The sequence below is a fragment of the Aquimarina besae genome (genome assembly GCF_042434905.1).
Classification (GTDB): domain Bacteria; phylum Bacteroidota; class Bacteroidia; order Flavobacteriales; family Flavobacteriaceae; genus Aquimarina.
Genome location: NZ_CP170199.1, coordinates 233,187 through 290,857, shown reverse-complemented (window position 1 = coordinate 290,857; position 57,671 = coordinate 233,187). Strand labels below are relative to the sequence as shown.

Annotated in this window: 46 protein-coding genes and 1 tRNA gene (2 of these 47 cut by a window edge); 32 read left to right on the top strand and 15 right to left on the bottom strand. The window is 34.6% G+C overall.

Going from position 1 to position 57,671, the window contains the following annotated elements; all coding sequences use genetic code 11:
* Together ACE94K_RS01320 and ACE94K_RS01315 are read left to right on the top strand one after the other, a co-directional pair.
* Positions 1-414: the final stretch of a vanadium-dependent haloperoxidase gene (locus ACE94K_RS01320; RefSeq protein ID WP_378184190.1), read on the top strand. The gene continues 930 nt to the left of window position 1, outside the view; only the last 414 of its 1,344 coding nucleotides appear in the window; its start codon lies off the left edge, out of view; its stop codon occupies positions 412-414.
* 1 nt (position 415) lies between these two features.
* On the top strand, positions 416-1,318 hold the full coding sequence (locus ACE94K_RS01315; RefSeq protein ID WP_378178836.1) for a GyrI-like domain-containing protein: 903 nt from the start codon (positions 416-418) through the stop codon (positions 1,316-1,318).
* Between the two features lie 16 nt (positions 1,319-1,334).
* On the opposite strand, the gene ACE94K_RS01310 is transcribed toward ACE94K_RS01315, so the two are convergent.
* Entirely contained in the window at positions 1,335-2,249 is a 915-nt protein-coding gene (locus ACE94K_RS01310; protein WP_378178833.1) for a phosphatase PAP2 family protein, read from the bottom strand.
* A 345-nt stretch (positions 2,250-2,594) separates the two neighbouring features.
* Between ACE94K_RS01310 and ACE94K_RS01305 the strand changes: the two genes are divergently transcribed.
* The 3 genes from ACE94K_RS01305 (at position 2,595) to ACE94K_RS01295 (ending at position 5,251) form a co-directional block, all read left to right on the top strand.
* Positions 2,595-3,764, top strand: coding sequence for a BamA/TamA family outer membrane protein (locus ACE94K_RS01305; RefSeq protein ID WP_378178830.1), 1,170 nt, complete (start codon positions 2,595-2,597; stop codon positions 3,762-3,764).
* Between the two features lie 361 nt (positions 3,765-4,125).
* Positions 4,126-4,602 (top strand): Hsp20/alpha crystallin family protein, encoded by a 477-nt coding sequence (locus ACE94K_RS01300; protein WP_378178827.1) that lies wholly within the window; start codon positions 4,126-4,128, stop codon positions 4,600-4,602.
* A gap of 139 nt (positions 4,603-4,741) precedes the next feature.
* On the top strand, positions 4,742-5,251 hold the full coding sequence (locus tag ACE94K_RS01295; protein WP_378178824.1) for a hypothetical protein: 510 nt from the start codon (positions 4,742-4,744) through the stop codon (positions 5,249-5,251).
* Positions 5,252-5,320: 69 nt separating this feature from the next.
* Here the strand turns inward: ACE94K_RS01295 and ACE94K_RS01290 are convergent.
* Positions 5,321-5,393: transfer RNA gene (locus ACE94K_RS01290), tRNA-Phe, on the bottom strand.
* Between the two features lie 183 nt (positions 5,394-5,576).
* Here ACE94K_RS01290 and ACE94K_RS01285 point away from each other — a divergent pair.
* From ACE94K_RS01285 to ACE94K_RS01260, 6 genes are all read left to right on the top strand, one after another.
* A complete protein-coding gene (locus ACE94K_RS01285) occupies positions 5,577-6,308 on the top strand; it encodes a type III pantothenate kinase (RefSeq protein WP_378178821.1) in 732 nt (243 codons plus the stop codon).
* The gene (locus tag ACE94K_RS01280) at positions 6,305-7,552 is read left to right on the top strand and encodes a hypothetical protein (protein WP_378178818.1); all 1,248 of its coding nucleotides are present in this window, start codon (positions 6,305-6,307) and stop codon (positions 7,550-7,552) included. Before ACE94K_RS01285 ends, ACE94K_RS01280 begins: the two co-directional genes overlap by 4 nt.
* Before the next feature lie 16 nt (positions 7,553-7,568).
* Positions 7,569-8,939: a tetratricopeptide repeat protein gene (locus ACE94K_RS01275; RefSeq protein WP_378178815.1), complete on the top strand. Its 1,371-nt coding sequence runs from the start codon at positions 7,569-7,571 to the stop codon at positions 8,937-8,939.
* On the top strand, positions 8,939-9,496 hold the full coding sequence (lptC, locus tag ACE94K_RS01270) for an LPS export ABC transporter periplasmic protein LptC (RefSeq protein ID WP_378178812.1): 558 nt from the start codon (positions 8,939-8,941) through the stop codon (positions 9,494-9,496). Before ACE94K_RS01275 ends, lptC begins: the two co-directional genes overlap by 1 nt.
* 303 nt (positions 9,497-9,799) lie before the next feature.
* Positions 9,800-11,068 carry a hemolysin family protein gene (locus ACE94K_RS01265; RefSeq protein WP_378178809.1) on the top strand — a complete coding sequence of 423 codons (1,269 nt, stop codon included), beginning with the start codon at positions 9,800-9,802 and terminating at the stop codon, positions 11,066-11,068.
* 291 nt (positions 11,069-11,359) lie between these two features.
* Positions 11,360-13,435: a peptidylprolyl isomerase gene (locus tag ACE94K_RS01260; protein WP_378178806.1), complete on the top strand. Its 2,076-nt coding sequence runs from the start codon at positions 11,360-11,362 to the stop codon at positions 13,433-13,435.
* 97 nt (positions 13,436-13,532) lie between these two features.
* Here ACE94K_RS01260 and galE read toward each other — a convergent pair whose 3' ends face one another.
* The 3 genes from galE to ACE94K_RS01245 form a co-directional block, all read right to left on the bottom strand.
* Positions 13,533-14,552, bottom strand: a complete 1,020-nt coding sequence (galE, locus tag ACE94K_RS01255) for a UDP-glucose 4-epimerase GalE (RefSeq protein WP_378178803.1) — start codon at positions 14,550-14,552, stop codon at positions 13,533-13,535.
* Positions 14,553-14,669: 117 nt separating this feature from the next.
* On the bottom strand, positions 14,670-17,849 hold the full coding sequence (glpK, locus tag ACE94K_RS01250) for a glycerol kinase GlpK (RefSeq protein WP_378178800.1): 3,180 nt from the start codon (positions 17,847-17,849) through the stop codon (positions 14,670-14,672).
* 364 nt (positions 17,850-18,213) lie between these two features.
* Positions 18,214-18,669, bottom strand: coding sequence for a GAF domain-containing protein (locus ACE94K_RS01245; RefSeq protein WP_378178797.1), 456 nt, complete (start codon positions 18,667-18,669; stop codon positions 18,214-18,216).
* A 138-nt stretch (positions 18,670-18,807) separates the two neighbouring features.
* On the opposite strand from ACE94K_RS01245, the gene ACE94K_RS01240 reads away from it, so the two are divergent.
* From ACE94K_RS01240 to ACE94K_RS01205, 8 genes are all read left to right on the top strand, one after another.
* Positions 18,808-19,221, top strand: coding sequence for a hypothetical protein (locus tag ACE94K_RS01240; RefSeq protein WP_378178794.1), 414 nt, complete (start codon positions 18,808-18,810; stop codon positions 19,219-19,221).
* A 120-nt stretch (positions 19,222-19,341) separates the two neighbouring features.
* A complete protein-coding gene (locus ACE94K_RS01235; RefSeq protein WP_378178791.1) occupies positions 19,342-23,025 on the top strand; it encodes an efflux RND transporter permease subunit in 3,684 nt (1,227 codons plus the stop codon).
* Between the two features lie 54 nt (positions 23,026-23,079).
* Positions 23,080-24,348, top strand: coding sequence for a TolC family protein (locus tag ACE94K_RS01230; protein ID WP_378178788.1), 1,269 nt, complete (start codon positions 23,080-23,082; stop codon positions 24,346-24,348).
* Positions 24,349-24,384: 36 nt separating this feature from the next.
* The gene (locus ACE94K_RS01225) at positions 24,385-24,951 is read left to right on the top strand and encodes a DUF3347 domain-containing protein (protein WP_378178785.1); all 567 of its coding nucleotides are present in this window, start codon (positions 24,385-24,387) and stop codon (positions 24,949-24,951) included.
* Positions 24,948-25,682 carry a heavy-metal-associated domain-containing protein gene (locus ACE94K_RS01220; protein ID WP_378178782.1) on the top strand — a complete coding sequence of 245 codons (735 nt, stop codon included), beginning with the start codon at positions 24,948-24,950 and terminating at the stop codon, positions 25,680-25,682. The genes ACE94K_RS01225 and ACE94K_RS01220 overlap by 4 nt, the downstream gene beginning before the upstream one ends.
* Positions 25,683-25,697: 15 nt before the next feature.
* Positions 25,698-26,396 (top strand): PepSY domain-containing protein, encoded by a 699-nt coding sequence (locus ACE94K_RS01215; RefSeq protein WP_378178779.1) that lies wholly within the window; start codon positions 25,698-25,700, stop codon positions 26,394-26,396.
* 5 nt (positions 26,397-26,401) lie between these two features.
* Positions 26,402-28,117, top strand: coding sequence for an efflux RND transporter periplasmic adaptor subunit (locus tag ACE94K_RS01210; protein ID WP_378178777.1), 1,716 nt, complete (start codon positions 26,402-26,404; stop codon positions 28,115-28,117).
* Between the two features lie 237 nt (positions 28,118-28,354).
* Positions 28,355-29,116: a M15 family metallopeptidase gene (locus ACE94K_RS01205; protein WP_378178774.1), complete on the top strand. Its 762-nt coding sequence runs from the start codon at positions 28,355-28,357 to the stop codon at positions 29,114-29,116.
* A 337-nt stretch (positions 29,117-29,453) separates the two neighbouring features.
* Here the strand turns inward: ACE94K_RS01205 and aceB are convergent, their stop codons facing one another.
* Positions 29,454-31,052, bottom strand: a complete 1,599-nt coding sequence (gene aceB, locus ACE94K_RS01200) for a malate synthase A (RefSeq protein WP_378178771.1) — start codon at positions 31,050-31,052, stop codon at positions 29,454-29,456.
* A gap of 119 nt (positions 31,053-31,171) precedes the next feature.
* On the opposite strand from aceB, the gene ACE94K_RS01195 reads away from it, so the two are divergent.
* Positions 31,172-32,653, top strand: coding sequence for a helix-turn-helix domain-containing protein (locus ACE94K_RS01195; RefSeq protein ID WP_378184188.1), 1,482 nt, complete (start codon positions 31,172-31,174; stop codon positions 32,651-32,653).
* Between the two features lie 14 nt (positions 32,654-32,667).
* On the opposite strand, the gene ACE94K_RS01190 is transcribed toward ACE94K_RS01195, so the two are convergent.
* The 8 genes from ACE94K_RS01190 to miaB all read right to left on the bottom strand — a co-directional run bounded on the left by ACE94K_RS01190 (position 32,668) and on the right by miaB (position 40,442).
* A complete protein-coding gene (locus ACE94K_RS01190; protein ID WP_378178768.1) occupies positions 32,668-33,438 on the bottom strand; it encodes a hypothetical protein in 771 nt (256 codons plus the stop codon).
* A gap of 247 nt (positions 33,439-33,685) precedes the next feature.
* Positions 33,686-35,320 (bottom strand): chaperonin GroEL, encoded by a 1,635-nt coding sequence (gene groL / locus ACE94K_RS01185; RefSeq protein WP_378178765.1) that lies wholly within the window; start codon positions 35,318-35,320, stop codon positions 33,686-33,688.
* A gap of 84 nt (positions 35,321-35,404) precedes the next feature.
* Entirely contained in the window at positions 35,405-35,680 is a 276-nt protein-coding gene (gene groES, locus ACE94K_RS01180) for a co-chaperone GroES (protein WP_219007873.1), read from the bottom strand.
* Between the two features lie 147 nt (positions 35,681-35,827).
* Positions 35,828-36,163 carry a preprotein translocase subunit SecG gene (gene secG, locus ACE94K_RS01175; RefSeq protein ID WP_378178762.1) on the bottom strand — a complete coding sequence of 112 codons (336 nt, stop codon included), beginning with the start codon at positions 36,161-36,163 and terminating at the stop codon, positions 35,828-35,830.
* Between the two features lie 9 nt (positions 36,164-36,172).
* Positions 36,173-37,132: a hypothetical protein gene (locus ACE94K_RS01170; protein ID WP_378178759.1), complete on the bottom strand. Its 960-nt coding sequence runs from the start codon at positions 37,130-37,132 to the stop codon at positions 36,173-36,175.
* Between the two features lie 19 nt (positions 37,133-37,151).
* Positions 37,152-37,655 carry an LptE family protein gene (locus tag ACE94K_RS01165; RefSeq protein WP_378178756.1) on the bottom strand — a complete coding sequence of 168 codons (504 nt, stop codon included), beginning with the start codon at positions 37,653-37,655 and terminating at the stop codon, positions 37,152-37,154.
* A gap of 43 nt (positions 37,656-37,698) precedes the next feature.
* Positions 37,699-38,961: a sigma-54 interaction domain-containing protein gene (locus ACE94K_RS01160; protein ID WP_378178753.1), complete on the bottom strand. Its 1,263-nt coding sequence runs from the start codon at positions 38,959-38,961 to the stop codon at positions 37,699-37,701.
* A 35-nt stretch (positions 38,962-38,996) separates the two neighbouring features.
* Positions 38,997-40,442 carry a tRNA (N6-isopentenyl adenosine(37)-C2)-methylthiotransferase MiaB gene (gene miaB / locus ACE94K_RS01155; protein WP_378178750.1) on the bottom strand — a complete coding sequence of 482 codons (1,446 nt, stop codon included), beginning with the start codon at positions 40,440-40,442 and terminating at the stop codon, positions 38,997-38,999.
* A 137-nt stretch (positions 40,443-40,579) separates the two neighbouring features.
* Here miaB and ACE94K_RS01150 point away from each other — a divergent pair, with 137 nt between their 5' ends.
* From ACE94K_RS01150 to ACE94K_RS01115, 8 genes are all read left to right on the top strand, one after another.
* Positions 40,580-41,362: a hypothetical protein gene (locus tag ACE94K_RS01150; protein ID WP_378178747.1), complete on the top strand. Its 783-nt coding sequence runs from the start codon at positions 40,580-40,582 to the stop codon at positions 41,360-41,362.
* Positions 41,363-41,561: 199 nt separating this feature from the next.
* The gene (topA, locus tag ACE94K_RS01145) at positions 41,562-44,063 is read left to right on the top strand and encodes a type I DNA topoisomerase (protein ID WP_378178744.1); all 2,502 of its coding nucleotides are present in this window, start codon (positions 41,562-41,564) and stop codon (positions 44,061-44,063) included.
* Positions 44,064-44,072: 9 nt separating this feature from the next.
* Positions 44,073-45,236: a formimidoylglutamase gene (locus tag ACE94K_RS01140; protein WP_378178741.1), complete on the top strand. Its 1,164-nt coding sequence runs from the start codon at positions 44,073-44,075 to the stop codon at positions 45,234-45,236.
* Between the two features lie 110 nt (positions 45,237-45,346).
* Positions 45,347-46,714, top strand: a complete 1,368-nt coding sequence (gene gldK, locus ACE94K_RS01135) for a gliding motility lipoprotein GldK (protein ID WP_378178738.1) — start codon at positions 45,347-45,349, stop codon at positions 46,712-46,714.
* Between the two features lie 95 nt (positions 46,715-46,809).
* Positions 46,810-47,436 (top strand): gliding motility protein GldL, encoded by a 627-nt coding sequence (gene gldL / locus ACE94K_RS01130; protein ID WP_378178735.1) that lies wholly within the window; start codon positions 46,810-46,812, stop codon positions 47,434-47,436.
* A gap of 42 nt (positions 47,437-47,478) precedes the next feature.
* Positions 47,479-49,023, top strand: a complete 1,545-nt coding sequence (gene gldM / locus ACE94K_RS01125) for a gliding motility protein GldM (protein WP_378178732.1) — start codon at positions 47,479-47,481, stop codon at positions 49,021-49,023.
* Between the two features lie 15 nt (positions 49,024-49,038).
* On the top strand, positions 49,039-49,929 hold the full coding sequence (gldN, locus tag ACE94K_RS01120; protein ID WP_378178729.1) for a gliding motility protein GldN: 891 nt from the start codon (positions 49,039-49,041) through the stop codon (positions 49,927-49,929).
* Positions 49,930-49,997: 68 nt separating this feature from the next.
* The gene (locus ACE94K_RS01115; RefSeq protein WP_378178726.1) at positions 49,998-51,044 is read left to right on the top strand and encodes an NAD(P)/FAD-dependent oxidoreductase; all 1,047 of its coding nucleotides are present in this window, start codon (positions 49,998-50,000) and stop codon (positions 51,042-51,044) included.
* Here the strand turns inward: ACE94K_RS01115 and ACE94K_RS01110 are convergent.
* Positions 51,036-51,422 (bottom strand): DUF983 domain-containing protein, encoded by a 387-nt coding sequence (locus ACE94K_RS01110; RefSeq protein WP_378178723.1) that lies wholly within the window; start codon positions 51,420-51,422, stop codon positions 51,036-51,038. The genes ACE94K_RS01115 and ACE94K_RS01110 overlap by 9 nt on opposite strands.
* Positions 51,423-51,478: 56 nt before the next feature.
* Here ACE94K_RS01110 and ACE94K_RS01105 point away from each other — a divergent pair, with 56 nt between their 5' ends.
* The 4 genes from ACE94K_RS01105 to ACE94K_RS01090 all read left to right on the top strand — a co-directional run.
* Positions 51,479-53,395 carry an ABC-F family ATP-binding cassette domain-containing protein gene (locus ACE94K_RS01105; RefSeq protein WP_378178721.1) on the top strand — a complete coding sequence of 639 codons (1,917 nt, stop codon included), beginning with the start codon at positions 51,479-51,481 and terminating at the stop codon, positions 53,393-53,395.
* A gap of 227 nt (positions 53,396-53,622) precedes the next feature.
* Positions 53,623-54,078: a MarR family winged helix-turn-helix transcriptional regulator gene (locus ACE94K_RS01100; RefSeq protein WP_378178718.1), complete on the top strand. Its 456-nt coding sequence runs from the start codon at positions 53,623-53,625 to the stop codon at positions 54,076-54,078.
* A 165-nt stretch (positions 54,079-54,243) separates the two neighbouring features.
* The gene (locus ACE94K_RS01095) at positions 54,244-55,407 is read left to right on the top strand and encodes an efflux RND transporter periplasmic adaptor subunit (protein WP_378178715.1); all 1,164 of its coding nucleotides are present in this window, start codon (positions 54,244-54,246) and stop codon (positions 55,405-55,407) included.
* Between the two features lie 6 nt (positions 55,408-55,413).
* Positions 55,414-57,671 carry the 5' portion of an efflux RND transporter permease subunit gene (locus tag ACE94K_RS01090; RefSeq protein ID WP_378178712.1) on the top strand. 967 nt of this gene lie beyond the right edge of the window, so the window shows 2,258 of its 3,225 coding nt (coding positions 1-2,258); it begins with the start codon at positions 55,414-55,416; its stop codon lies beyond the right edge, outside the window.

Genomic DNA, 57,671 nt, shown 5'->3' with positions numbered 1-57,671 from the left:
GCATTTATAAGCTGTTGGGATGAGAAATACAGGAGCAACCTGATTCGTCCAGAAACTTTGATCAATCAACATATTGATGAAAATTGGACACCGGTTTTACAAACACCACCTTTTCCTGAATATACTAGTGGACACTCGGTAGTTTCCGGTGCGGCTTCAACTGTTCTTACGGATATTTTTGGAGATAATTTTGCTTTTGACGATGATACAGAATTGCAATATGGATTGCCCGTTCGTTCATTTGAATCCTTTAACAAAGCAGCAGACGAAGCTGCGATTAGCAGATTGTACGGTGGTATTCATTACAGAGCCGCCATAGATTTAGGATTAGATCAGGGACGCTCTTTAGGAAATTTTGTAGTGAATACATTAAAAATGAGTACATCAAATTCTGGAGTAGCAAGTTCTAATTGACATGAAAAAAATTGTGGTTTTTATTCTGGTGATACTATCAGGATTATCTATTTGGTATTTATTTATTAAAAAATTTGATTATCAGGTAACCTTTACAGCAAAAGGATCAAAAGGAAGTATATATCATCAAATAATAGCCTGGGAGTCTTGGGGGAAGAATTCAAAAGCAAAAAATATTACTACCATAGATACTACGTTATTTAAAACAGTGACGCAGCAAGTCAAATTAAAAGATACCATTCTTAATTTAAAATGGACATTAGAAAGCGTCAATGATTCTGTAACCAAAATAAGAGTAGATGCTTTTTCAGGAAAACATTCGATGGCAAATCGATTAAAAATTCTTACTGGAGATAGTGATTTTACCAAATCTTTGAAACACAAACTAAAAAACTTTGGAAAAGGAGTCAATAATTTTGCTCGCAATTTCAGAATAATAATTGATGGAGAATCTGAGATACCAGCATTGGCATATCTCTATGTGTCATCAACATCTAATCGATCTGCAAAAGCTGCTATGATGATGCAGACCAATACAGATTTGTATCCTAGTATACTGGAGAATGAAGTAAAAGTTGATGGAGCACCATTTGTGAGAATCAAAGAATGGAATATTGTAGATGATACTATTCAGTTCGAATTTGGTTTTCCAATAAAATATAATGACTCATTACCAATCAATTCATTAATAAAGTATGATAAGTTTCCGGTAAGAAAAGCTTTAAAAGCTACTTTCTATGGTAATTACAGATATAGTGACCAAGCCTGGTTTGCGCTTATGGAGTATGCAGAAGAAAAAAATATGGAGATAGATAAAAAGCCCTTTGAAATATTCTATAACAATCCTATGCAAGATGGAAATCCTTCACAATGGAAGGCAGAGGTTTATATGCCTTTGAGATAAGTACTGTCTTAAAGAATTAAAAACTGCCTACAACTCCTAATTGGCCTGCGCCAAGTTTTAGATCCCATTTGATTTTAAATTTTCGGCTATCATACACATATCTTTCTTTCTTATTAAGGTAGTTGTCTATGCCATCCACAATAACCACGCTTAAAGCCACACCAAGTACGACATCCGTTAACCAGTGAGCACCACTCCATAAACGTGAAATCGGACTAATTAATCCCACGGCATAAAGTCCACCTTTGATGTAAGGGTTGTCAAACTGTTTTGCGATGGCATATGCAGTGGTAAAAGACAGAATGGAGTGCCCAGAAGGAAAAGAATGGTAAGCCGCTTCGCCAGAGTTGAAACGAAAACTTAAATTGCCTTCTCCCGTAGTTGGTCTTGCTCGACCTGCTAATGTTTTACTCACTGTTTGAAGAATTCCTCCAGCCGTTGCAGAAGCTATTAATAAGACTCCTGTTTTTCTTATTTTTTCATCTTTTGTGATCAATCCCAATGCATAAATACCAGTCGTTAATCCGTAATTAAAAAGTGGTTTTCCAAAACGAAAACCTCCTTCTTTAATTATTTGAGGAACACCTGCACTCTGATTTGTAAAGTAATCATTAGCACGCTCATCTATAGCTAATAGAATAGTACTTCCGGCAATAATTCCTCCAAAGGTTGCCCAGTCATCTCCTTTCCATCTTAAAGGTTGCGTATAGGCATTTTTAACTCCTCCCCAAGTTGACAGTCCGTCGTATTTGATCATTTGCCATCTGGTCATTTCGCGCTTAGTACTCTTAGTTTGCTCTGTTGGAGTAACTTCTGATGGCTCTTCTTTTAGCTCCTGTTCAGGCTGTTGATCCTTTTTTTCTTGAGAGAATGTAAAACACGAAAAGAAAAATACTACTAAGAAAAAGGGAAGTGCTAGTGGATATTTCATAAACAAGATTTGGATAGCAAAAATAACAACTTATTTGTAAACAAAAGTTAAATAATAATAAGAGTAATTCTTATAGAATAGAGTGATCGAATTCTACATCCTATATTTAGATAAAGTATTAAGTTTTGAAAAATGTATTGTTCAATTCCAAAATATTTTAAAATTTCATCAAGATGTTCTCTGATTTTTTGCTTTACTAGGAAATAGTAAAACTTTATTCGAGAAGAACAAAAAAGGGAGTAAATATCTCATATCATTACTATAAAAAATAGCGATAGAGTTAAAGATCTTAGTATTAAGTGACATCTTTGAAAATTTTAGTTTTTAGTTTTGTAAAAAAACACAGTGCATACGAATCTTGTTGACAAAAGATTGTACTTTATTTTAGTATCAGTCTTGCTATTCCCTTCTTTTCATTTGATATCTCAGGATTTCGACGAAGTAAAAGAGTTTTTTACATTTTACCCTAATAAAAAAGCAGTACAAAAGGATTCTTCATTGTATTTATCCAAATTCATTGCAGCTCCTATAATCAGCTATTCACCGGAAACAAGTTTTGGATTTGGAACAGGAGCCAAATATTTATTCAAGTTTAAAGGGAGTGGTCCAGAGACAAGGGTTTCAAATTTACCCATAAGTTTAAGATATACTTTAAACAATCAATTTATTTTCTTTTCGGGATTTGAAGTATTCACGAACCAAGAAAAATGGGTAATAGAAGGAAATTTACTTTTTCAAAATTATCCAAGATTATTTTATGGAATAGGTAGAGATTCCACCACGGATAATGAAGAAGAGTACAACTATTATCAAGTACTTATAGAACCTATATTTCTTAAGCAATTATTTACCCGATACTTGTTTATTGGAGCTGGATTTAGGTACAATCAAATCTTCAATACAAAAGTAGAAGTAGGAGGATTACTCAATATAGATAGACCAGAAGGTTTTGATGGATCAAGAGCCGTGGGTATAGAAGGAGCTGTATTATATGATAGTCGGAATAATATTTTAAATGCTGACAAAGGTTGGTACCTAGAATTTACTTACGGACGTTACGACAAGACTATAGGAAGTACCCAAAATTTTGATTTAACTCGTTTTGATTTACGGCATTATATTGCTCCTTTTAACAAAAACAACGATATTATTGCTTTTCAAGCTTTGGGTTACTTTTCTAGGGGAGATGTACCATTTAATGAATTGGCATTGTTTGGAAGTGATCAAATATTAAGAGGATACAGAGAAGGACGTTTTGTAGATCGTGATCTACTTGCTACGCAGATAGAATACCGAAAGCAATTCGGTACATCTCGATTTGGAGCAGTTGCATTTGTAGGTGCGGGAGATATTTATCAAAATGTAAATGAATTTCAATTCAAAAATTTAAGATATAACTTTGGCGCTGGATTACGGTTTATGGTGGATCGATCGGAAAATCTTAATATAAGAATAGACTGGGGTTTTGGGAGATCTTCAAACTATTTGTATCTAGGTATAGCTGAAGCATTTTAATAATTTGATATTAAATATTTCGACAAACTCCGTAAGTTTTTCAAAGAGGCCGATTTGTAGGTTCGACATAAATTTTTAGCGTATAACTATTTTTATAATTTTTATTGAAAAAGTAGTCTTTATAGAATAGAAGTGATCTTTATTTACCATTTCTGTTTTAATCATGTTTAAAGTTTGAAAAATTGTCATTCGCTACCTTGTCAATTTGACATTTGGGGAATGATTTTTTAAATATTTGTTAGGACTAAGTCTTAAGTTTTTGTAAAAATTTATGCAGTGGATCATTAAAATTGTCATTGGCATTTGATTTGCTTTATTGTTATTGATTTTGAATTCATGTCTAACTTAAATTTTTGTAGTTATGAGTAATTTAGTAACAACGAAGAACGGAAGTACGGCAAAAAATAATTCGAACAGCCTTACCTTTCCAACTTGGTCCTCTTGGATTGACGAAATGTTTAACAGAGACCTACCTTCAGTATTTACCTCTAATTTTAATATGGGTTTAACGCTTCCTAAGGTGAATATTCGAGAAACCAAAGATGCTTATTTTGTGGATATGGCGGTGCCTGGATTGAAAAAATCAGACTTTCATATTGATTTGGATAATCAGATACTATCTATTTCCACAGAACTCAAAGAAAGTGAAGAGCAACAAGAAGAAAATTATACTCGCAGAGAATTTGGATATTCTTCATTTAAACGCTCTTTTACATTGCCAGAGACTATAAAAGAGGATAAGATTAAAGCAGAATATACCAATGGAGTACTTAGTATTCACTTACCAAAAAAAGAAGAAGCGATTCAAAAACCTCCTAGAAGTATTAAAATTTCTTAGTTCATTTCAAAGAGGTCGGTAGTACTGACCTCTTTTTATATCCAAGTTAAAGAAAATACAATGCTAATTCTCAGTACTAAGATTAGACAGTATTGAAATCAAACTATTAAATGATGAATACAAATTAAAAATTTACAAAATGAAAAGGTATGCAATTTTGATGCTTGCAGCTTTTTTAGGTGTTAGCTGTAACAGTCAGGAGAAAAATCGAAAAAAATTAGATGAGGATAAGAAAATAGAAAATGACATCCCAAAAGGAAGTTGGGAGGTAAATAAAGAATTCGATGAAGCAGGAAATCTGATACGCTACGATTCTATTTACTCCTGGTCTTCTGGTAATGATTTGAAAGATTTGGCTTTGCAGGATCGGGATAGTGTGCTAAAATCTTTAAAGTCTAGATTTTATAGTAGTTTTTCAGGATTTAATTTTGAAAATCCAGAATTTGAAAACCTATTTCAAGAGGATTCTCTTTTCACAAATCAATTCTTCAAAGATGATTTCTTTTCTAACGATTTTGGTAAGGATTTTATGGATATAGACCACATGCGTGAACGTATGGAAGCTATACAAAAACAATTTATAGATAAATATCGTTTGGAAATTGATATTCCGAAAGAAAAGGAAACTCAAAATCAAAAAAGGATATAAGTGTTGTATAAACTTCATTAAAATTGATTTCTAAACAAAAAACCCGAACAAAAGTTCGGGTTTTTAAGGTGGTGCCTCCAGGAATCGAACCAGGGACACAAGGATTTTCAGTCCTTTGCTCTACCAACTGAGCTAAGGCACCTTACTGTAAGCGGATGCAAATATAGAACGCTTTTTTTAATACTCAAAAGAAAAAATTAAAAAAATCGTTTTGTACTTTTGCGAACACATAAATATTAGAGTGTAACGTGCTGAAATAGTGAAGTTGTGGTTGGCTTATCAATCATCACATTTAGCTGGATCACTAAAAAGTAAACTAAAATAGATGAATCTGGTTATTGATGTTGGAAATACTTCTATAAAGATTGGTGTCTTTGAGAAAGCTACGATGATTCACAAAGAAACATTGAAATCTGATAGCTTTGAGCAGGTTATGCAAAGGATGTATCAAGATTATCCATTGATTAATAACGCAATTCTTTCTTCTGTATCTACTCTTAAAGAAAAAGATGTGAGTTATGTCAAAGAATTATTTAATACAACGATTCTAGACCATACAATACACATGCCCTTTAAAAACTTATACGCTACTCCTACCACCCTTGGAGTAGACAGGTTAGCATTGGTAGCAGCGGCGGTTTATCAATTTCCAAAGAAGGATGTGTTGATCATTGATGCGGGAACCTGCATAACATATGATTTTAAGAATAATCAAGAAGAATATTTAGGAGGAGCCATTTCACCAGGGCTTACATTAAGATATAATAGTTTAAATAACTATACCTCAAAACTACCTTTACTAAACTTGGAGTCTCCAAAAAATCATATTGGCGATACTACAAATCAAGCAATACATTCGGGTGTTGTAAATGGTGTTTTGTATGAAATTGAAGGTGCAATCGCAGAATATTGCAACACTTATCCTGATTTAACAGTTATTTTAACCGGAGGAGATGCACATTTTTTGTCTAAAAGATTAAAAAATAGCATATTTGCCACCTCTAATTTTTTATTGGAGGGACTAAATCACATTTTAGCTTTTAAAAATAGTCAATGATAAAGAAGATTTTAGTATTCATTCTGGTAGTAGTTGCCAGCGTATCTTATGCTCAAGAAGGAACCTCTTCGCCTTACTCTTTTTATGGAGTAGGATTGCAGAAGTTTAAGGGAACAGTAGAAAATAGATCGATGGGGGGATTGGGTATACTTACAGACAGTATTCACTTGAATCTTCAAAATCCGGCATCTTATGGAGAATTAGGTCTAACGACTTACACTATAGGAGCTAATTATAATGGTTTAAATCTTGATAATGCAGAAGGAGAGGATTCTTATAAAGATAATGCTTCTCTGGATTACCTTGCAATTGGTATACCGGCAGGCAAATTTGGTTTCGGTTTTGGTGTGATTCCGGTGAGTGCTGTTGGATATCAAACCAATTCATTTAATGACGATGGTTCTGAGAATCAGTTCTTTGGAACAGGTGGTCTGAATAAAGTATTCGTGGCTGCAGGATTCAAAGTTAACGATAATTTAAGTGTTGGTTTGGATATTAATTATAACTTTGGGAATATTGAAAATAAGGCACTTCTAAGAAGACCCGAGTTAGAGTTTGATACAAGAGAAATTGATAATTCTGATTTGTCGGGAGTTAGTTTGTCTTTTGGCGTTGCTTATAAAACAATGCTGAGTGAAAAGTTAGAATTAACTACATCCATAGTCTCTACTCCATCGTTCAAACTTAAATCAGAAAACACGTTGGAGTTAGCAACCGTGCAAATACTGGCAAATGGATCAGAACAGGTTGTACAGAGACAAGATGTTGAAGTAGCCGATAGAGATCTAGACCTTCCTGCAGAGGTTAAAGTAGGTGGTGGAATCGGAGAACCAAAAAAATGGTTTATTGGAGCTGAATATACATACCTTAATGCCAGTGATTTTGATAATAGATCCTTTGCAGCTGATAATGTAGTGTATGATAATGCATCAAAAGTGAAGTTAGGGGGGTATTATATACCTAAATATAATTCACTTACAAGCTATTTGAATAGGATTGTGTACAGAGGAGGAATACGATATGAAGAGACGGGTTTGAATATCAATGGGCAGTCGATTAATGAGTTTGGCATATCTTTTGGAGTAGGATTACCAGTTGGCAATTTATTCTCTAATGCTAATGTTGGTTTTGAGTTCGGAACAAGAGGAACAACAGATGCAGGATTGGTAAAAGAAGAATTTTTTAATTTGTCATTAAGTTTATCCTTAAATGATAGATGGTTTAGAAAAGTGAAATTTAATTAACTACAATTATACAGCTATGAATACTAAAGTTTTATATACAATAGCAGCAGGATTAGTTTTAAGCGCTACCAGTGTTAGTGCTCAGGCTACAGACTGTGCAACAACGGCATCTATTGCCTATGAGCATGCTAAAGTAAAAAATTATGAGGCAGCAGAGGCGCCTTTATGGAAAGTAAGAAAAGAATGTCCTACACATAGTCTTGCAACTTTTCAGTTTGGAGAAAAACTTTTGGAAAGTAAATATAAAAAAGCTCCAGATGCAGAAAAAATGGCTATTGCCAACGAGTTGATTGCTTTATGGAAAGAACGTTTTCAGTATTTTCCAGCAAAAACCAAGATAGGAGATATGCATTCTGAAATTGGTCAGATCATGTATGATAATAAAATTGGAACCTTAGAAAGCCAATTTGCCGAGTTCGATAAGGCTTGGACTGAGGATAAAGAGAATTTCTCGAGTCCAAAAAAAGTATATACCTATTTTTCTCTATTAGTAGAGCTTCAATCAAAAGGAAAAAAAGATCTGCAGGATGTGTTTGATTTGTATGATGAGGTAATTGAAAAGATTGAAGATGAAGAAAGTGAAAAAGCAAAAACAGTTGCCGAATTAACCGAAAAAGAAGAATCTGGCGCTGCTCTTTCTAGTAAAGAGAAGAAACGATTGAAGACATATGGTAAAATCTTGGATAACTATAGTAAAGTAAAAGGTGGTGTTAATCAAAAGCTAGGAGAATTAGCTGACTGTAAAAACTTAATCCCTCTATACAATGGTCAATTTGAAGGAAAGAAAAGTGACATCAATTGGTTAAAAGGAGCTGCTGGTAGAATGTCTGCAAAAGAATGTACAGATGATCCATTATTTTTTAAATTAGTAGAGGCATTACATAAAGCTGATCCTTCTGCAAAGTCGGCGCTATACTTAGGTATTTTAGCTCTTAAGGATAATAAAACTTCCAAAGCTTTAGAATACTTTAATCAATCTGCGCAGTTAGAAACTAAAGCAAGTGATAAGGCAAAAGTATATTATAAAATTGCTGAAGTAATGAAAAAGCAAGGAAACTTCTCAAAAGCCAGATCTTATTACAAGAAAGCACTTGCAAATAAGCCTTCTTATGGTACGGCTTATTTAAGAATAGCATCTATGATCGCGAGTAGTGCTAACAACTGTGGTACAGATGTTTTCAGTAAAAGAGCAGTGTATTGGTTAGCTGAGAACTATGCAATCAAAGCAGGAAAGGTAGACCCGAGCTTAAAGAAAAATGCAGCGGCAGCTGCGGCAAACTACAGAGCTAAAGCACCATCTAAAACAGATATTTTTAATAATCCTGGAGTTACTACAGTAAAAATAGGATGTTGGATCGGTGAGACGGTAAATGTACCAAAATTGTAATGCATAAAAAGAACGTTTATATATTAGTGAACTTTGTCACAGCTTTTGCTGTGACATTGTTTTTTTCGTGTCAATCCAATGCACTAAAGGCAGACAACTATAACATCACAGAAGATGCTCCAATGGCCGAGGGTTACGAACTTAATCTAAAATATACTGACTCCGGTAGACTTACGGCAATCCTTAAAACCCCAAGGATAAAAGACTATGCTAATAAAAATTTTCCGTATCAGGAATTTCCTGATGGTATTATTTTGGATATCATAGATAAGGAGGGTAAAGTAAGTGTGGTCAAGGCAGATTATGCTATTTTTTATAAAGAAACAGGTATTATCGATATGAGAGGTAATGTAGATGTAAAGACGGCAGATAGTACTCATTTAGAGGCACGCCAATTGTACTGGGATCAGAGTATTAACTGGGTGTTTACAGACCAACCCTATAAAAGTATTCTTGCTGATGGCACAGTAAACGAGGCTGATGGTTTTGATGCTAATCAGGATTTTACTATCTTGAATTCTCGCGTCAATGAAGGAATCATGTTTATTGAAGAGTAATTTTATCGCATTAAACTAGAATTTTGATTCGTAACTAGAGTAATAAAACACATGCAGTTATCTTTGGTTTTAAAATATAACTGTGAACCAATCTTTAAAATATAAATGTGTGAAAATTTTTAGATTTTTTGAATTAGCATACCTCGCCATCATGTGTTTTTTCTTGTATCAGTCATATGAAGAATGGGGCAAAGAAGATAGTAGAAGCATGCTATATTTGTGTTTTGCCGGAGTAGCAATTTTTATGTATTTCTTCAAGAGAAACTTTCGAAAAAGATTTGACGCTAATAACAAGGATAGTTAATGGAAATACAAATCATCGCTATTGTACTTTCAGTTATTTTTTCCGCCTTTTTTTCCGGTATGGAGATTGCTTACATTTCTTCAAATAAAATTCATATCGAAATTGAAAAAAAACAGGAGGGGTTTCTTGCAAATATCTTATCCAGATTGACAAAAAAACCTTCAAAATTTATCGCTACCATGCTGGTAGGCAATAATATTGCGTTGGTAGTATATGGTTTTTTTATGGGTGATTTGTTGATGGAAATCATACAAGGATACTATCCTAACCTAGTAGGTAGTGTTAACTTATTACTGCAAACAATCATCTCTACTTTAGTAATATTACTTACAGCAGAGTTTCTTCCTAAGGTGTTTTTCCAAATATATGCCAATTCGTTACTAAAGTTTTTCTCGTTTCCAGCTTACGTGTTCTATGTTATTTTTTGGCCTATTTCGTATTTTGTTATTTGGATATCCGATTTCGTGCTTAAGAAATTTCTGAAGACTGACGGCGATGAGGTTCAACTTGCTTTTACTAAGACCGAACTTGGAGATTACATAAATGAGCAAATGGAAACTGTTGAGGAACACGATGAGGTTGATAGCGAAATTCAGATTTTTCAGAATGCACTGGATTTTTCTGATGTAAAATCACGTGAGGTGATGATTCCTCGTACCGAAATCATTGCTATAGAAAAAACCCAATCCTTAGAAGAGGTTAGCCAATTGTTTATTGATACTGGACTTTCTAAAATATTAGTATATAAAGGTACTATTGACGATATTATTGGATATGTGCATTCATTTGAATTATTTAAAAAGCCCAAGTCAATTGGATCGATCCTGCTTCCGGTAGTTTTTGTTCCTGAAACAATGTATGTGAAGGATGTTCTTAATCTTTTAACCAAGAAACACAAAAGCATCGCTGTGGTTATAGACGAATACGGTGGAACCAGTGGAATTATAACGGTAGAAGATATTGTGGAAGAGCTTTTTGGCGAAATTGAAGACGAACATGATTCTGTAGATCTTATAGAGGATAAGTTAGGAGAGAACCATTATCGATTTTCTGCCAGGTTGGAGGTGGATTATATTAATGAAACCTATAAGCTAAATCTGCCAGAGAGCGAATATTATGAGACTCTGGGCGGAATGATTGTTAATCACACAGAAGAAATTCCAGAACAAGGAGATGTTGTAAATATAAATACTATGAGTATTGATATTATCGAGACATCAAATACAAAAATTGAGATAGTGGAACTTAAGGTTATAGAAGAAGAATAATTTTCCAAAATAGGCAATAGTTCTAAGAAGGTTAACTTGAACATTCCTTTTTGCATAACCAAAATCCATACAAATATTTTATATTAATGTTTAATTGGTATGACGAGTGTATTTTCTTATGTATCAGTTAGATATTGCTGTTTTTTTGACAAAAGTATTGGAGGTATTGTACGCTAGATTTTGTTTAAAAGTGAAATAAAAAAAAAGTTGTAAAGACTTTCTATCTTTAATTGGTAATATTCTAATAAAATGGTATTTTCGCCCACTATATTTGAATAAATTAAACTTATAATGGCAGTTTTAAATAAAATCAGACAAAGATCCGTTTTCTTAATTGTGATTATCGCGTTAGCGCTTTTCTCCTTTGTATTAGCGGATTTGATTCGAAATGGAGGAGCTATTTCTCAAAAAGCAGCAAATACAATTGCTACCATAAATGGGAAAGAAATTGATAGAACTGATTTTGCAAGAAAAGTAGAAGCAGCATCAAGAAATTTTGGATCTAACGGGTCCAATCTTCAAACTGTAAACTATGTTTGGAATCAGGAAGTGAGACAAATTGTTTTTGATGATCAATTTGAAGAGCTTGGTATCAGAGCTGGAGCAGATGAAGTGAATCAGTTGTTAGAAGAAGGTTTAGCTAATGATCCAACTTTTCAAAATGAAGCAGGTGTTTTTGATAAAGCCAAAATGCAAGAGTACGTGGCTAGTATAAAAGGAAATCCAGCAGCGTATCAAAGATGGCAAGATTATAAAATTTCTTTAGGGAAAGGAGCTTTAGAACAAACATATCTTAACATGATTAAGGCTGGCGTTGGAGCAACACTCAAAGAAGGTGAGTTAGCATATAAAATGGAAAATGATGTGGTAGATATTAAATATGTACAACTTCCGTTTTCTTCAATCCCAGATACAGAAGTGAATGTGTCCGATGCAGAGATTCAGTCATACATCGACAAACATCCTGACTTGTACAAAGCAGAAGCTTCTAGGAATATGAGATTCGTATATTTTAAAGAGGAGCCAAGTGAAGAAGATGAAAATGAGTTGACCGCAGAAGTAAGTAAAATAGTGCCAGCTTTTAAAACCGCTGACAACATCGAAGAATTTGTAAATGTAGACCAAGGTTCTGCATTAAAATATAGTGATCGTTTTCTATTTAAAAAAGAGCTACCTGCTACTGTTGCTGATACTTTATATAACCTTCCGGTTGGAGAGGTATTCGGACCTTACAAAGATGGGAAGTATATCAAGATATCTAAAATGATCGCTCAGAAACAATTACACGATTCATTAAAAGCGAGTCATATTCTTATTTCCTGGAAAGGATTAGGAACAGCAGGTGATACAGAAAGAACAAAAGAAGAAGCAAAAACACTAGCCGATAGCTTATTGGCAGTTGTTAAAGCAGATAAATCAAAATTTGTATCCTTGGCAAAAGACTTCTCTGCCGATACTTCAAATAAAGATAAAGGCGGAGATTTGGGTTATTTTGGACCAGGAAGAATGGTTCCTTCATTTAATGATTACATTGTAGAAAATAACATTGGGGATATGGGAGTAGTTGAAACTGCCTTTGGATATCACATTATTACGATCGAAGATAAAAAGAATGAGCAGAAAGCTGTAAAAGTTGCTACGATCGCAAGAGAAATTGAGGCTAGTGAAAAAACGATAAATGAAATATTCACTGAAACTACCAAATTCCAGATTGCTACAAAGGATGCTGATTTTGCAGAGAAAGCAAAGGAAAACGAATATGTTGTGCGCCCAGTTAATAAAATTAGCGAGTTAGCAGAAAACATTCCCGGATTAGGATCTCAGAGATCTATTGTGCAATGGGCCTTTAAGGAGGATACGAAGGTAGGTGATGTAAAACGATTTGACGTTACTGATGGTTATGCAGTGGTACAATTGACGGCAAAAGCATCCAAAGGTGTTCAAAAAGTTGAGGATGCAAGTACAACAGTGAAACCTATTTTAATAAAAGAGAAAAAAGCAGAAATGCTTAAAAATAAAATTTCTGGAAGTACTTTGGAGGATATTGCTAAAAATCAATCTCAAACAGTAAAGACAGCAACAGCGTTAAATATGAAAACCCCTACAATAAGCGGTGCTGGAACAGAACCGAAGGTAGTTGGTGCTGCTTTTGCTTTAGAAACAGGCGAAGTTTCTGAACCAATAGTTGGTAATAATGGAGTCTATGTGGTAGAAGTTACAAAGAAGACACCTGCCAGTGGATTGGATACATATATTAGTTATGCAGCGCAAGAATCTAAAACAAAGGCTAATGCTGTTAATACTCGAGTATTTAATGCGCTTAAAGAAGCTGCAGAAATAGAAGATAAAAGAGCTAATTTCTATTAAGAAATAATTAGTTAGAAGTACCATAAAAAAACCTGAAGAAATTTTCTTCAGGTTTTTTTATTAGTAAAAAATAGATTTTCTAATGCATAATCCTAATCTATTTACTTCTTACTTTCTGTTCCCACTTCCAGGCAGAAGCTAAAGCTTCATCCAAAGTACTTTTCGCTTTCCATCCTAATTCATTATTTGCTTTATCTGTATTGGCGTAGGCTGCAGTAATATCACCTTCTCTTCTATCGACAATTTTATAGTTTAGTTTTTTGCCAGATACTTTTTCAAAAGATTGAATCACTTCTAACACAGAGCTGCCTTTTCCGGTGCCTACATTAAATATTTCGTAATTCGATGTGTTACTACCTTTAAGAAGACGTTGCAGTGCAACCACGTGCGCTTTTGCCAAATCTACAACGTGGATATAATCTCTAATTGCCGTACCATCTTCTGTGGGATAATCATCTCCAAACACAGAAAGCTGTTCTCTTAGACCAATTGCAGTCTGAGTAATAAACGGAACTAAATTCTGAGGAACTCCAATTGGTAACTCACCAATTTCGGCAGATGGGTGTGATCCAATGGGATTGAAATATCTTAATGCAATAGCATTTAGCTTTGGTTGTACCTTGCAGGTATCTCGTATGATTTCTTCGCCGATTTGTTTTGTGTTTCCGTAAGGAGATTCTGCAATCTTTACGGGTGCATTTTCGGTGATCGGCAATTCATCCGCTTGTCCATAAACCGTGCAAGATGAACTAAAAATAAAATTGGTTTTGTTTTTCTTTTGTAACTCTTGTAGAATGTAAACAAGTACAGTTATATTATTTTCATAATATAATAGAGGTTTTTCTACGCTTTCTCCTACAGCTTTTGAGGCAGCAAAATGAATAACTCCATCAATGTCGATATAACGTGCAAAGAAATCTTGTACTTTATTTTTTTCTCTGAGATCAAAGTTTTCAAAAATAGGTTGCTTTCCCGTAATTGATTCAATACCTTTTAATACCTCTGTAGTAGAGTTAGAGCAGTTGTCAACGATAACAACCTCATATCCTTCATTTTGTAATTCTACAACGGTATGGGATCCAATAAACCCTAATCCACCTGTTACTAGTATCTTCATTTTTATATTTTCAATAGTATACTATAATACGTAAGTATTTCTTGCGCAAATGTATACAATTGAAAAGTAATCTAAAAGATATAAGCAGAATGACTTGTCAAATGTGCTGTGTTGGCATCAAACAATTTCTTTTTCATAGTAGGTTGAGGCATCTTGTAAGAGTAAGTCTAAATAATGATTTTCCTTTTCAAGTCGTTTTTCATCCCAACCCAAATACTTCACAAGATCTTCCTGAACAATAGAGCGATATTGCCACACACTTTGAATGTCAAAATACAATCTTCCGGTTCTTCTTACAAAAAAATCCGCAAGGCTATTTACCATTTCGTGATGTACTCCATACCATACTTCTGATCGTATCAATTTCTCGTCTATAGAATCATTAAGAAAATAGCTTACTTTATTTAGAATGATATCAGCTTGTTTTCCATACGTCGTGGTCAGATACCATCCGCAATGTTGATCTTGAATACCAATATCTTTTAGTCGGTGATTGATTTCTTCAAGGTATTGATTAACCTCTTCTGTATTTTTAAGTGGTTCACTGGTAAGGGGGATGCTTTGAGTAAATGATTTCGAAAATTGTTCACGTCTCTTACTATTCATCGTTTTTAAAACAGTATCAATGACACGCTGAGCCATTTTACGATACCCTGTAAGTTTACCTCCGGCAATAGAAATAAGTCCTGTTTTGGAAACAAAGATTTCGTCTTTTCTAGATAATTCTGAAGGATCTTTTCCGTCTTCGTGAATTAAGGGCCTTAGACCGGCCCAATTAGATTCTATATCTTCAAGAGTAAGGTTCACAGCAGGAAACATGTTATTTACTGCATTTAGTAGGTAGGTTGCATCATCTTTCGTTGCTATCACACGGTTAAGATTAGCACTGTAATTAGTATCCGTTGTTCCAACATAGGTGGCTCTTCCTCTCGGAATTGCAAAAATCATTCTGCCGTCTGGAACATCAAAATAAACGGACTGGCTTAACGGAAATTTTTCTCTAGAAAAAACAATGTGTACACCTTTTGTAAGGTGAAGATGTTTATTATTCATAGAGGCATCCTTCTCTCTTAGTAAATCTACCCAAGGCCCAGCTGCAGAAACATAGTTTCTGGATTTGATTACAAATCTTTTTTCTAAATTATGATCTAAACATTCAAGACTCTTAATTTTCCCCTCTTCATCATAATTAAAAGAAGTCATCTCACAATAGTTAATGACATCGGCACCATAAGAAGCAGCTTTTTTAAGCAGTTCTATAGTAAGTCTTGCATCATCTGTTCGGTATTCTGCATAATATCCTCCTCCGGTAAGTCCTTTTTTATTAAGTAATGGTTCTTTGTTTGCAGTTTCTTCAATGCTTAGCATTTTTCGCTTATCATCACCTTCTACATTTGCTAGAAAATCATATACTTTTAGTCCGATAGCGGTCATCATTTTACCATAAGTTCCACCTTCAACGAGGGGTAATAACATCTTTTCTGGAACAACCAGATGTGGAGCAAGCTTATGTACCATGGCTCGTTCACTTCCTGATTCTTTGACTAAAGCAATTTCCATTTGCTTTAGGTATCTTAATCCGCCGTGAATCAGTTTAGTCGATTTATTACTCGTTCCTGATGCAAAATCATTTTTTTCTACAAGACAAACTTTCAAACCTCGTGAGGCTGCGTCTAATGCGATTCCTGCTCCAGTTACACCGCCACCAATAATAATCAGATCATATTTTGTTGCTTGAACTCGTTGCAACTGTCTTTCTCGATCCAGAATTGAAAACCTGATAGGGCCTTCTTCTTTTACCGAAAGCATATTTTTGTTTACTGTTTTGGTACGTTCCACCGCTTCTTGCCAGCCACCGTATTTTCGGTTTCGTTGATGCTCTGTAATTTGGGGTTTGAATCTGTTATCTACAACTCTGATTTTAGCAATATCTTTTTTATTCCAAACTCCAGCTTTTATTCCTGCCAGAAAAGCGGCACCCAATGCCGTTACTTCTAGCATTTTTGGTCGGTCTACTTCTACGTTAAGGATATCTGCTTGAAATTGCATTAAATAGTTATTAGCGGATGCTCCACCATCAACCTTAAGTTCTTTCATCAATTTGCCACTATCTTCCACCATAGCGTCCAATACATCTCTTGTTTGGTAGGCTAAAGCTTCAACCGTAGCTTTGATGATTTCGTTTTTACCGGAATCTAGCGTTAAACCATAAATAGCACCTTTAGCATTCATATCCCAATGAGGTGCTCCAAGACCGGCAAATGCAGGAACTACATACAAATCTTCTGAAGATGAAGTGGTTTTACAAATTTCTTCGGTTTCTGAAGCTTTTGTAATTACCTGTAATTTATCACGAAGCCATTGAACCGAGGCACCTCCCACAAAAACACTCCCCTCCAGTGCATATTTAATATGGTCGCCCGGTAAGCTACAACATAACGTTGTCAATAAACCATGCTTAGATTGATATGCTTTTTTTCCTGTATTTAATAATAAGAAACAACCAGTACCGTACGTGTTTTTTGCTATTCCGGATTTGTAGCCACCTTGCCCAAATAAAGAAGCTTGCTGATCCCCTGCTACTCCATAAATAGGTATATTTTTTCCATGGTATGAGATACTTCCAAAATCTGAAGAAGAATGCTGAACTTCTGGAAGAACGCTTTTAGGTATATTTAACTCGGTTAAAATCTCTTTGTCCCACTCTAGTTGTATGATGTTGTACAACATAGTTCTAGAGGCATTAGAATGATCTGTAACGTGTTTCTTTCCTTCAGTAAATTTCCAAATTAACCAACTGTCGATAGTCCCAAAAAGAAGGTCCCCATTTTCTGCTTTTTCTCTAGCACCGGTTACATTATCCAGAATCCATTTTAATTTAGTTCCAGAGAAATACGAATCAATTCGCAATCCTGTATTTCTGGAAATGTAATCTTCAAAACCTTTTTCTTTTAGGCTTTCGCAAATTTTTGAAGTTCTTTTGTCCAACCAAACGATGGCATTATAAATTGGATTACCTGTTGATTTATCCCAAACCACCGTGGTTTCCCTTTGGTTGGTGATTCCAATTCCTGCGATTTCATCTATGGTTATTGTTGATTTGGATAGTACCTCTTCAAAAACTTCTTTTTGATGTCTAAAAATTTCAATTGGATCGTGTTCCACCCATCCTGATTTAGGGTAATGCTGTGTTAGTTCTTTTTGAGAAATGCCACAAATATCACCTTTATTATCAAAAATAATGGCTCTTGTACTAGTGGTTCCCTGATCAAACGCTATAATATATTTTTTACTCATCAGTAGATATTTAGCTTTATTTTCTTTTAGGAAAAGCTCTGGTATTGCTTTAAAAAGAGCTGTATTTACAAGAAAAACAGTAATTTAAAGATAAATATCCTAAATAATAGATCGACAGAAAAGATATTTTTTGATTTAAAATAATGTAATCGTTTGTATTATTTTTTATACATCGAATTCTGGTTTTTACTAATTTTTTTTAAAAGAAAAATTCTAAATATCTATCATTAGATAATAGAATTTGAAAGAATTGTGGTCGTGGATGCCTTTATAACCACTCTAAAAGGAGCACAAAAGAATTTGAAATATTCTTAGATGATGGATATTTCCTATAGGGCTAAAATAAAAAAGAAACTAAGATATATTATAAGATTTTTGAAACTTCTTGGTTTACAAACTCCAAGAATCTTTCGTCTTTTTCTGTAAATGGATCAGGTGTTTCAGAATCAATATCAATTTGTCCGATGTTTTCTCCATTTTTGAACAGTGGTATCACGATTTCGGATTTAACAGTAAAACTACAAGCAATGTAATTATCCTGTGCCTGTACATCGGGAACTACAAAATTTTCATTAGATACTGCAACCTGACCACAGATCCCTTTTCCAAAAGGGATAATCGTATGATCCGTCTCTTCGCCAACATACGTGCGGAGTTTTAATTCTTCTTTATCCCCATTTTTGAAATAAAACCCAACCCAGTCATAATACTCAACAGTATCACTAAGAAGTTGACAAATTTGTTGTAGTCGATGAGTTACAGAGTCCTTGTCATTTTTTAGGATATCAACAACTTTAGGTTTTAAATCTTCAAATAGCATTCCTTACAATTTTTCGGCAAAAGTATTTAAAAAATTTAAATACACCGGTTTTTTCGAATGGTATTGTTTTGTTAAAAATTTCTAAGGAAAATGCAAAAAATCAAACAATCTCTAAATATTATGTATTTTTGTTATTGAATGAGAAAAGGTTTTCAGAAAATAACATGTACCGTACTAGCCTTTCTAGTATTGCTTTCTACAGTATCGTTTTCAGTAGAAAAGCATTATTGTGGAAGATTTTTAGTAGATGTTGCTGTATTTTCTAAAGCGAAAGATTGCGGAATGAATATGATGAGTCATTTTGATGATCAGAATCAAGTAAAGAAACCCTCTTGCTGCAAAGACGAGATTATTATTGTCAAAGGCCAGGATGAACTAAAAACTTCTTTTGATCATATAGCTATTCCGCAACAGATTTTTGTTGCCTCTTTTTTTTATTCTTACATCGATCTCTTTTCTACAGGAATACGAAAGAATAATTTTTACAAAGAATATGATCCGCCTGAGGTGGTCCGGGATATTCTTATACTCCACGAGACTTTTTTAATTTGATTTAGTTATCATTTTGACAGACACGCTTACAATTGCTATTGTAGACGGTGTACTATTGGTTCTTGTTTTCATTTTAATGAATTTAAGTAACCCCATAATCATTAGCTAAATCAAACAACTATGCTCAACAAAAGCATTAAATTTTTAATAGAAAATAAACTTGTAGCAGTTTTGCTATTGTTAATTTTTGTAGGATGGGGTCTTGTTCACGCTCCGTTTCAATCAGATGACTACTTTTTGCCTAATGATCCGATTGCCGTAGACGCGATTCCGGATATTGGTGAGAATCAGCAGATAGTTTTCACCAAATGGGAAGGAAGATCTCCTCAGGATATTGAAGATCAAATAACGTATCCTTTAACCACCTCTTTATTAGGTATTCCAGGCGTCAAAACGATTCGTAGTTCATCAATGTTTGGTTTTTCCAGTATCTATATCATTTTTGAAGAGGATGTAGAGTTTTACTGGAGTCGTAGTCGCATTTTAGAAAAGCTGAATTCTTTGCCCAACAGTTTGTTACCAAATGAGGCAAAGCCAGTGTTAGGACCAGACGCTACTGGTTTAGGTCAGATATTCTGGTATACATTAGAAGGTCGAGATCAAAATGGAAAAGTAACAGGTGGATGGGATTTACAAGAATTAAGAAGTATTCAGGATTATTATATAAAATATGGATTGTCCTCTGCAAATGGTGTTTCTGAGGTGGCATCTATTGGGGGGTACGTTCAGGAATATCAAGTTGACGTCAATCCTGAATTATTGAAGCAATATAAAATTGGATTACATCAGGTGGTAAAAGCTGTAAAAGAATCCAATCGTGATGTAGGAGCTCAAACACTGGAGATAAACCAAGTAGAATATTTGGTTCGTGGTTTGGGCTATGTGAAGTCAATTGCTGATATAGAAAATGCAGTTGTTAGTTCTGAAGATTATATAGCTATCAGGATAAAAGATATTGCTAAAGTTTCTCTAGGTCCTAAAACCAGACGAGGTATACTCGACAAAGAAGGTGCAGAAGTCGTGGGTGGAGTCGTGGTTGCAAGATATGGTGCAAATCCCTTTGAAGTTATTAATAATGTAAAAGATAAAATACAAGAAATAAGTTCCGGATTGCCCTCAAAAACCCTAAAAGATGGTAGAATTTCTCAATTAACAATAGTGCCTTTTTATGATAGAACAGAATTGATTAAAGAAACTTTGGGTACCCTTAAAGAAGCACTGACACTGGAGATACTTATTACTGTTTTAGTAATTATTATAATGGTTTTTAACCTCAGAGCCTCGATTTTAATCTCCGGATTACTGCCGGTGGCAGTTCTGATGGTTTTTATCTCGATGAAGATCTTTGGGGTCGAAGCGAACATAGTGGCGCTATCCGGTATTGCTATTGCTATAGGAACAATGGTTGATGTGGGCGTGATTCTTTCAGAAAATATCATACGGCATATCGAAGAAAACAAAAAAAACCTGCCTGTAAATAAGGTTGTCTATAACGCCACTACTGAAGTTTCGGGTGCTATCCTTACAGCTGTTTTGACTACTATTATCAGCTTTGTTCCCGTATTTACCATGATGGGAGCAGAAGGAAAGCTTTTTCGTCCGTTAGCATTTACTAAAACCATGGCGTTGGTATCATCCATTATTATTGCGTTGTTTTTGATTCCGCCATTCGCAGCATTTTTATTTAGAAAACGAAATATCAAAAAAACGATAAGTTATCTATGGAGTATCTTGTTGATCACATCTGGATTAGTAGTAGTTTTTTATGGAGCTTTTTTAGCTTTGCTCCTTATAATGTTCGGAGTTATCCAAATGTTAAAGCTTACTGGAAAAGTTTCTGAGCAGAACTCCAATCTAATGAACAATTTAGGATCCGGAATAGCGGTAGTTTTTCTTTTGGCAGAATATTGGAGACCACTAGGAGTAGATAAAAATTTATTCTGGAATATCCTCTTCGTTGGTTTTATTTGTTTCGGATTGTTAGGGTTGTTTAGTTTGTTTAGAAGGTTTTATAGCAGAATTTTGATCTGGGCATTACATAACAAGTTGTTGTTTTTGTCAATGCCAATTGCAATGATAATGGCTGGAGTATTTATTTTTCAAAATACAGGCAAAGAATTTATGCCATCTCTAAATGAAGGGTCTTTTTTGTTAATGCCAACATCTTTACCACATTCTGGAGTTGAAGAAAATAAACGTGTGTTACAACAATTGGATATGGCTGTAGCCAGCATTCCAGAGATAGAAACAGTCGTAGGAAAGGCTGGTAGAACAGAATCAGCACTTGACCCTGCTCCTTTATCTATGTACGAGAATATCATTCTGTACAAGCCGGAATATGCATTGAATCAAAATGGAGAACGGCAAAGATTTAGGGTGAATGACAAAGGATTATTCGAATTGAAGAATGGGAAGTACGTTTCCGATGCAAGTGGCTCACAAGATTTACTAATTTCTGATGATGAAGGTGAATATTATAGAAACTGGCGATCTCATATCAAATCTCCTGATGATATCTGGAAAGAAATTATTAATGCAACAAAACTACCCGGAGTAACTTCTGCTCCAAAATTACAGCCAATCGAAACCAGATTGATTATGCTCCAAACTGGTATGAGAGCCCCTATGGGAATCAAAGTAAAAGGGCAGGACCTGGCATCAATAGAAGCGTTTGGTATCGAATTAGAAAATATTTTGAAACAAGTAGAAGGAGTCAAAAATGAAGCTGTTTTTGCTGATAGAATCGTAGGTAAACCTTATTTGTTAATCGATATAGATCGGTCTCGTATAGCCCGTTACGGAATTTCTATTGAACAAGTTCAGCAAGTGTTGGAAGTAGCTTTAGGAGGAAAAGAACTTACACAAACCATAGAAGGGAGAGAACGATACGGCATAAGAGTACGTTATCCACGTGAATTACGATCCGATCCAAATGCTATTAAGGATATTTATATTCCTGTGGCAAAAGGAAATCCGGTTCCACTAAGTGAACTGGTTACTATTAAATATGAACAAGGACCACAAGTAATAAAAAGTGAGGACACATTTTTAGTGGGATATGTTTTGTTTGATAAGTTAAACGAATATGCAGAAGTTAACGTAGTAGAGAATGCTCAATCATTGATTAAAGATAAGATTGAACGTAAAGAACTAATGGTTCCAAAGGGGATTAGTTATCAATTCACAGGTTCTTATGAAAATCAATTGCGAGCAGAAAAAACACTAAAATTAGTGGTGCCTTTGGCCTTGATGATCATATTTCTTCTATTATATTTTCAGTTCAGATCTGTGACCACCTCTTTGATGGTTTTTACAGGAATTGCTGTAGCATTTGCAGGAGGTTTTTTGATGATCTGGTTGTACGGGCAAGACTGGTTTTTAAATATTGATTTTTTTGGCGAGAATTTCAGAGAACTTTTCCAAATGAAAACTGTAAATCTAAGCGTAGCTGTTTGGGTAGGATTTATTGCTTTGTTCGGAATAGCGACAGATGATGGCGTCGTAATGGCGACGTATTTAACCCAAACTTTTAGAAAAAATAAACCAAATACACTGGAAGAAGTTCATAGTGCTGTGGTAGAAGCAGGTATAAAAAGAATACGTCCGTGTTTGATGACGACTGCAACAACCATATTGGCGTTATTACCAATATTAACATCCACAGGAAGAGGAAGTGATATCATGATCCCGATGGCTATACCAAGTTTTGGAGGAATGCTCATTGCTCTGATAACATTGTTCGTTGTACCGGTATTGTTTAGCTGGAGAGAAGAGTTTTTGTTGAGAAAAGTGAAAAGTAAATAAGGAGTAAAGATAAAAGAATAAAGAATAGTGAGAATTGACAAAATGTGCTGTAATATGAAAATAAAAATGGTTTGGTTTAGTAGTTTTTTGAATGCGGATTTTAGAATAAGAAAGAAGCAGTCTTTGATTCTTTTATCTTTGCTCTCTTTTCTTTTTTCAAACGGTCAAACTTTACAGGAGTATATAAAAGAAGCTCAAGAAAATAATCCAGAAATCAAAGCCTTCCATAATGCAGTAGATGTAAGTTTGGAAAAAGTAAATGAAGCCGGTAGTTTGCCAAATACAAATATCGGAACAGGCTATTTTCTAAGTGAGCCAGAAACAAGAACAGGTGCTCAGAAGGCAAAATTTACAGCCCAGCAAAATTTACCCTGGTTTGGAACCATCAAAGCGAGAAAAGAAACTGCTTCTATGGAAAGCAATGTGGAAAAAAATAAGCTGGAGATTGCCAAAAGAAAGATTACGTTGCAGGTAGAACAAAAGTACTATCAATTATACCAGCTCAAGGCAACTCAAAACGTGTTGGCTGATCAAGACAAATTGTTAGATACTTATATCGAGATTGCTCTAAAAGAAGTAGAAAACAATCGAGCTTCTGCAGTAGATGTATTAAAATTAAATATAGCTAAAAACAATCTTCAAAATCAGAAGGAAATTCTAAAAGGAGAAGTTTTGACTGCTGAAACAGCTCTAAATCAATTATTACACAGAGATGGTTTTGACCCATTAACCATTCCGGATAATTTATTCATTCCTGAGGAGGAACCGACTATGATGTTGGACGATATTATTTATCACCCTGAGTTACTTACTTATGATTACTTAACTGATTTGTTAGAGAAAAAAGAAGTAGTAAATTCAAAAGAAGCACTGCCATCTATTGGATTGGGTTTGGATTACGTGATTGTTCAGGAGCGTCCTGACGTAAGTTTTTCTGATAACGGTAAAGATATTGTGATGCCAATGCTTTCTTTTTCTATTCCGCTTTTTTCTAAAAAATATAGTTCTCGATCCAAACAATACCAGCTTCAGAAAGAAGAGGTTTCGCAAAAAAGAGAAGCATCTCAAAATAGTTTAGAAACGCTTTTAGAAGAAGCTATAAACAACAGAATCACAGCTCGAATTAATTATAATACACAACAAAAAAATATAGAACAGGCAAGACAAGCAGAAAAGGTAGTGTTGTCTGAATATCAAACAGCAAGGTTAGATTTTGAAGAAATATTAGACATTCAGCAAATGCTGTTAGATTTTGAAAAGAAAAAGATAGCTGCTATATCAATGTATTTCATGCAAACAGCTGTCCTTAATTATTTACGTTAAAAATTTAAAAAATTATAACCCTTAAAAAGTAATAAAATGAAGAAAATAGTTTTAAACATTACAGCTTTGGTAATAACTTTATCAATAATTTCTTGTGGAAAGGATAAGAAAGAGGAAACCAAAAAAACAACTCCTGAAACAGAAAAGACGACAACCAATACGATGGTAGATCTTAATCAGACAGATACAAAAAGTGATGTTGTATTTACTGATGTTCAGATTGATAAGATCTATGGACAGTATTTAATGATAAAGAAAGAACTGGTAAACTCTAATGCTAAACTGGTGCAAGAGGAAGCAAAAAAGCTTAATACTTTGCTTGACGATACCGAAGAAAAGAAGCAACTAAAAGCTACAACAGAGTTGATTTCTCTTACCAAGGAAATTAAAAAACAAAGAGATTTTTTTGTGACCCTAACCGAGGAGACTGAAAAGCTAATTAGTAATGCAGATATAACCTCAGGAGAAGTATATAAACAATTCTGCCCAATGGCTTTTGAAGGTAATGGAGGATATTGGTTATCAGATTCAAAAGAAGTTCGCAATCCATATTATGGAGATAAAATGTTGAAATGTGGTAGTGTGAATGAGACAATAAAATGAAACATCGATATCACATAGAAGGAATGACCTGCGAAGGATGCAGATCTGGTGTAGAAAATACATTGAAAGCCATCCCGGGGGTTACAGATGTTAAGGTAAATCTGGAAAATAAGGAGGCAATTATAGCATCAAAGGAACGATTGGATATTGAGATATTTAAAAATGCATTGCCAGAAAAATATACTATTACGACAAAAGATGGTAGCGCAATTGATGTGAAAGCATCTTATAATGAGTTTTCTGAAAAGAAAAGTGAATTAAAGCAACTATTCCCGCTTTTTTTGATTTTTGGATACATAACCGTAGCGTCTGTACTAATGAATTACAATCCATGGGATACAGCTGATTTCATGTTGGATTTCATGGGATTATTTTATGTGGTGTTTAGTTTCTTTAAGCTTCTTGATGTAAAAGGGTTTCCCCAGTCTTTTAGGATGTATGATCCTTTGGCAAAAGTATTACCGTGGTATGGATGGGTGTACCCTTTTATTGAAGTTGGATTAGGGCTCATGTTTTTATTGCGTTTTAATATCAATATAGCTTTGATCGTAACGATTTTGATTTTAGGTATTACTACGGTTGGTGTGACAAGAGTACTCCTTGATAAAAAAAGCATTCAATGTGCCTGTTTGGGTACCGCCTTGCAATTACCAATGACCAAAGCTACTTTTATAGAAAATGCTATTATGTTAGTGATGGCGATATGGATGCTTGTGGAAATATATTCTTAAAAACTGAATAAAATAATGGTCAATAGAAAAACAGCAATAATGATAAGAAAAGCACATCGCTACCTTGGAATATTTCTCGGGGTTCAGTTTTTGATGTGGACTATAAGTGGATTATACTTCAGCTGGACAAATATTGACGAAATACACGGAGACCAGTTCCGAAAAGAGATAAAACCAGTTGTTCACAATGAATTATTAGGGTTAGACGATGTTTTATCGAGATTTAACATAGCAACACTAGAATTGAGAACCATTGCCGATCAACCTTACTACTGGGTTAATGATAGTATATTGATTAGTGCAAGATCTGGAAAAGTAAAGTCGAAAATTTCTGAACAAGAAGCGGTAAGCGTCGCCTCTGTAAACATATCAGAAAGTTTAGAAGTGGCTTCGATTGATTACATAACTAAGGTTGGAAAACACCACGAATATAGAGGAAGAGCATTACCGGCGTATGTAATTAATTATGATCATCCTGAAAAAGTAAAGGTATATGTCTCAGCAATAGATGGCGCATTTCAAAGGGTTAGACACAGATCGTGGCGATGGTTTGACTTTTTATGGATGACTCACACCATGGACTATGAGGGGAGAGATGATTTTAATACATTGATTTTAAGAGTATTTTCATTATTAGGGTTGATAACAGTGCTAAGCGGTTTTGTTCTCTGGTTTGTAACCTCTCAAACAGTCAGAAAAGTTTATAAAAAATAAATGAGATGAAAAAAAATATTGTTTATATAGGTGTTGCCGTATTGTTCGGGTTGTTTGTGGGATATCTTATTTTTGGAAGTAAAACCACAGAAGGATCATCAGGAGTACATGATCATACCGTGGACACCTCTGCTCAAATGTGGACCTGTTCTATGCATCCTCAGATTATGCAATCAGAACCAGGAGATTGTCCCATATGCGGTATGGATTTAATTCCAGCAGAAATGAATGTAGATGGTCTTATGCCGGATCAGTTCAGGATGACAGAAAATGCCTTGGCATTGGCCAATATACAGACGTTTACAGTAGGTGAAAACGGAGTAGGTTCTGAGACCATCAAACTATCGGGTAAAATTGAACAGAATGAAAAAGCTAATGCTGTACAAGTTGCTTATTTTGGAGGTAGAATAGAAAAGCTTTTTGTTAATGTTACCGGCGAAAATGTAAAAACTGGTGAATTGTTAGCTACTATTTATTCTCCTGAGTTAGTGGCTGCTCAACAGGAATTATTGACGTCGATAGCATTAAAAAAATCACAACCAGAATTATACAAAGCAGTTAGAAATAAGCTTAAACTATGGAAACTTTCGAATAATCAGATTGATCAAATCGAAGCTTCTGGCATAGTAAAAGAAAACTTCCCCGTTTATGCAACGGTCTCAGGAACAGTTATTTCGAAACTGGTTGAAGTAGGCGACTATGTCAAACAAGGACAAACCTTGTATAAGATTGCAGATCTTGGTTCAGTTTGGGCATCTTTTGATGCGTATGAAAATCAAATGGGATTACTAAAAGAAGGCCAAAAGATTAACATCAAAACAAATGCGTACCCAGGAAAAAGTTTTGAAACTGAAATTTTTTTCATCGATCCTGTTTTAAATTCCAGTACCAGAACCTTTGGTGTAAGAGCTGTAGTTCAAAATAAAAATTCAATTTTTAAACCTGGAATGTTTGTAGAAGGCATTATTTCTAATGTCAATCAGAATATAGATCCGGTTATTACAGTTCCAAAAAGCGCAGTTTTATGGACCGGAGAAAGATCGATTGTATATGTAAAAACAAATTCAGATCGACCTGTTTTTGAGATGAGAGAGGTAATTCTCGGAAATATGAATAACGATTCTTATCAAATTCAAAAAGGACTTACTAATGGAGAAGAAATTGTTGCGAACGGAGTCTTTACCGTGGATGCGGCAGCGCAACTACAAGGAAAAAAATCAATGATGAACCGGGGTAAGAAAAAAGACGAACTTCAGAGCAGTGATCATAGTAAAAATTTAAGTCTGTCTGCAAGTTTTCAAGAAGGATTTATAGAAGCTTTGCCACCTTATTTTCTTCTGAAGGATGCGTTGGTAGCGAGTAATGAAAATGATGCATCGAAGTTTTCTGGACAGATGCTAACCAAATTAGAGGATATAAGTACGGTCAATTTACAGTCAAGAGAATTGAAATATATCGATGCAATAAGGAAATATTTAGAAATGATTGCAAAGAAAGATACTTTAGAAAGCCAAAGAGACCTCTTCGTAAAACTAAACGAAGATCTACACGTTTTGATTAAAAATATCGACTTGCTTTCAGATGCTATTTATATTCAAAAATGTCCTATGGCAGCTAATAATAAAGGAGCAATTTGGTTGAGTAAAGAAGAAGAAATTAGAAACCCTTATTTTGGGGATCAAATGCTTACTTGTGGGAGCGTAATCGATACTTTAAAATAAAATAAGAGCTTGTATATAAGGATGATCTGCGAGCATAAATGTTAAAAATATACCGTTTTATTTTAATAGTATGCTAAAACGATGTATCTTTAATTTAGGGAAATATTGGATTACGTTTTTATTGGATTGCAAAGATTAGCAAGATATGGTACGGTTTTTCTATAAAAAATCGTAGGCATAGTACTTCGTTATGTTGTAAATTTTATGCTATTGAATGTAATCATAAACGAATGGGATATGGTAAAAAAACTACTTTTTATTACTTTTTTAGCCTTACTTTTTTCTTGTAAGGAAACTTCAGTAACAACAATGACTAGTGCCAGCACATTAGCGTTGTTAGAAAAATCCAAAGCTATTCAGTTACGTGCAGAAAAGGTAGAAAAACATATGCGAGAATGGCAGGATTCTTTAGATCGTTTTGATAAAGATAGAAGTACGCAAATTAATGTTGATGATAATGAGTTCGTGGACATAGAAACGCTTTCTAATTATTTCGTCTTAGATATGAAATACGCCACTAGCAACAACTTTTTAAAAAAGGCGGTATACTCTTGCGCAAAATGTTATGTCAGAGGAGTAGTGGCAAAGGCTCTGATTAGAGCTAATAAGGAATTCATGAAGAAGGGATACAGAATTAAGCTATTTGATTGTTATCGCCCTTATAGTGTCCAGAAAAAAATGTGGAAAATATTTCCTAATCCAGGGTATGTGGCGGATCCAAAGGGAGGGTCAATTCATAATAAAGGAGCAGCGGTAGACATCACACTTACAGATTTACAAGGAAATCAATTGGATATGGGGACCGATTTTGATCATTTTGGTAAAGAAGCGCATCATTCGTATAAAGAACTATCTGATGAAGTGATTACTAATCGCACACTGCTTAGAGAGATTATGGAGAAACACGGGTTCTCTATTATAAAAACAGAATGGTGGCATTATAATTTCAAAAACAAGAAGTTTAAGATTTCTGATTTTAGGTGGGAATGCAGTTCATAATAACCTATTCTATTTAATTTTTTTATAATAAAACAGCATCCACTAATAATAGCGGATGCTGCAAGAGCACAATAATAAAATCGGAAAAAATTAGAATTGTTTAATTTCTGTGCCATTCGCGATTGTTTGCTGTAAAAGATTTAGCTGTAGTTATGCAATTCTTGTTCAGCATCAAAATAAGTAGCACTAACAGATTCTTCTTGCTCACAGTACATAATCCATTTTTTTGTAATGCAAGTTCTTCTTAAGTTTTGTTGATTCAGGATAAAGGAAACAAAACTTTGTTGTGTTGTGCATGTTTGTTTTGTTTCCCGGTTATCAATTGCTCCTGAATTATCTATAAATATTTGTATGCTTGTGTTGTCAAAAATTCTTCAAACTTTTCTGAAGTAACTAGTTTGTAAAAAATCTGAATGGCATTTTGATAATTTTTACCTTCAAATAGTTGTGTTCCGGCCTGCTTTTCAATAGTTTTTAGCTCATCTTCAAAAAGCATATGAAACATATTAGAATTCAATCTTAAACCATTATCTAGTTTTACTTCATTTTTAAGCCATTGCCAGATCTGGGTTCTACTGATTTCTGCAGTAGCAGCATCTTCCATAAGATCGTAGAGAGCAACTGCACCATTTCCTCCTAACCAAGTAGCGATATAGTGAATTCCTACGTTGATATTCTCACGAATTCCTTTTTCTGTGATAGTTCCCTGAGGAATTTCTAAAAGATCTTCTTCAGTAACCACGACATCTTCTCTTTTTACAGCTAATTGATTTGGCTCTTGCATATGAAGGTTAAAAACACCCATAGCAAGTGGTACCAATCCCGGATGCGCCACCCAAGTGCCATCGTGACCATTCTTCACTTCACGTTCTTTATCTGCTTTTACTTTTGCAAAAGCAAGTTTATTACGTTCTTCATCGTCTTTAATTGGAATCTGAGCTGCCATTCCGCCGATAGCAAGTATATTTCTCTTATGACAACGCTGTATTACTCGTTTACTGTAAGCATCCATAAAAGGGCTGGTCATAGTAACCTGTGCGCGATCTGGAACTACAAACCCTTTATGATTTCTTAATTTTTTGATATAACTAAAAATGTAATCCCATCTTCCGCAATTTAAGCCTACAATATGTTCTTTTAATGCATAAATGATTTCGTCTAATTGAAAACTGGCCGTGATCGTTTCTACTAGAACAGTAACTTTGATCGTTGCGTGCTCCATTCCTAGATATTCTTCAGTGAAATCAATTACATCATTCCACCAGATAGCTTCGGTAAAGTGTTCCAGTTTTGGAATATAATAATAAGGAGCAGTTCCGTTTTCTTTTAATTGTTCATTATTGTGAAATGCATATAGAGCAAAATCAAATAGAGAGCCACTGATCTCCTGACCATCAATCAATAAATGTTTTTCGTTAAGATGTAAACCTCTTGGACGAACAATTAAGGTTGCTATTTCTTCGTTGAGTTGATATGTTTTATCTTTCTTAGGATTGTAGAACGAAATAGTTTTATTGACGGCATCCATAAGATTCTTTTGTCCTTGTAAACAGTTTTCCCATAAAGGAGCATTACTGTCCTCAAAATCTGCCATAAATGTTTTTGCACCAGAATTTAATGCATTAATGACCATTTTTCTATCGACAGGACCGGTAATCTCCACTCTGCGATCTTGCAGATCTGCAGGGATTGGGGCAGCTAACCATTCGCTGTTTCGAATCTCTTTGGTGTTTTCCGGAAAGGCCGGAGAAGTTTCCAGATCAAACAAGCGTTGCTGTTGTTCTCTGTTTCTTAAAAGGGTTAATCGTCTTCCGTCAAAACGATTATGCAAAGCTTCTAGAAAAGCTAAAGCACCATCTGTAAGAATCTCGGGATGATAATTTTTCACCTCTTTTGTAAAGCTAATTTTCTGACTTAGGTTTGTTTGAGTTTCCATAACTATATCGTTTGTGTGAACAATATTAAAAAAAAGTTTTTTATAAAACAAGCGAACGTTCGCTAAATGTGAATATTTTGTTTTTGAAAATATTCGCAGAAATTGCTACTTTTGATTTTATGGCAATAGCAGAAGAATACATTAGATTGATTTTTGGATTGAAAATCAAGCAGATACGAACAGATAAAGACTTATCTCTTTTTGGTTTGTCCAAATTAAGTGGATTATCTAAGTCCTACTTAAATGAAATTGAAAAAGGAAAAAAATATCCCAAAACAGATAAAATAATTAAGTTGGCAGAAACGCTAGAGGTTCCATATGATAGTTTGGTATCTTTAAAATTAGATAAAAATCTGGCGCCAATCGGTGAGATTCTACAATCAGGAATTCTTGATGAAATTCCGCTAGAATTGTTTGGGATTCAGCAAAGTGACTTAATTGACATCATCGCAAATGCTCCTTCTAAAGTAAATGCTTTTATAAGTACTATCATAGAGATCGCACAGCACTATAATATGAGTAGAGAAGGGTTTTATTTAGCTTCTTTAAGATCATATCAAGAAGCTCATAACAATTTCTTTAAGGACTTAGAGGACACTGCAGTGCGCTTTGCTAATTCATATCAATTGGACTTATCGGGTCAAATAACCGCCATAGAATTAGAAGAGATTTTGATAGAAGAATATGGGTATACGATTCATACAGCAGGAATACCACATCACGAAGAGTTAGATAATTTGAGATCTGTTTTTGTTCCTTCAACAAAAACATTGCTTTTGTCAGACAGAGTAGATGAGCCTCAGAAAACCTTTATTTATGCAAAAGAATTAGGATACCAGTATATGAAAATTACAGAGAGGCCCTATACTTTTTCTTGGATACGATATGATAATTTTGAGGAGGTATTGCATAATTTTTATGCTAGCTACTTTGCTGGAGCACTAATCATTCCAAGAAATCATTTAAAAGAGCATCTTAAAAAATTATTTACTGCCAAACGATTCTCTGAGAAAGATTTTCATACAATTATGAAGTTGTATAACGCTTCACCAGAATCGTTTTATCAGCGGTTAACAAATATATTACCCAAGGATTTTGGGATGCAAAACGTATTTTTTTTAAGGTTTACTCATAAAAAAGGGATGGAGCGTTTTAATTTGGTAAAAGAATTGCATATTACTCATCAACAACAACCCCACGCTAATGAAATCAATGAACATTATTGTAGAAGGTGGATGGCGATTAAAACCTTACAACGAACAGCGACTAAAGATCTGGACTATTCTTTTGACATACAAATATCGGATTATGCAGATACAGATCAACAATATTTGGTGTTTACATCAGCTACCAAGGATCCGTTTAGAAAGGATTATTACCGTAGTATAGGAATCGGATTTTTGATTTCATCGGCTTTAGAAAAGAAAATTAATTTTGTGAACGATTCGAAAATACCCAAGGTAAAAGTTGGTGTTACTTGTGAATCGTGTTCTATTATGGATTGTGAAGTTAGAAAAGCCCCGCCAAAACGTTTATTGGCAAAAGAAAAATACAAGAGAACTTCTAAATTAGTAGCTGATATTGTGAAAGAGTATTCATAGTTTAATTTTATAAATTAGTTAAATACTTTACTCAATTTGCCTAAATACTGAGATGTAGTTTCTTTTAAATACAGCCCCATCGCGATAGCTGTTTTGTCTAATAAATTCATTTTAAAAAATGCATAATCAAAGTGATGTAGGCGTCCACTGGTTAAAGAATTTCTTTTTTGTGATAAAATTTCACATTCGGAGGCAGAGATGTTATTGATTCCTCCAACATCTATATAATTACGCAGGCGACCTTCAGTATTAGATAAGGCTTCTTCTAAAATGGATAAGCTTGTAGCTGCCTCTGCCAGTATTTTTCTCTGCAAATTAATATGGTTAATTGCTATTTCTTTTTCAGATTGAACCTGTTTGTCTGACTTTTCAACAGAGTAATAATCCTTATCAATATCACGATTAAACTGCTTAATAGTTTCTAGATGTATATGACCTAAATCTCTCATGGAAGAGATTACTTCTTCAAATTTAGCTTGCAACATCATATAATATTTGCGTTCTCTGGCTAATGTTCCTTGGTCGTGTTTATCTTTTGTAACTAAAAAAAAATCAAGTATCCCTTTTTCCACCTCGTGATCTATCGCGCTGGTGCGAGTAAGTAGCTGAGAAAAGGGTTCTGCTTTGGTGGTAAACTCTTTGGTTAATATAAGTATCTCATCCAGAGACTCTTTTCCTTTCTCCTGAAAGTGATTATTGTTGAAGTCTATAGGTTCTGGTTTGGGATCAGTTGGTTTGTTTTTCTTTCCATCTTCCTCAAACAAATCATCATATAAGCCAGGCATACTTCTGTTAAAAGTTAAAGTTGGTTTGATGTTATATTTTCTTAGTCAAATATACTGTTTTTAAAAAAGGTTTTAATAACACAAAATTCAATGTTTATATTTAAAAACAAACCCTATTTCAAATTTCTGAAATAGGGTTTTTATATTTCTTAGCAATAAAACTTAGGATTTGTAAGCTTGCTAAATAATCTTATTTGCGTATTCTATCCACAAACAAACTAAATAAATAGCCTGCGGTGGCTCACCGCTACATCATTCCTGGCATACCTCCGCCCATAGGTGGCATTCCGCCTCCGGCATTCTCTTCTTTAATGTCTATTAATGCGCATTCGGTTGTAAGAATCATTCCTGAAACAGAAGCTGCATTTTCTAAAGCGATACGTGTAACTTTCTTTGGATCGATAATCCCTGCTTTTAGCATATCAACATATGCTTCAGACTTCGCATCATATCCAAAATCACCTTTACCTTCTAATACTTTAGAAATTACCACAGAACCTTCTCCTCCTGCATTTTCTACGATAGTTCTAAGCGGAGCTTCGATAGCACGGTTTACAATTTGTACACCTGTTGCTTCGTCCGCATTTTCCGTTTTTACCTTTTCTAGTGCCGTTTTAGCTCTAACTAAGGCAACACCACCTCCAGCAACAATACCTTCTTCTACTGCTGCACGAGTAGCGTGAAGAGCATCATCAACACGGTCTTTCTTCTCTTTCATCTCTACTTCAGAAGCAGCACCAACATATAGCACAGCAACACCTCCAGCTAATTTAGCTAAACGTTCCTGTAGTTTTTCTCTATCATAATCAGAAGTGGTAGTTTCTATCTGTGATTTAATTTGATTTACTCTGTTTTTGATTAAATCTTCTTCACCAGCACCATTTACTACTGTGGTGTTATCTTTATCTATTGCCACTTTTTCTGCAGTACCTAAATGTTCGATAGTAGTGTTTTCTAATGTAAACCCACGCTCTTCAGATATTACAGTTCCGCCTGTTAGTATGGCAATATCTTCTAACATAGCTTTACGTCTATCACCAAAACCTGGAGCTTTTACTGCTGCGATTTTTAATGCACCACGAAGTTTATTTACAACAAGAGTAGCTAATGCTTCTCCATCTACATCTTCTGCAATGATTAAAAGCGGTTTACCTGTCTGAGCTACCGGCTCTAGAATAGGTAATAAATCCTTCATGGCAGAGATCTTCTTATCAAATAATAAGATGTATGGGTTTTCTAAATCTGCAGTCATTTTTTCGCTATTAGTAACGAAATATGGAGAAAGATATCCTCTGTCAAACTGCATTCCCTCTACAACATCTACGTGAGTCTCTGTACCTTTAGCTTCTTCTACAGTGATAACACCTTCTTTTCCTACCTTATCAAAAGCTTTGGCAATAAGATCACCAATCGTTTCATCGTTATTAGCAGAGATAGCAGCAACTTGTTTGATCTTATCAGAAGAACTACCTACTTCTTTAGTTTGTTTTTCTAAATCTTCAGTGATGGCAAGTACTGCCTTATCAATACCACGTTTCAAATCCATTGGATTTGCACCGGCAGCCACGTTTTTAAGACCTTCTTTTACGATCGCTTGTGCTAATACAGTAGCAGTAGTAGTTCCATCTCCAGCAAGGTCATTGGTTTTAGAAGCGACTTCTTTTACCATTTGTGCTCCCATGTTTTCCAGAGCATCTTCTAATTCTACTTCTTTAGCTACAGAAACACCGTCTTTTGTTACTTGTGGTGCTCCAAATGATTTACTAATGATCACATTACGACCTTTGGGTCCTAATGTTACTTTTACCGCATTTGCTAATGCATCTACACCACGTTTGATTCCGTCACGTGCTTCTATGTCAAATTTTATGTCTTTAGCCATAATATTTCTTTAATTTTTTTTAAACTTCAGTATTCTGATGTTTTCAGAAGTATTGAAAGTTTTGATTTGTGTTTTGATTCAGTTTTAAACGATTGCAAGGATGTCATCCTCACGCATAATTAAATAGTCTTTTCCATCTAATTTTAATTCAGTACCGGAATACTTTCCGTAAAGTACAGTATCACCAACCTTTACAGTCATTTCGTGATCTTTTTTACCACTGCCTACTGCAGCTACTTTACCTTTTTGTTGTTTTTCTTGTGCTGAATCAGGGATGTATAATCCTGATGCCGTTTGCGTTTCCGCTGGAAGTGGTTCAATTACCACACGATCCGAAAGAGGTTTAATATTTACTCCCATTATGATTAGTTTTATTTTTTAAATTAAAATGAATAATCTGAAGCTGTGTATTTCAGAAATTATGCCAGTGGTGTGATACTGACAAATTGAAACAAAAAATGCCGACTGTATGACAAGTCGGCATTTATTTTAGTTTTTCAAGATAGATTATTCTCCTGATGTGTCATCTGTTGTCGGAGTAGGTACTGCTGGAGTATCAATTACTTCAACATCATTCGTGTCTACTGTTGGATCTTGATTTACGGCGCCATCCATTAGATCTATATTTGATAAAAGGATCAATGCTAACAATAAAGTTGCTAGCGCCCAGGTACTTTTGTCTAAGAAATCAGTAGTTTTTTTAACACCGCCTAATTGCTGTGTTCCACCGCCACCAAAAGAAGATGATAACCCTCCTCCTTTAGGATTTTGAACCATAATTACTACTACCAGTAAAAAGGATACTATTACGATTAGTATTAAAAAGATTGAAAACGTTGTCATTATATATTTTTATTTATTTTCTTGGATTTTTTTGATCGCTCGAATTTGGTCTGCAAAGAAACCACTTTTTTCGGGATTTTTCAAAATTAATATTTTATAAGCTTGAATTGCTTTTTTATACTTCTTTTGAGCCAAATATACTCTGGCTAAAGTCTCTGTCATTAATTCATCTGGAGCTACCATATTCTCGTTGGCAAGATTGCGTACAGGAGCACTTTTTTCGGCAGGCTTTATCTTTGGATTATTGGAAATAAATTCATCAATCAAATTAAATTTATGTTCTTGATCCGGTGTTTTATTTACCTGATTTTGCTGATTGTTGTCTTCATTTTTAAGAAGAACATCTTTTTTTTCTTCGGCATTCTGGTCAATAGGTTGTAAGGATGTAAGCTTTAGCCATTCTGTAAAGGAATGTGCTTCCTTTCTGTCAAAATCAAATGGTTTGTAAATTTCTGATTCTTTGACAGCATTTTTATTTGAAGGATTCTCTTCTGTTGAGCTTTCTTTTTCTGATTGTTTAATGATAGTTTCGGCAATAGAAATATTTCTGGATATATCATCTTCTTTAGATGAAAATAAGGCGGGATTTAGAACTTCTTCTGCTTCCTCCATTTTCATATCCACTGCATCATCAAGAGAAATTCTGGAAAGGACTTTTACTTCTTGCGCGTCAACTACATCAATATCTATGTTATTTTTCTTTTCTATAACAGAATCAGCCGTGTTTTTTTCAAAAAGTTTAGAGGTTATGAAATCAAACAAGATTCCTCTGTCTGTTGTATAGGCAGCGGTAGTTTTTAGCTCTTGGTTATATCTAAAACTTTCCTGTCCTTTCAAACCCTTTAGTAATAGAGCTCTTGTGGATTGAAAATAAGGAAATTCCTGAATGATTTTTTCCAAATTTTCGGTTTGTTCCTTATTTATTAAAGAAGGATTTTGAAGTAAGTATGTAAGTTCTTTAATATTCAAAAAAACAATAATTAAGTTATTACCACTTTGCTAAAGTTGCATTTAAAATATCTTGAGTAATTCTCTCATAAATGATCTGTATCGCTTCGTCGCGAACTGCGGTTTCTGCTTGAGATGCAGGATAATCGAAAAAGAAAGAAAAACGTTGCTCTAAATCCTCTTTTGGGTTTTTGGTGTCATAAAAACGAACATTTACCGCAATTGTTAATCTGTTTTGCGCAGCAGTATTGGACGATGTTGCATTGGTAGGAGCTACATAGTACTGAACAATTTCTCCTTCGTATACTAAATCACCATTAGAGGTTGTTAAATCTAAATTTGTCTGATTAAGAATTAAATCCTGAAGTTCATTTGTAAATCTTTGATCAATTCCAGGAATAATAATAGAAGCTTGATTCTGAAAGAACTCAACTTGAAATGAAGTTGCAGTTGTATTCACACCACTAAAAGAATATGCGCCACATCCCTGAAGTATTGCTAATCCAACAAGTATTAGAACTATGTGTTTTAATTTATTTGTCAATTTTTTAATTTTTAATTTGGTATTTCTCAAATCTCAAACCTAATTAAAGGTCATATTGTTTTATTTTTCTGTAAAGTGTTCGCTCACTAATCCCTAATTCTTCTGCAGCTGCTTTGCGTTTTCCACGATGGCGTTCCAAAGATTTTTTGATCAACTCTAGTTCTTTATCATGTAATGAAAGTGTTTCTTCTTCTTCAATCTCTTCTGCAAAATGATATTTGTCATCTTCTTTCTTTAGGGGCTCAGGTGGAGTTATTTGCAGAACTTCTGTTGTTGGTTGTTCTGGTTCTTCAAAAGGGATTGTTTCTTCTTCCTTTTCATCACGATAAATCTTCCTAATTAATCCCTCGTTTTCTTTCTGAACTTTTTGAGAGTTTCCGCTCTGCATCAATTCCATAGTTAACTTCTTGAGATCATTAAGATCATTTTTCATGTCAAAAAGCACTTTATACAAAATCTCTCGCTCATTACTGAAATCACTCTCTTTTTTGTCTGATGAAATGATTGCCGGTAAATTGCTGCCAATATTCGGTAAATAGCCTCTAAGAGTATTTGCAGAGATCGTTCTGTTTTGTTCAAGGACTGATATTTGTTCTGCAATGTTGCGCAATTGCCGAATGTTACCACTCCAATGATATTTTTCTAATAATAGAACTGCATCTTCTTCTAAACGAATCGTTGGCATGTTGTATTTAGTGGCAAAATCAGAGGCGAACTTTCGAAATAATAAATGTATATCCTGCTCACGATCTCTTAGCGGAGGCAATAGAATTTCTACAGTACTTAAACGGTAATAAAGGTCTTCTCTAAACCTTTCTTTTTTTATGGCTTCAAACATGTTTACATTGGTAGCGGCTACAATTCGTACGTCTGTTTTTTGAACCTTAGAAGATCCTACTTTGATAAATTCTCCATTTTCTAGCACCCTCAGAAGTCTTACTTGAGTTGTTAAAGGCAATTCTCCAACTTCGTCAAGAAATATAGTTCCTCCATCAGCCACCTCAAAATAACCACTTCTTGTAGAAGTTGCACCCGTAAAGGCTCCTTTTTCGTGACCAAACAATTCACTATCAATAGTTCCTTCTGGTATTGCTCCGCAGTTAACGGCGATATATTTACCGTGTTTTCTGTGAGATAGTGAATGAATAATTTTCGGAATACTTTCTTTACCTACACCACTTTCTCCGGTCACCAAAACCGATATGTCTGTAGGGGCAACCTGAATGGCTTTTTCTATAGCACGGTTTAGTTTAGGGTCATTTCCTATGATCCCGAATCGTTGTTTTGTAGCTTGAACTGATTCCATTAAATAAAATTATATAAGTGGTTTCTTTTTATCGATTAATTATTGTCAGAATACCCTACAGCTTCTCCGATAAGGGTTGCGCTTGTACAGTCATCAATACGTACCATCACAAAATCTCCTATTTTATATTCTCCTTTAGGGAAAACTGCGACAGTGTTTTGGGTATTTCTTCCGCTCCAGTGGGCATCAGATTTTTTAGACTCTTTTTCAATTAATATTTCTACCGTTTTTCCAATATAAGTCTGATGGCGATATTGGCTATGAGCTCTCTGTAATTCAATGATTTCTGCCAATCGTCTTTTCTTTATTTCATGGGGTACATCATCTTCCAATTTACGGGCTGCGAGAGTTCCAGGTCTTTCAGAGTATGCAAACATAAATCCGTATTCATATTTTACGTATTCCATAAGGGATAAGGTATCTTGATGATCTTCTTCGGTTTCTGTAGGGAATCCGGTAATGATATCTTGAGAAATTGCACAGTCCGGAATTAATCGTTTAATATTGTCGATCAGATTAAAATACTCTTGTCTTGTGTGCAAACGATTCATTTCTTTTAAAATACGATCACTACCACTTTGAATAGGAAGATGAATATATTTACAAATATTCTTGTGTTTTGCCATTACTTCAATTACGTCTAGTGTCATATCCTGAGGATTCGATGTTGTAAAACGTAATCTAATTTTAGGATGTTTCTCAGCCACCATATCCAACAGTTTGGCAAAATTAACTGCCGTAGCTTTTTGAAAATCACTAGCTTTTTCGAAATCCTTTTTTAGTCCACCTCCGTACCATAAATAACTATCTACATTTTGTCCGAGTAGTGTGATTTCTTTAAAATGTTTAGAAGCCAGATCGTCTATTTCTTCCATAATACTCTGTGGGTCACGACTGCGTTCTCTTCCTCTTGTAAATGGCACCACGCAAAAGGTGCACATATTATCGCATCCTCGGGTAATAGATACAAAAGCCGAAACACCATTACTTTGTAATCTTACAGGAGAAATATCGCCATATGTTTCTTCCTTAGAAAGGATTACATTCACGGCATTACGACCAGCGTCAACCTCTTCAATTAGATTAGGAAGGTCTTTATAGGCATCCGGACCAACAACAAGATCTACAATCTTTTCTTCTTCTAAGAATTTACTTTTTAATCGTTCGGCCATACACCCAAGAACCCCTACTTTCATTTTCGGGTTGATACGTTTTACCGCATTATATTTTTCGAGCCGTTTTCTAACGGTCAACTCTGCTTTTTCACGAATAGAGCAGGTGTTTACCAAAACTAAATCAGCATCTTCCAGATTTTGGGTAGTGTTGAAACCTTCTTTAGCTAAAATAGATGCAACAATTTCACTGTCGCTAAAATTCATTTGGCAACCATAACTTTCGATAAAAAGCTTTTTGGTGTTTCCTTCTTTCTTGTCTAGAGACAAAGCTTGTCCCTGAATGTTTTCGTCAATAATCTTCTCCATGTATAATAATATCCTTGCCTATTCAATTCAAATAATGTGCAAAGATACTCTTTAAAACGATATATGACAAAGTGGCAGGGTTATATTTGTTTAAATATTTATATTTGAGAAGACTTATTAATTAATCCGAATACCATATGGATGCAAATCAGCTCTTCGAAAAAATAGAAAATTCAAAAAGACTAGATTTTGGTGAAGTTTTATCCAAAAGCTTTGAGATGTATAAAAAAGTGTTTTCTATCGGTGTAGTTCATGCACTTATAATTTTTGCGCTAGCTATTCCTTTTGTTTTAATTATTTATGTACCATTGATACCGTCCTATATAGGAATGATTCAAAATGCTGGTGACCCTTATTATCAACCTACATTTCTGGAAGATTTTTCAATTATAATTGTGGTTGTTTGGATTTTGGTAGTTTTTGTTCTGTCTTTCGTTATGCAAGTCTTAAATATTTCTATTTATGGTCATTTTTTAAAAGTTTTAAAAAATGAAGATTTAGGGATAAAAGAAGAAACAGGAGGTTATTTTTCAATTGCCAAAAACCATTTTGGAAAGATTATTTTGCTTTCTTTGGCAAATATGGGAATAGCTCTTTTAGCAACTTTGGCTTGTTATTTTCCTGTTTTTTATGTGATGGTTCCTTTACAATTGGTAATTCCTATTTTCGTTTTTAATGAGGAATTAAGTATTGAGAATATAATAAAGGCAGCGTTTAAATTAGGTAATAAGTATTGGTTGATCTTTTTTGGATTGATATTTGTTTCCGGAATATTTTCTGCGCTCGGATTAATTGGCTGCTATATTGGTGTTATTGCAACCCTGTTTTTTTCTTATATAGTTACCTATTATATGTATAAAGAAACCATTGGTTTCGGTAATGAAGACGCATCAGAAAGCAGGAACACTATAGTTGAATAATTGAGAAAACAAAACCTGCACTTTGGCAGGTTTTTTTAATATAATTTTTATGAAAAAATTTTGATCTCAAAAAATTGATATACTTTTGTCCTCAGAAGTAAGCCCTTGTGGCTGGGTTATTACCAACTGAAAATGTCTATTAGGGATGCTGTCTGTTAACTAATAAACATCAATTATCAACAGATGAAAAAAAAGGATTATGGCTAAGAATTTAGTGATTGTAGAGTCACCGGCTAAAGCAAAAACAATTGAAAAGTTTCTGGGCAAAGACTATACGGTAGCGTCTAGTTTTGGGCACATTGCAGACTTGCCTGCAAAGGAACTTGGTGTTGATGTTGAAGAAGGTTTTAAACCCAAATATATTGTTTCTAAAGATAAAAAAGATGTAGTTAAAAAGCTTAAAGATCTTGCTAAGAAAGCCGAAATGGTATGGTTAGCAAGTGATGAGGATCGAGAAGGAGAAGCTATTGCTTGGCATCTGGCAGAAGAGCTAAATCTTAATAAAGATAAAACACGTCGAATCGTTTTTCACGAGATCACCAAAAAAGCGATACTAAAAGCTATTGAAAATCCTAGAAGTATTGATTATAATCTGGTAAATGCACAACAGGCAAGGCGAGTATTGGATAGATTGGTGGGGTATGAATTATCTCCTGTTTTGTGGAGAAAAGTAAAAGGAGGATTGTCTGCAGGTAGAGTGCAATCTGTCTCAGTTCGTTTGATTGTAGAAAGAGAACGAGAGATTCTTGATTTTAAACCGTTGGCTTCATATAGGATCGATGCAGAGTTTGCTAATGAGCAAGGAAAGTCTTTTAAAGCAAAACTTCCTAAAAACTTTGATACTAAAGAAGAAGCAGAGGTGTTTTTAAAGAAAAACCTGGGAGCAGATTTTAATATTACAGATCTGACTACCAAACCTGCAAAGAAATCACCAGCACCACCATTTACGACATCTACTCTGCAGCAGGAAGCTTCTAGAAAATTGTACTTCTCTGTGAGTAAGACCATGACGATGGCACAGCGATTGTATGAGGCTGGATTGATTACTTATATGAGAACAGATAGTGTGAATTTGTCTGCTGAGGCTCAAGACGGAGCAAAAGCAGAAATTATTTCTGCATACGGAAAAGCGTATAGTAATCCAAAGCAATACAAAGGAAAGGCTAAAGGAGCACAAGAAGCTCACGAAGCAATCAGGCCAACAGATTTCTCCAGACACACTGTGCCTGTGGATTATGATCAGCAACGTTTATATGAATTGATCTGGAAAAGGGCAATAGCCTCGCAAATGAGCGATGCCAAATTAGAAAGAACCAATGTAAAGATTGGGTCAAAATCACACAGTGAACAATTTGTTGCCAATGGTGAAGTAATAAAATTTGAAGGTTTTCTGAAAGTATATCTAGAAGGAAATGATGATGAGGACGAAGAGCAAGACGGAATTTTACCGGCTATGAAAGTTGGAGAACATTTGTTCAATAATTACATCACAGCTACAGAACGATTTACGAGACCTCCAAGTCGATATTCTGAAGCCGCCTTGGTTAAAAAACTAGAGGAATTAGGCATCGGTCGTCCTTCTACGTATGCGCCAACAATTTCTACAATTCAAAACAGAAATTATGTAGAGAAAGGATCAAAAGAAGGTGAGGAACGCAAATATGTTCAGATAACTCTTACTGGAGATACCATAAAGGAAAAAAAATTAAAAGAAAAAGTAGGTAGTGATAAAGGTAAATTAATCCCTACCGATGTAGGTATGGTTGTCAATGATTTTTTGGTAAATCATTTCTCTTCTATCCTAGATTATAATTTTACCGCTAAAGTAGAACAGGATTTTGATGAAATTGCTGATGGTCAAGAAGATTGGACCCAAGTAATGAAAGAATTCTATGAAGAGTTTCATCCAAAAGTAGAGGATGTAGCACAGAACGCAGAGCGCGAAGTGGGTGAAAGAATCTTAGGAGAAGACCCTGACTCAGGAAAACCAGTAAGTGTTCGTTTAGGGAAATTTGGGCCTATGGTTCAAATAGGTACTGCAGAAGATGAGGATAAGCCAAGATTTGCCAGTTTAGCTCCAGGACAAACATTAAGTAGTATTACTTTTGAAGAAGCAATGGATTTGTTTCAGCTCCCAAAAGAATTAGGGACTTATAAGGGAGAAACCATTGTTGTAAATAATGGTAGATTTGGTCCTTATGTTCGTTTTGGAGATAAGTTCGTGTCTTTGGATAAAGGAGAAGATCCATTAAGTACATCTCTTGATAGGGCAATCGAGCTAATTGATGCCAAAGAAAAAGCAGACGCTCCTATATATACCTACGAAAATTTACCGGTACAAAAAGGAACGGGTAGATTTGGACCTTTTATAAAATGGAATGGAATGTTTATCAATGTCAATAAAAAATATGATTTTGATAATCTTTCCGATCAAGATATAATTCAATTAATTGAAGACAAGAAGCAGAAAGAAATTGATAAGGTTATCCACAATTGGGAAGATGAAGGGATTAGAGTAGAGAAAGCGAGATGGGGTAGAAGCAATATTATAAAAGGTAAAGTTAAAATAGAATTGCCCAAAACAGTGGATGCTACAAAACTTACCTTAGAAAAAGTTAAAGACCTTATCGAAAAGAATGCTCCCAAAAAGAAAGCCCCTGCAAAGAAAAAAACAACAAAAAAGACCACTAAAAAGAAATAGGTTTATTATATGTCTTTAGAATTTCTTGCGCCGGTTAGTGATCTGGTGGCCGCACACGTGGCGTTACTTTCAGATCAAGCATTAGGTAAACAAATTAATATACATACATCTGAGTATGGTATTCCGGATTTGGAAAAAGTTGATGTTGCAATCATTGGTGTTAGAGAAAATAGAAATGATGTCAATTTTCTGGGAGAAGAAGTTCATTTTGATACCATACGTAAATCTTTTTATGATCTCTTTCCAGGTAATTGGGACACTACAATTGTTGATTTAGGAGATATTGTTCCAGGAGAAGAAGTAAGCGACACCTATTTTCTTATGAAAGATGTTTTGTCTGTTTTACTTCAGAAAAATGTGATTCCATTAATAATTGGTGGAAGTCAAGATTTGGTATATGGTCAATATCGTGCTTTCGATATTTTAGAAAGAATGGTAAATCTGGTTAATGTGGATAGCAGGTTTGATTTAGGAAATACATCACAACCTATTACGAATACATCTTTTGTGGGGAAAATTATTGTTGAACAGCCTTATAATCTTTTTAATTATAGTAATATAGGGTATCAGACATATTTTAATTCTCAGGAAGAAATTGATCTTATAGAAAAATTATATTTTGATGCCTATCGATTAGGTGAAGTCATATCTGATATTACCATCGTAGAACCGATTATGCGAGATGCAGATATTGTTTCCATAGATTTGGGAGCAATGAGTTCTACCAGTCTTAATTATCAAGCTGCATCACCAAATGGTTTTAATGGAAGGGAGATCTGTGCTATTGCAAGATATGCAGGAATAAGCGATAAAGTGAAAAGTTTTGGGGTATACGAATTTAAAAATTTTAAGAATGAAGAGACAACGGCATTACTAATCGGACAAATACTTTGGTATTTTATTGAAGGAGTGAATTATAGGTCAAATGAAGGGAATATTAAAAATCAAACGAGTACGCTCCATTATAATGTTCCTGTAGAAAACGAAGTTCTTTCATTTTATAAAAGTCCAAAAACAGAAAGATGGTGGATTGAAATACCATTTATTTCATCTGGGAATAATAAATTGAAAAGACACACGTTATTACCTTGCACATACAACGATTATGAGCGTGCTTGTAATCAAGAAATACCTGAAAGATGGTATAAGGCAAAACGAAAAAACGAAGTTTAACATTTTTATTAGGGAGATTTAAGGTTTTTTTTGGAAAAAAATTGTTTTTCTGGAAATAAATAAATAGGTTTACCACCTTAAATCTCGAAGATCTTAACCTAAAACACGTTATGAAGAAATTTGTATCACTCTTTGCTATTGTAGCACTGCTATATAGTTGTGGCGGAGGAAACCGCGGAGAACTAGTTGGAGTAAAGGGTAAAAAATGGCATCCGGAGAAACCTTACGGAATGGCCCTCATCCCCGGAGGATCATTTATTATGGGTAAATCCGATGATGACAAGGCAGCATTAGCCAATGCACCGACAAAGACAGTTACCGTTCGGTCTTTCTACATGGACGAAACTGAAGTTACTAATAGTGAATACAGACAGTTTGTTCGTTGGGTTCGTGATTCTACCGTAAGGATGAAGTTGGCTATAATGGCTGATGAATTGGGAAAAACTCCTGGAGACGATGGAATCGGAGAATATGCATTTCTTGATGCAAATACCGAGGATATGTCTGTATACGAAAAATATGTTTACGACAACTATAGTGGTACCGGAGAAACTGGCTATGAAGGTCGAAAACTTAACAAAGACATAGATATCGAATGGGATACCGAGGATTATCCAGATGAATTTTACACTGAGGTGATGGATTCTTTGTATATACCATTAGAGGAATCTTATAATGGCAGAAGAACTTTTGATGTGCAAAACTTTAAGTTCAGGTTTACTTGGATGGATATTCAAGCTGCAGCCCGCGCTAAAAAAGGAAGAAGAAAAGATTTCGTTAAAGAAACGGTAATCGAAGTATATCCAGATACTACTGTTTGGATTAAAGATTTTAACTATTCTTATAATGAGCCAATGCATAATGATTATTTCTGGCACAGCTCATATGATGATTATCCTGTAGTTGGAGTTTCTTGGGAACAGGCAAAGGCATTTTGTACCTGGAGAACTATAGAAAAGAATTCATATCAGAAAAAGCGTAACAAAGAGTTTGTAAACTACTTTAGATTACCAACAGAGGCTGAGTGGGAATATGCAGCAAGAGGTGGTTTGGAGTCCGGAACTTATCCTTGGGGTGGACCTTATGCGCTAAATGACAGAGGTTGTTTCTTAGCGAATTTTAAGCCTTTAAGAGGTAACTATGCAGCAGATAACTTCTTGTATACAGTAGAAGCAAAAACATTTGAGCCTAATGATTATAATCTATATAATATGGCAGGTAATGTTTCAGAATGGGTGCAGTCTTCTTACGATCCTGCAGCCTATGAATATGTTTCATCAATGAACCCAAATGTCAATGATGATCAGAACAAGCGAAAAGTTGTGCGAGGAGGATCTTGGAAAGATGTTGCTTATTTCCTACAGGTAAGTACCAGAGATTACGAATACGCAGATTCAGCGAGAAGTTATATTGGATTCAGAACGGTACAGGATTATATGGGTACTGACGTTACTGGAGAAGATAATACGAGAAATTAGAATAAGTCCCAAAATTTATCTATCAAAACCCTAATTACTAACCCTTTTTTAATTTAAGATTTTTAAAAAAATTTAAAAAACTAAACACATTTATTATGGCAAATTCAAAATCAAGCAAGAAATTAATGAACATGGTTTACGGTCTGGGAGCGGCCGTAGTAATCCTTGGAGCGTTATTTAAAATTATGCACTGGCCTTTTGGTAACCAGATGCTGATCATTGGTCTTATTACAGAGGCATTGGTATTTACAGTATCTGCGTTCGAACCTGTGGATGATGATTTAGATTGGTCTTTAGTTTATCCAGAATTAGCTGGAGGATCAAAAAGAGACAAGAAAGAAAAAGAAACTCCAGAAGGATTGTTGTCTAAGAAATTAGATGAAATGCTTAAAGAAGCTAGAGTAGATTCTAGTCTAATGAGTAGCCTGGGAGAAAGTATCCGTAACTTTGAAGGAGCTGCAAAAGGAATTGCACCTACAATTGATTCTATCCAAGGACAGAAAAAATATAGCGAAGAAATGCAAAAAGCTGCTGCTTCATTAGAATCATTAAACAGTTTATATAAGGTTCAGTTAGAATCTTCAGCATCTCAAGCTGAAGCAAATAAAGCTATAGCTGATAACGCTCAGAAACTTAAGGATCAAATGGAAAGCCTTGCTAGTAATTTATCTTCTCTTAATGGAGTATATGGTGGTATGTTAAGTGCTATGAACAGAAACTAGTATTTAACTTAATTTAAAAAATAACTACCAAAATATAGAAATATGGCAGGAGGAAAATTATCACCAAGGCAGAAGATGATCAATCTTATGTACTTGGTATTTATAGCGATGATGGCATTAAATATGTCAAAAGAAGTGCTATCAGCTTTCGGTTTAATGAATGAAAAATTAACTGAGGATAATACGGTTACTACAGAACGTAATCAGGCATTCTTAGGAGGTTTAGCTGAAAAAGTATCAGAGCAACCGGCAAAATATAAGCCTCTTAAGGAGAAAGCTGATATTATCAATGAAAAATCAAATGAGTTTACTGCATATATAGACGATGTAAAAGCAGTTATTCTAAAGGATGTTGACGATCCTACAGATTATCAGGTAATGGATAAAAATGCTGTTCTTGACGAATACTTTTTTGCAGGAGGAAATATTACTCCATCAGGTAAAGAATTTATCCAAAAAGTGGATGACTACAGAAATTCTGTAAGTGAAATGGTAAAAGAACAATATCCTGACATTGCAGCTGATATCCAAAAAGAATTTTCAACAGCGCAAGTTGAGAATAGGGATAAGGTGATGGTTGATTGGTTAAAATATAACTATGAAGGATTTCCTATGATCGCATCTATAACAAAGCTTACTCAGTTACAAAATGACGTAAAATCTACTCAGAGTAAAGTGTTATCTGCAATGTTATCAGGGCAATTACAATCAGAAGTATCTTTATCAAACTTCGAGGCAATTGTAGTTCCAGACAAAACAGCCTTCTTTAGTAGCGATAATTTTAAAGGACGTATTATCTTAGGTAAAAAAGATAAAACCTTAAAAGCGCATAAAGTAGTAGTTAACGGTAAAGAACTTGATGCAGAATCTATGCAAGAAGGACAGACTCTTTTAGAGTTCCCTGCTGGAAATGTTGGTGAAAGAGAGATCAAAGGAGAGTTTCAGTTTAAAGAAGGTGATTCTATTGTAACTATTCCTATTGAAAGTTCTTATGCCGTAATTCCTAAACCTAATTCTGCGGTTATCTCTGCAGATAAGATGAACGTGGTATATCGTGGAGTACAGAACCCAATGACGATTTCTATTCCTGGTGTACCTACTGTTAATGCTACAGCACCTGGTCTGAAAAGGTCTAGTGGAGCTGGTAAATATGTGATGGACGTAACTACGGTAAAAGCCAGAGAGGTTGCTATTAAGGTTAGTGGTAAATTACCAAATGGTAGCTCAGTAAGCGATAGTAAAAAGTTCAGAATTAAAGATATACCAAGACCTGTAGGAACTGTTAGAGGTGAAGATGGTAACATTAAAATGTCTAAGAGTGGGTTAGATAAGGCTTCTATTGGAGCGATTCTACCAGACTTCGATTTTGACATTAAATTAGATGTTACTGGTTTTAAATTTAAAGTAGAAGGACAACCTACTATAAATGTAAGAGGTCGTAGGCTTGATTCTAGAGCTAAATCTGCTCTTAAGAAAGCAAAACGAGGTTCTTCGGTTCAGGTAATTGATATCACTGCACAGTTAAAAACCAACAAAGGATATAAACTGAAGAAAATATCTCCGGTTATCGTTGAATTAACGAACTAAAATAAATTAAGAATTATGAATTTGAAAAATTTGTTATTAACTGTTTTTGGCCTATTCGTGACCTTGTTTTCATTTGGTCAGGCTAACATTCTAAATGCTGATAGCCCCGAAGATATCGGAAAGAAAACAATTGAGCAGATTCAGTTGGATAATGATCTTCCGTTAGAATACGGGTATGTTGATGAGCGTGATGTGCTCTGGGCAAAAACAACTTGGGAGACAATTGATCTTGATGAGCGTATTAACTTCCCTTTATATTATCCAATTGATACGGTTAATATTGGAGCGGATAGACGTGCATTGTATGATGTGTTGCTCACAAATGTTAAAAATGGTAAGATTAAGAAAATTTATGCAGATTCATATTTTACAGAGACCAGAACATTAAGTGATCTTAGTAGTACATTGTCTAAAATCGATACACTTGATTTAGGATATGAGCAATATAATGCAGGTGAGCCAGTTGATCCGCAATATATTGAAGTAACTTCAATTGGTGCTGCTGATATCGCCGAATATCAAATTAGAGGATATTGGTATTTTGATAAGCGTCAGGGAGAATTAAGATATCGATTATTGGGTATTGCCCCTGTGGCACCGGATGTAAACTTCCTAAATGATGATGAGCCGGATATGGTACCATTATTTTGGGTTTGGTATCCGGATGTAAGAGAGATCCTTCATAAGGCTAAGGCTTTTAATAGAAAAAATACTTCTATGCCTTTTACTTATGACCACGTGCTCAATGCAAGACGATTTAATTCTGTTATTTATAAAGAAGATAACATTCAGGGTGACCGAGAAGTTAATGACTATATTATAGATAACGCGCTTATGCAATTGCTGGAAAGCGAGAGAATTAAAGAGAGTATCAGAAATTTCGAAATGGATATGTGGAGTTACTAAAACTTTGATGTTTCTAAATAATATACAAACGCTCAACATTTTTGTTGGGCGTTTTTTATTTTTGATCTATGGTAGATTATATAGTTGTTGGATTTGGATTGGCAGGATTGGCCTTCGTAGAGAAATTGGAAAATAACAATAAATCGTATGTGATTTATGAAAATTTTTCTCAGAATTCTTCCAGAGTAGCTGGTGGATTGTACAACCCCGTAATTTTGAAACGATTTACAGCGGCATGGTTAGCTTCAGAACAAATGACGTTGGCAATTCCGTTTTATAAAAAAATCCAAGATACTCTAGCAAAACCTTTAGTTTCTGAACTTTCTGTTTTACGAAGATTTAATAATGTTGAAGAACAAAATCTATGGTTTGAAGCTTGTGATAAACCTATCCTCAGTGAGTTTCTTTCTTCCGATTTAGTTAAAAACGAAAATAGTGCTTTAGATGTTTCTTTTCATTACGGAAGAGTAGAAGATACTGGAAGGATCGATGTAAAAGAGATGTTGGCATTATATCTGCAATTCATAGAAAAAAAGAATCGACTAAAAAAAGAATCTTTTAAGTACGATCAATTAGAAGTTTCAGAGGATTGTATCACCTACCAAGACATTAAGGCTAGAAATATTGTTTTTTCTGAAGGATATGGAGTTAAGAATAATCCTTTTTTTAACCATTTGCCTTTAAATGGAAATAAAGGAGAATATATAACTATCCATTCAAAGGAACTTAAACTAAAGGAGGCTGTAAAATCATCGATATTTATTATTCCACTAGGAAATGACCTATATAAAGTAGGAGCTACTTATAACAATCAGGATAAAAATCAGACGATTACAGCATCTGCCAGACAAGAATTACAAAACAAATTAGAACGTTTTCTAAAGGTACCATATCAAATAGTAGATCAGGAAGTAGGAATAAGGCCAACGACCAGAGATCGAAGACCGTTGGTAGGCACCCATTCCAAGTATAAAAATATGCATATTATGAATGGACTTGGTAGTCGGGGTATCTTAATAGGTCCCTATGCGGCAGATAAACTCTACGACTATATTGAAAATAAAAAGCCTCTGGATAAAGAGATTGACATAAAGCGTTTTGAAGGATTACGATAAGTCTTTCTTCTTTCCGTAATGCATAAAAATATTAATCCAGATATTTCTTGATATTCTCAGGATTATTGGAAAAAAGATAATAAGGGTGCCGACTATGGCAAAAAAAGTATGAAGTAGGCCCATTTTAAGAAATAAATGACCAATGATGAAGGCAGCTACAGCAAAAGCGATTCCTACACCGTAACTTACATACATCGCTCCATAAAAGAAAGAAGGTTCTATCTTATATTTAGTATTGCAATGACTACACCGTTCGTGCATTTGAAATACTTTTCCTAATTTATAAGGATTTACTTCCTTATACATACTTTCATTCTGACATACAGGACACGTACCTGTAAAGATACTGTAGATTTTAGTTCCTTTTAAGAAGCTCATAGTTCTTTTATTCTATTACAAAATTAGTCATCTTTGCAGAAAATATTCAAAAGCTGATGTTAAACATACACAACCTTTCAATTTCATTTGGAGGAGAATATCTTTTCGAAGAAATAGCCTTTAGATTAAGTGCAGGAGACAGAGTAGGTCTAGTAGGAAAGAATGGAGCGGGAAAATCCACAATGCTAAAGATTTTATCTAAAGAACAAGAACCGGATTCTGGTCAGATTGCTATGGATAAAGAAGTAAAGATTGGCTTTTTAAAACAAGATATTGATTTTGTTTTAGGAAGAACGGTGTTAGATGAGTCATATGAAGCATTTACAGAAATCAAAAAGATAGAGAGAGAAATTGATGCGATAAACGAACAACTTGCCGAGCGCACGGATTATGAAAGTGAAAGCTACAGTCAGCTGATAACAGATTTAAGTGATCATACGCATCAATATGAGATTCTTGGTGGGTACAATTATCAGGGAGAAACCGAAAGAATACTGCAGGGTTTGGGGTTTACAAGAGAGGATTTTGACAAGCTTACAGATACTTTTTCAGGAGGTTGGCGTATGAGAATTGAATTGGCAAAACTCTTATTACAAAATAATGATATTCTATTATTAGATGAACCAACAAATCATTTGGACATAGAATCGATCATATGGCTGGAGAACTTTTTAAAAAATTATCCCGGTGTGGTGGTGATCGTTTCTCATGATAAAATGTTTTTGGATAATGTAACCAATAGGACGATCGAAATATCATTAGGACGAATTTATGATTACAACAAACCTTATTCAAAGTATTTGGTACTTCGAAAGGAGATAAGAGACCAGCAGTTAGCAGCTCAAAAGAACCAATCAAAACAAATAGAGCAAACTGAAAAACTCATAGAAAAATTTAGAGCTAAAGCTACAAAAGCTTCTATGGCACAATCCCTTATCAAAAAGTTAGATAAGGTAGAACGTATAGAAGTGGATGAAGATGATAATGCTGTAATGAATATTAGTTTTCCCGTGAGTGTTCAGCCCGGTAAAGTGGTAATCGAAGCAGAGAAGGTAGGTAAACGCTATGGCGAAAAAGAGATTCTAAAGGATATTAATTTATTAGTAGAACGAGGTTCGAAAACGGCATTTGTAGGTCAGAACGGCCAAGGAAAATCCACCTTAGCAAAAATCATAATAGATGAAATATCACATACCGGTAGTTTAAAACTAGGTCATAATGTGCAAATAGGATATTTTGCTCAGAATCAATCAGAATATCTGGATGGAGAGCTAACTATTCACGATACCATGATTCATGCTGCAAATGAAAAAACACGAAGTAAGGTCCGGGATATGCTCGGAGCATTCCTGTTTAGAGGAGATGATGTAGATAAAAAGGTAAAAGTCTTATCTGGTGGTGAGCGCAATCGATTGGCTCTATGTAAAATGCTTTTAGAACCTTTTAATGTATTGGTTATGGATGAACCAACCAATCATCTAGATATTAAATCCAAGAATATCCTGAAAGAAGCACTCAAGAGTTTTGAGGGGACATTGATTTTGGTATCACATGATAGGGATTTTCTACAGGGATTAACAAATACTGTCTATGAATTTAAAAATAAACAAATCAAAGAATATCTTGGAGATATCGACTATTATCTGGAACAAAGAAAAGTAGATGATCTTCGTGAGATCGAAAAGAAAGATAAGCAGGAAAAGCCTGCTTTAGATACTAAAGAAACAGCAAAGCAATCGTACGAAACCCAAAAAAAATTAAAATCGCTCAATAATAAGCTCAGTAATGTTGAATCAAAGATCAATAAAATTGAAAAAGAGATCAAAGAGATTGACGTGGAGCTCGCAATAAATTACGATCAAACCATTGCACAACCTAATTTTTTTGATAAATACCAGGCAAAAAAGGATCAACTAGCCTCATTGATGGAAAAATGGGAAATACTGCAGGAAGAAATAGATACACTATCGTAAAATCATTATTGGGAAATAAAATTAAAAGATTATCTGAAAATGGGAGTGTAAAATGCGACTCTTATATTTCAAATGGCACTATTTTAAAGATACTTGAATTTGAGAATGTTACCTTAAGGTTAAGATCAGGTAAATCCAATATTTAATAATAATTTTTTGCCGTTTGTATCAGGTCCAACTGGATATTTATGAATATTTTTGCAGTTGTAAATTAAATTATACAATGTATGAATGATACAAAAGCCATCGATTTAAATGCCCATGCTTTGTCTTGGATTGGAAAGATTCATTACGATTTTGGTTTTTTAGTTCAGAAAGCATTTAGCGAACATGGATTAGATTTATCAAAGGAGCAATGGAGTGTTTTGAAGCGTTTAAAAGTAAATGATGGACAACCACAAAATGATTTGGCTTTTATTACTCATCGAGATAAGACTTCTATGACCAGATTGGTAAATACTATGGAAAGTAAAAATCTGGTAGTTAGAAAAAGCGATGAGAATGACAGAAGAGTGAATAGGATTTTTTTAACTGATTATGGTAAAGAGGTTATAGAAAAGGTTATTCCGATTATGTACAATCTCATCCCCGCAGTTCAAGAAAGCCTGAGTGATGAAGAAATTGAAAATTTGATTAATGCACTAAAAAAAATTAAAGCTAAAATTGCTGATATAGCAGATTAATCAAACTAAAGAGTATAAATAGTAAAAAGGCATCTAATCATTTTAGATGTCTTTTTTAGTTTTAAACAGTGGATTGTTTTTTATGAGTTCTTTAACTGCAACAAACGTCGGTTGTTGATAGATTTGTGTAACTTTTTAAGTCACAGGCTTAAACAAAAATAATCTATGAGAAACATTATACTTGGTATACTTGGTTTAGTGCTTATTGTTGGAGCTTTATTTGGTGCCAAAAAATTAATTGATAGTAAAACGCGTATAAAACCTAGGACTGCTAAAGTGGTAAAAACCGTTTTTGTGGATACGGTTAAAAATGGTGCTGTTCCCATTAGAATTAGCGCTAATGGTAATTTGATAGCTAAACGAAGGTTAGAATTGTTTTCTGAAGTACAAGGAGTTTTTAAGGGTGGTTCTAAACTTTTTAAAACCGGTCAACAGTATCAAAAAGGACAAACTTTAATCAGAATAGATGCTTCAGAGTATTATGCATCTGTACAATCTGCCAAAAGTAATCTCTATAACCTAATTACCTCTATAATGCCTGATTTAAGATTGGACTATCCTGATATTTACATCAAATGGCAAAATTATCTAACAAACTTCGACATTAACAAAACAACTCCAGAACTTCCGGAAACTTCTTCAGAAAAGGAAAAGTATTTTATCACTGGTCGAAATATTTATACAACTTATTACAATGTAAAAAACCTAGAACAGCGATTGTCGAAATATATAATTTCTGCACCCTTTTCCGGAGTGTTAACAGAAGCGTTAGTTACAGAAGGGACTTTGATTCGTCAGGGACAAAAACTAGGAGAATTTATTGATACCAGTGCATATGAAATCGAGGTGGCTGTTGGAAAAGAATATTCTGATTTATTAAAGATAGGAGAATCAGTGATACTTACAGACCTTGATAAATCAAACTCTTATACAGGTATTGTAACACGAATAAATGGTAGTGTAGATCAGGCAACACAAACAATTACAACTTTTATTGAGGTCAAAGATGCTTCATTAAAAGAGGGGATGTATTTAGAGGCAAATTTAAACGCCAGAAAAGCGGAAAACGCTATAGAGATTGATCGTAATTTGCTACAGGAAGGTGACCAGATTTTTGTGGTTAGAGATAGTATTCTTGATATGATTAATGTGAGGCCTGTACACTTTTCTGATAAAAAAGTGGTATTATCAGGAGTTCCTGATGGGGATGTGATTCTAAACAAGCCCGTACCCGGGGCATATGCCGGAATGTTGGTAAAAGTATATCAGGATAAAGCAAAGAAAACTACCGCTGCTGATAGTAATGTAATCAGTACAAATTCCAAATAAGTAATTATGCGTAAGATTATTTCTTATTTCATCAGATATCACGTTGCTGTCGATGTGATTGTAATAGCATTTATCGTATTTGGAGTTTATGGAGCACTTTCACTAAAGTCATCTTTCTTTCCACTTACGGATTCTAAAAACATTAGCATTAGCGTGGTGTATCCCGGTGCTTCACCCCTAGAAGTAGAAGAAGGGATTATTCTCAAAATAGAAGATAACCTTAAAGGATTAGCAGGTGTAGAACGAGTAACATCGACCTCTAGAGAAAATAGTGGTAGCATTAATGTTGAAATCGAAAAAGGAAAAGATATCGATTTTATGCTTCTCGAAGTGAAGAATGCTGTAGATAGAGTGCCAACGTTTCCCACAGGAATGGAACCTATTGTAGTATCTAAACAAGAAGCTATCAGGCAGACGATAAACTTTTCGGTAAGCGGTAACGAAATACCTTTGGGTACATTAAAACAAATCGCACGGCAAATTGAAAATGATCTTAGAGCAATTGATGGTATATCACAGATTGGTATTAGTGGATATCCAGATGAGGAAATTGAGATCGCTGTCAATGAAAATAATCTATTGGCATATAGGCTTAGTTTTAATGAAGTCGCACAGGCTGTAACCCAGGCAAATATTTTAACTACCGGAGGTACTATTAAAACAAATGCAGAAGAGTATCTCATTCGTGCAAATAATCGATCTTATTATGCTAATGAACTTGCAAATTTGATCATACGTGCAGAACCTTCCGGAAGAACCATCAGATTAAAAGATGTTGCCCAAATTAGAGATCGTTTTTCTGAATCTCCAAATGCATCTTATTTTAATGGTAACTTATCGGTTAATATAGAAATAACCAGTACGAATACCGAAGATTTGATTTCTTCGGCAGAAAAAACAAAAGAATACATAAAAGAATTCAATGAAAAGTATAATAATGTTCAGCTTAACGTAATTAGTGATCGTTCTATTACTTTAGTACAACGTACCAAACTGCTTACAGAAAATGCGATTATCGGAATGCTGTTGGTACTGGTTTTCTTATCCTTGTTTCTAAATACCCGTCTAGCATTTTGGGTGGCTTTTGGCTTGCCGATTGCCTTTTTAGGAATGTTCGTTTTCGCAGGATATTTTAATGTAACCATTAATGTATTATCGCTTTTCGGGATGATCATTGTTATTGGTATTTTAGTAGATGATGGTATCGTAATAGCCGAAAATATCTATCAACACTACGAAAAAGGAAAAACTCCAATACAGGCAGCGATTGATGGTACAATGGAAGTGATTCCGCCAATCGTTTCTGCAATTTTGACGACTATTATAGCATTTGGAATTTTCTTGTTTTTAGATGGTCGTATTGGTGATTTCTTTGGAGAGGTATCCGTAATCGTGATTCTTACCCTAGCGGTCTCATTGGTAGAAGCTTTAATCATTCTCCCGGCCCATTTGGCCCATTCTAAAGCTTTAAGAGCAGAAGATAACAAACCTAAAAGAGGGATAGCAAAATTATTTTCGAAACTGCGTTATGTCAATACCTTTGGAGATAAGATCATGCGATGGTTACGTGATAATATGTATAGCCCTACCCTTGGGTTTGCTTTAAAACATAAATTCTTTACTTTTTCAATCTTTATAGTAATTCTCATATTTACCATCGGCAGTGTTGGTGGAGGTATTGTAAGGACTTCTTTTTTTCCTCGTATTGCCAGTGATGTAATATCGGTGGATTTAGGGATGCCTAATGGAACGAATGAAACGATAACGGATTCTATTATTTCTATGATAGAAGAAAAAGCTTGGATCGTTAATGAAGAATTAAGCAAAGAATATTTAACCGGAGAAGATTATGAAGGCAAAAAATTATTTGAAAATATTATAAGGAGTATTACCTCGTCTTCAAATGCTTCTTTAAGGATCAATATGTTACCGGGAGAAGAACGCCCAAATGAATTAAATTCTGGATTAGTAGCGAATCGCATTCGGGAAAAAGTGGGGCCTGTTTTCGGGACAGAACGACTGATTTTTGGATCAGGTGGAAATTTTGGAGGAAGTCCGGTTTCAGTGTCTCTGTTAGGAAGTAACATAAAAGAATTAAAAGCAGCCAAAGAAGAATTTAAAACAGTGTTGGAAAATGACTCCAGGTTAAAAGACGTTGCGGATAACGATCCGGCTGGGATTAAAGAAATAAGGTTAGAACTCAAAGAAAGTGCATATGCATTAGGTCTTAATTTAAGAGACGTAATGGCGCAGGTAAGAGGTGG

What these genes read in the sequence shown, in the direction of transcription:
- ACE94K_RS01220 (WP_378178782.1), top strand. Translation starts at nt 24,948, where the DNA reads ATGAAACATCGATATCACATAGAAGGAATGACCTGCGAAGGATGCAGA.
- topA (WP_378178744.1), top strand. Translation starts at nt 41,562, where the DNA reads ATGGCTAAGAATTTAGTGATTGTAGAGTCACCGGCTAAAGCAAAAACA.
- ACE94K_RS01150 (WP_378178747.1), top strand. Translation starts at nt 40,580, where the DNA reads ATGGATGCAAATCAGCTCTTCGAAAAAATAGAAAATTCAAAAAGACTA.
- gldM (WP_378178732.1), top strand. Translation starts at nt 47,479, where the DNA reads ATGGCAGGAGGAAAATTATCACCAAGGCAGAAGATGATCAATCTTATG.
- ACE94K_RS01275 (WP_378178815.1), top strand. Translation starts at nt 7,569, where the DNA reads ATGAATACTAAAGTTTTATATACAATAGCAGCAGGATTAGTTTTAAGC.
- ACE94K_RS01265 (WP_378178809.1), top strand. Translation starts at nt 9,800, where the DNA reads ATGGAAATACAAATCATCGCTATTGTACTTTCAGTTATTTTTTCCGCC.
- gldN (WP_378178729.1), top strand. Translation starts at nt 49,039, where the DNA reads ATGAATTTGAAAAATTTGTTATTAACTGTTTTTGGCCTATTCGTGACC.
- ACE94K_RS01260 (WP_378178806.1), top strand. Translation starts at nt 11,360, where the DNA reads ATGGCAGTTTTAAATAAAATCAGACAAAGATCCGTTTTCTTAATTGTG.
- ACE94K_RS01310 (WP_378178833.1), bottom strand. Translation starts at nt 2,249, where the DNA reads ATGAAATATCCACTAGCACTTCCCTTTTTCTTAGTAGTATTTTTCTTT.
- ACE94K_RS01280 (WP_378178818.1), top strand. Translation starts at nt 6,305, where the DNA reads ATGATAAAGAAGATTTTAGTATTCATTCTGGTAGTAGTTGCCAGCGTA.
- ACE94K_RS01140 (WP_378178741.1), top strand. Translation starts at nt 44,073, where the DNA reads ATGTCTTTAGAATTTCTTGCGCCGGTTAGTGATCTGGTGGCCGCACAC.
- glpK (WP_378178800.1), bottom strand. Translation starts at nt 17,849, where the DNA reads ATGAGTAAAAAATATATTATAGCGTTTGATCAGGGAACCACTAGTACA.
- ACE94K_RS01110 (WP_378178723.1), bottom strand. Translation starts at nt 51,422, where the DNA reads ATGAGCTTCTTAAAAGGAACTAAAATCTACAGTATCTTTACAGGTACG.
- ACE94K_RS01205 (WP_378178774.1), top strand. Translation starts at nt 28,355, where the DNA reads ATGGTAAAAAAACTACTTTTTATTACTTTTTTAGCCTTACTTTTTTCT.
- gldL (WP_378178735.1), top strand. Translation starts at nt 46,810, where the DNA reads ATGGCAAATTCAAAATCAAGCAAGAAATTAATGAACATGGTTTACGGT.
- miaB (WP_378178750.1), bottom strand. Translation starts at nt 40,442, where the DNA reads ATGGAGAAGATTATTGACGAAAACATTCAGGGACAAGCTTTGTCTCTA.
- ACE94K_RS01100 (WP_378178718.1), top strand. Translation starts at nt 53,623, where the DNA reads ATGAATGATACAAAAGCCATCGATTTAAATGCCCATGCTTTGTCTTGG.
- gldK (WP_378178738.1), top strand. Translation starts at nt 45,347, where the DNA reads ATGAAGAAATTTGTATCACTCTTTGCTATTGTAGCACTGCTATATAGT.
- ACE94K_RS01285 (WP_378178821.1), top strand. Translation starts at nt 5,577, where the DNA reads ATGAATCTGGTTATTGATGTTGGAAATACTTCTATAAAGATTGGTGTC.
- secG (WP_378178762.1), bottom strand. Translation starts at nt 36,163, where the DNA reads ATGACAACGTTTTCAATCTTTTTAATACTAATCGTAATAGTATCCTTT.
- ACE94K_RS01300 (WP_378178827.1), top strand. Translation starts at nt 4,126, where the DNA reads ATGAGTAATTTAGTAACAACGAAGAACGGAAGTACGGCAAAAAATAAT.
- ACE94K_RS01315 (WP_378178836.1), top strand. Translation starts at nt 416, where the DNA reads ATGAAAAAAATTGTGGTTTTTATTCTGGTGATACTATCAGGATTATCT.
- groL (WP_378178765.1), bottom strand. Translation starts at nt 35,320, where the DNA reads ATGGCTAAAGACATAAAATTTGACATAGAAGCACGTGACGGAATCAAA.
- ACE94K_RS01160 (WP_378178753.1), bottom strand. Translation starts at nt 38,961, where the DNA reads ATGGAATCAGTTCAAGCTACAAAACAACGATTCGGGATCATAGGAAAT.
- ACE94K_RS01245 (WP_378178797.1), bottom strand. Translation starts at nt 18,669, where the DNA reads ATGCTATTTGAAGATTTAAAACCTAAAGTTGTTGATATCCTAAAAAAT.
- ACE94K_RS01295 (WP_378178824.1), top strand. Translation starts at nt 4,742, where the DNA reads ATGAAAAGGTATGCAATTTTGATGCTTGCAGCTTTTTTAGGTGTTAGC.
- ACE94K_RS01225 (WP_378178785.1), top strand. Translation starts at nt 24,385, where the DNA reads ATGAAGAAAATAGTTTTAAACATTACAGCTTTGGTAATAACTTTATCA.
- lptC (WP_378178812.1), top strand. Translation starts at nt 8,939, where the DNA reads ATGCATAAAAAGAACGTTTATATATTAGTGAACTTTGTCACAGCTTTT.
- ACE94K_RS01210 (WP_378178777.1), top strand. Translation starts at nt 26,402, where the DNA reads ATGAAAAAAAATATTGTTTATATAGGTGTTGCCGTATTGTTCGGGTTG.
- groES (WP_219007873.1), bottom strand. Translation starts at nt 35,680, where the DNA reads ATGGGAGTAAATATTAAACCTCTTTCGGATCGTGTGGTAATTGAACCA.
- ACE94K_RS01240 (WP_378178794.1), top strand. Translation starts at nt 18,808, where the DNA reads ATGAGAAAAGGTTTTCAGAAAATAACATGTACCGTACTAGCCTTTCTA.
- ACE94K_RS01235 (WP_378178791.1), top strand. Translation starts at nt 19,342, where the DNA reads ATGCTCAACAAAAGCATTAAATTTTTAATAGAAAATAAACTTGTAGCA.
- ACE94K_RS01095 (WP_378178715.1), top strand. Translation starts at nt 54,244, where the DNA reads ATGAGAAACATTATACTTGGTATACTTGGTTTAGTGCTTATTGTTGGA.
- aceB (WP_378178771.1), bottom strand. Translation starts at nt 31,052, where the DNA reads ATGGAAACTCAAACAAACCTAAGTCAGAAAATTAGCTTTACAAAAGAG.
- ACE94K_RS01230 (WP_378178788.1), top strand. Translation starts at nt 23,080, where the DNA reads ATGAAAATAAAAATGGTTTGGTTTAGTAGTTTTTTGAATGCGGATTTT.
- ACE94K_RS01195 (WP_378184188.1), top strand. Translation starts at nt 31,172, where the DNA reads ATGGCAATAGCAGAAGAATACATTAGATTGATTTTTGGATTGAAAATC.
- ACE94K_RS01215 (WP_378178779.1), top strand. Translation starts at nt 25,698, where the DNA reads ATGGTCAATAGAAAAACAGCAATAATGATAAGAAAAGCACATCGCTAC.
- galE (WP_378178803.1), bottom strand. Translation starts at nt 14,552, where the DNA reads ATGAAGATACTAGTAACAGGTGGATTAGGGTTTATTGGATCCCATACC.
- ACE94K_RS01105 (WP_378178721.1), top strand. Translation starts at nt 51,479, where the DNA reads ATGTTAAACATACACAACCTTTCAATTTCATTTGGAGGAGAATATCTT.
- ACE94K_RS01115 (WP_378178726.1), top strand. Translation starts at nt 49,998, where the DNA reads ATGGTAGATTATATAGTTGTTGGATTTGGATTGGCAGGATTGGCCTTC.
- ACE94K_RS01190 (WP_378178768.1), bottom strand. Translation starts at nt 33,438, where the DNA reads ATGCCTGGCTTATATGATGATTTGTTTGAGGAAGATGGAAAGAAAAAC.